The organism is Neorhizobium tomejilense, from assembly GCF_964254135.1.
Lineage (GTDB): Bacteria > Pseudomonadota > Alphaproteobacteria > Rhizobiales > Rhizobiaceae > Neorhizobium > Neorhizobium tomejilense.
In genome coordinates this window covers 3,281,865-3,339,535 of sequence record NZ_CAXUSO020000001.1, presented here as the reverse complement: position 1 = coordinate 3,339,535, position 57,671 = coordinate 3,281,865, and the positions used below count along the sequence as shown (strand labels likewise).

The following is a 57,671-nucleotide window of genomic DNA, read 5'->3' as shown; positions in this document are numbered from 1 at the left end:
GATGCGACGGCATCTTGCATTTCGGCGGCATTCCTTCCGAGAACACCTTTGCCAGCATTCTCGACAGCAATATCCGGGGCCTGCACAATCTCTATGAAGCGGCGCGAAAGCACGGAACACCGCGTATCCTGTTTGCCAGCAGCAACCATACCGTCGGTTTCTATCGGCAGAACCAGTTCATCGGGGTCGATCGGCCCACCAAGCCGGACGGCCTTTATGGCGTCTCGAAATGCTTCGGCGAGGGTTTGGCGCAGATGTATTTTCACAAATTTGGCCAGGAGACGGCGATCGTCCGCATCGGTGCCTGCTGGCCGAAGCCGACGACGGTGCGGATGCTGTCGATCTGGCTGAGCTTCGACGACATGGCTTCACTTGCGGAGAGGGTCTTCAAGGCTCCCTATCTCGGTTGCCCGACGATCTGGGGTGTTTCGGACAATCAGCCGAAATGGTGGGACAACTCCGCTTCCGCCTACCTGGGTTGGGTTCCGAAGGACAGTTCGGAAATCTATCGCTCGGAACTGGAGCGCAATCCCGGCATTCCGGACAGTGGTTCGTCGCAAGCCAAGTGGCAAGGCGGCGGTTTCGTCGACGATCCGATCTACACCGAACCTCCCCGTTCCCTGAACCGGTAACGACCCCATGAAAATCACCGACCTCACCACCACCGCCGTCAGCCTGCCGCTGGCCGAACCGCTCGGCAACGCCACGGCGACCATCCATCAATTCTCCTGCATCGTGATCGACCTCGTCACCGACGAGGGATTGCGGGGTGAAAACCTGATCTTCACCATCCGGCCGGAGCAGTTGAAGCTTCTGGACAGCATGGTGCATGTGCTGCGGGATGCGGTGATCGGGCGCGATCCGGACGATACCGGCGCCTTCTGGCAGGACGCCTGGCGACGTATCAACTTCATCGGTTTCACCGGCGTCTCGATCATGGGCATTTCGGCGATCGATGGCGCCATGTGGGATTTGAGAGCCAAGCGCGCCGGGCTTTCGATCTCGCGGATGCTGGGCCGGTGCCGGGAGACGATCCCGGCCTATGCGAGCGGCGGCCTCTGGCTCACCCAGGACATTCCCTCGCTCGTCCGGCAGGCGGAAGGTTTCGTCGCAGCCGGCTTCAAGGCGATGAAGCTGCGGCTTGCGGGGCGGATCGATATCGACCTGCCGCGTGTGAAGGCCGTTCGGGCGGCGATCGGCAGCGATATCGGGCTGATGATCGATGCCAACCAGGTGCTCGACGTCGATGCGGCGATCAAGCTCGGCGATGCGCTGGTACCGTTCGATATCGCCTGGTTCGAGGAGCCGGTGCCGGCCCACGCATTGGAGGATTCGGCGAAGGTGGCAAAAGCCCTGCGGATGCCGATCGCGTCCGGTGAGAATGAGTATACGCGCTACGGTTTCCGGCGGATGATCGAAACGGGTGCCACCTCCATTCTCATGCCGGATCTCCAGCGGGTTGGCGGCGTCACCGAATTTTCCCGCGTCGGCGCACTGGCGGCAAGCTTTGACCTGCCGATCTCATCACATCTTTTCCCCGAAATGAGCCTGCAGCTGCTGGCGCATGTCCCGACCGCCCATTCCCTGGAATACGTGGAATGGTTCACGCCGCTCTACGAGGAGAAGATAAAACTCGTTGACGGGACGGCCCAGATTCCGGATGCGCCCGGCTGGGGGATGTCCTTGGACCGGGATGCGATCCGCCACCACGCTCTCTAGGCTGAAATCCGCATAGGACTAGATTTGCCCCGTTTTCTTGCGAAAGCGCAAGCAAATGCCCATGCTCTGTTTGTTTCACGTCAAAGAGAAGAGGTTGGCGTAGACATAAATTCTATTTCCAGAGGACGGCGATTTACTCCGCCCCTTGTTCCGAAGGAAAGAAACCATGACCGACAAGATTCAGATGACCAGACGCTCGATCCTTGCGGGGGCAGCCTTTGTTGGCGCGATCGCACCGGTCGTGCAGGCTTCCTTTGCCCATGCGGACGAAGCGCCCCCCGCAAAGATGAAGCCGGGCGACCTCTCGCGCCTCCGCCGCGAGAAGGTCGAGCTCGTGAAGCCACCTTTCGTCCATGCCCATGCTCAGAAAGCCGATGGCCCGCCGAAGGTCGTTGAGTTTACGCTGACCATCCAGGAGAAGAAGCTCGTTCTCGACAAGGAAGGCACCGAAATCAATGCGATGACCTTCGATGGGTCGGTTCCGGGTCCGCTCATGGTCGTCCATCAGGACGACTACGTCGAGCTCACCCTCATCAACCCCGACACGAACGAACTCCAGCACAATATCGACTTCCACTCGGCCACCGGCGCCTTGGGCGGCGGAGCGCTGACGGTGGTGAACCCCGGTGAGAAGACCATTCTCAGGTTCAAGGCAACCAAGGCCGGCGTCTTCGTTTACCACTGCGCACCTCCCGGAATGGTGCCGTGGCACGTTACCTCGGGCATGAACGGCGCCATCATGGTGCTCCCGCGCGATGGCCTCAAGGACGGTAACGGGAAACCGCTGACCTACGACAAGATCTACTACGTGGGTGAACAGGATTTCTACGTTCCGCGGGACGAGAACGGCAAGTTCAAGAAATACGCTAGCGCCGGCGAAGCTTATGAAGACACCCTCAAAGTCATGCGGACGCTAACCCCGACGCACATCGTCTTCAACGGGGCCGTCGGCGCCTTGACGGGCCAGAACGCCATGACCGCCGCTGTCGGCGAGAAGGTGCTGATCGTCCATTCGCAGGCGAACCGCGATACGCGGCCCCACCTCATCGGGGGCCACGGCGACTATGTCTGGGCTACGGGTAAGTTCGCCAACCCTCCGGAGATCGACCAGGAAACATGGTTCATCCCGGGCGGTGCGGCAGGCGCTGCATTCTACACCTTCCAGCAGCCCGGCATATACGCCTACGTCAACCATAACCTGATCGAGGCCTTCGAACTGGGCGCGGCGGCACATTTCAAGGTCACCGGTGATTGGAACGACGACCTGATGACGTCGGTCCTGGCGCCGAGCGGCACCTGATCAGAAACGGCCGGGAGCATCAGATGTGCATGCCCCCGGCCGACCTTCATCCCCCTGCAAGCTAGATTTCGCCTCGGGAGGCGAACATGCGATGGACATACGACAGGCCAAAGCTCTCGCTCCTCCATACCGGGCTTCCGATCACGCTGATCGCCGTGCTGGCGGCGGGTATCTTCCACCAGGCGGGTTTCATGAAACCGGCGCCCCCAGAGGGCGCGGTCTATGAGCCCGCGACGGTCGTTGTTCCTCCCCGCAGCTACAGCTACAGGAGCGACGGAGAGTTCCTGAAGGGCACGGCGCCCATCGATCCGCCGATGAAGACGGTGGTTGCGGCGTCGGGCCTGACGATCACGAAAAATCACGTCACCGCCTCGGAATACCGGGAGTGCGTGGCCGCGCGCGCCTGCAAATCCTCTGAGGCGGCCTCGTTGAGGCCGGACGTTCCCGCCACTGGCGTGAGCTTCGACGATGCCACGGCTTACGCCCGCTGGCTCTCGGATGTGACCGGCGAATACTGGACCCTGCCAACCGATGAACAACTGGCTCAGGCCGGGGGCAAGAGGTTCCCGGACGATGCTCTCGGCCTCGATCCGGACAGCAAGAACCCCGCGCTGCGATGGCTCGCCGACTACGAGCGTGAAGCGCGTGAGCGGGCGACAGGCGATCCGGTGCCGCGGCCGACGGGAAGTTTCGGGGAGAACGAATATGGTCTGGCCGATTTTGGCGGCAACATCTGGGAATGGACGTCCACCTGCCATCGCAGGGTCCATCTTTACGTGAACGGGTCCGTTCGCGCTTCCGAGGAGATTTGCGGCGTCTACGTGACCGTGGGTCCGCATCGCTCGCCGATGAGTTCCTTCGTCCGCGATCCGAAAGGCGGTGGCTGCGCGGTCGGGACGCCGCCGGACAATCTGGGCTTCCGCCTGGTCAAGTCCACCCGGTGGTATGCGCCACTGCTCAAGACGCTTCGCCAGGCCGGTTGGACAACGTGATCGTCATCCGCGCCGTCCGCCCCAAGCCGACGTCAAAGCGGGCCGCGAGCAAACTCCGAACCGTTTGTCGTAGGTCAAAGAGGGCCAGCTTTTTTGCCCTAGTGTGAATTCAACGAAGCCGAGGGCTTTTGAGAAAAGGAGTAAGGAAATGAAGAAGATTTTGGCATCCCTGGTCGGCGCGGCAATCGCTACGGCTGTCTGCGCAACGGTGGCTTCGGCTGCCGATTTCCAAGTGCAAATGCTCAACAAGGGCAAGGACGGCGCGATGGTATTCGAGCCGAGCTCCCTCAAGGTCGCCAAGGGCGATACCGTCACCTTCGTCCCGACCGACAAGTCCCACAATGCCGAAACCATCGACGGGCTGATCCCGGAAGGCGCAAAGCCTTTCAAGGGCCAGATGAACGAAAGCGTCAAGATCACGTTCGACGTCGAGGGTGCCTATGCCGTGAAATGCGCGCCGCATGTCGGCATGGGCATGATCGGCCTCGTCGTAGTCGGCAACGCTCCTGCGAACCTGGAGGCCATCAAGACCGCGAAACTGCCCAAGAAGGCTCGCGAACGTCTCGACGCGGATATTGCTGCTTCCGGCGTTTAAGCCGGAGCGCCCGGCGGCGGCCATTCCCTCTCCCCTGGCCGCCGCCGCGCTTACTGTCCCGGCCTCATCCTGCGCGAATCCGGCGCAGTTGGTCAGCGCATCAGGCCAGCCATACGAAGCGCATTCTCGATGATCTGCTGGATGCCTTCAGGTTCTTTTGCCTTTTGGGAAGAAGCTGATGCCCGCTTGGCGCCGTCGCTCTTCGCCCGCAGTGGCTCGACGCCTTCGCGAAGCAGGCCCCAGCTTTTTGCCGAATGAAGCGTCGACGATATGCCGACATCCAGCAGATAAGGCGCGGCATTCTCGGCGCCGAGCGCGGGGTCGATCGGTGTCCCGTGGCCCATTCCGGCAATGCTGTAATATTCGATCGCCCGCCGGCCGCGGACGTCCTTCCACACGGTTCTCGATTGGCCGTCGACCGTTTCCGACAAGTCGGGCGGTGCGTCGACCTCGTGAACGGCCCGCCACTGGTCGATGATCGCCTGCGCATTCACCTCTGCAACCGTCTTGTCCTGCGTGCCCTGCCACACCGAGATGGTCGGCCATGGCCCCTGATGGGTGGACGCGGCTCTCAGCCGCGACTGAAGCGTCGATGGTGCCGGCAGGCCGTGGCCGCGCATCCGGTCGAATGCTTCGGGCACCGTCGCGGCGACGCCATAGGGCAGGCCTGCGATGATCGCTCCGCCGGCGAAGACCTCCGGATAGGTGGCGAGCATGGTATTGGCCATCGCACCGCCCGCGGACAGGCCGCTCACATAGATACGCGAGGTGTCGATCCCGTGCCGGGAGACCACCGCGTCGATTGCCTGGCGGATCGAGTGCGCTTCGCCCTGGCCGCGGCGCGTGTCGCCCGCAAGGAACCAGTTGAAACAGAGATTGCCGTTATTGGCGCGGACCTGTTCCGGCAGGAGCACCACGAACCCGTGCCGCTCGGCGAGTTTCGACCACCCGGTGCCGTGGTCATAACCGGAGGCGCTCTGCGTGCATCCGTGAAGGACGACGACAAGGGCGGGGTGTTTGGGAAGCAAAGAGGGCACGTAAACCTTGGCTGCCAGCGCTCCTGGGTTGGATCCGAAGCTTTCGAGCGCCTCCAGATGGCTGGGTGCGTCGGTCGGTTCCCAACCCAGTGATTTCAAGCGGGCGAGCCGCTCCAGCGTATCCGACAACGATCTCATCATGCCTCCTGGCAATCATTGCCGGGGTGGCAGTGATCAACGACAATGTCCCCTATATGGGAAGCGTTGCTGCACTGCACAATTATTTTTTTGGTAAGGTATGTTTCATTACGAGCCGCCGGGGGCCGACAAGTTCGCTGCCCGCGAGGTTTTGCGCCCGCTTTCGATCAGAGCCCTGGTGTATTCGTGCTGCGGCGACAGGAAGAGGGTTTCCGTCTCGCCCTGTTCGACGATCACGCCGCGTTTCATCACGATGGTCCGGTCGCAGATCTGCCGGATGACGGCAAGGTTGTGCGAGATGAAGACATAGGTGAGGTCGAGCTCGGCGCGCAGCTCCTGCAGGAAGTCGAGCACCTGCGCCTGCACCGAGATGTCGAGCGCCGAGGTCGGCTCGTCGAGGATCAGCAGGCGTGGATTGAGGGCGATGGCGCGGGCGATGCAGATGCGTTGTTTTTGGCCGCCGGAGAGTTCATGCGGATAGCGGTATTTGAACATCTTCGGCAGCTGGACGATGTCGAGCAGCGCTTCGACGCGCGCCTCGATATCGCGGCGGCTCAAGTTTGACTGGATGCGCAGGGGTTCGCCGATCGCATCGCCGATCGTGTGACGCCCGTTGAGCGCCGAATGCGGGTTCTGGAAGACGAACTGCATGTGCCGGCGCATCAACCGGAGGGGCTCGCCGGCCAGCCCGGAAATGTTCCTGCCGTCGAAGACGATGTCGCCCGAGGTCGGCTCGATCAGCCGCAGCAGCATGCGCGCGAGTGTCGATTTGCCGGAACCGGATTCGCCGACGACACCGAAGATTTCGCCGGTCGCGACGGACAGGTTGATGCCATCGACCGCCGTCACCTCGCTGCCGGACTGGCTGCGATAGACCTTTCTGAGGTCGATCGCTTCCAGAAGAGCGCCGGGTTTCGCCGGAATGCCGACCGCCGGTTCGGCGGGGACCTTTGCCGCGGCGGTATCGATGTCCGGCACGGCGGCCAGCAGGCGCTTGGTGTATTCATGCTTCGGGGCGCTGAGGATATCCGCCGTCAGGCCCTGTTCGACGATCTCGCCCTTGTACATGACCGCGCAGCGTTTCGCGATCGTGGCGATCGCGCCGATATCGTGGCTGATCATGATGACGGTGAGGTTGAGCTTCTCGACCAGCGAATTGATGAGGTCGAGCACTTGCGCCTGCACCGTCACGTCGAGCGCGGTCGTCGGTTCGTCCGCGATCAAGAGGTCCGGCTTGCCCGAAAGCGCCATGGCGATCAGCACGCGCTGGCGCATGCCGCCGGAAAGCTGGTGGGGATACTGGTCGAACAACATCGCAGGGTTCGGCAGGCCGACCTGGTCGAGCAGTTCTTCGGTACGGGCGCGGCGAATGGCCTTTAGGGAAACGCCGTGGCCGGCTGCCTTTTCATGAGCGGCGATGACGTCGGAAATCTGCTGCCCGATGGTGAAGAGCGGGTTCAGATAGGTCATCGGGTCCTGGAAGATCATCGAGATGCGGATGCCGCGAATCTTCGTCCAGTCCCTTTCCGAAAGTGCCGTGATGTCCTGTCCGTCGAAGGCGATGCTGCCTTCGACGACCCTGGAGGCCTTCGGTCCGATGCCGAGCACAGAGCGCACCAGCACGGTCTTGCCCGAGCCGCTTTCGCCGACGATGCCGAGCGTATCGCCGCGGTTGACCGTCAGGTTGATGTCCTTCAGCACATGCACCGGGCCGTCGAAGGTGCCGATATCGAGCCGGTAGTTCTGGATGTCGAGAAGAGGTCCGGTCATCGGTCGCGGCTCCGGGGATCGAGAATGTCGCGCAGGCCGTCGCCAAGAAGGTTGAAGCCGAGCACGGTCAGGAAGATCGCGGCACCCGGAAAGAGCGAATACCACCACCAGTCCGGCATGTAGGTGCGGGCGACCGAGATCATCGCGCCCCATTCAGGTGCCGGCGGCTGGGCGCCGAGACCGATGAAGCCGAGACTTGCCGCGGACAGGATCGCCATGCCCATGTCCATGCTCATCTTGACGACGATCGGCGACATGCAGTTGGGCAGGATGTGGTGCCAGAGGATCCAGGGCGTTTTGGCGCCGATCGAGCGGGCCGATTCCACGAACAGCTCTTCTTTGACCGATAGCGTCTTTGCCTCCACCAGCCGCACATAACCGGGCCACCAGACGAGCGACAGGGCCAGTACGCAGTTGGTGATGCCGGGGCCGAGTGCGGCGACGATCGCGAGCGCGAGAGCAAGTCCCGGCACGGCGAGGAAAAGCTCAGTGATGCGCATGATGACGGCGCGCACCCAGCCGCCGCGATAACCGGCGACGATGCCGAGCGGCACGCCGATCACGGCGCCGACGCCGGTGATGATCAGGCCGATCCAGAGCGACGTGCGGGCGCCGATGATGACGCGCGAAAGAATGTCGCTGCCCATCTCGTCGGTGCCGAACCAGTGGGCCGCATTCGGTCCCATCAGCTTGTTCGCCATGTTGAAGGCGCCGACGGTGTCTTCCGGATAGGGAGCCAGCCAAGGGCCGAGTGCTGCTAGCAACAGAAAGAGCACGACCAGGCCGAGGCCGAGCATCGAGGAGAAGCTCTTGCCGAACATGTGGGCGTAGAGCCGCCACTGGCGGATCTTGCTTTCATGCCGTTCGCGGAAGGTGAGGAGGCGGGAGAGTTCCACGGGCGTCGTCATCAGGCGCTCCTGAGGCGGGGATCGATCCACGCGTAGGCGAGATCGACAAGGGTGTTGGCGACGATGAAGAAGAAGCCGATCACCAGCGTAACGCCGATGACGGGCTTGAAATCCGATGAAAGCGCCGAGGAGACGGCATAAAGCCCAATGCCGGGCCAGTCGAAGACGGTTTCGACGAGAACGGTCGAGCCGAGCATCCAGCCGAAGCGCAGGCCGATCATCGCAAGCGTTGGCAGCAGCGCGTTCTTCAGCGCGTAGATGGCGACGATACGGAACGAGGCGATGCCGTGGGCGCGTGCCGCGACGATATAGTCCGACTGCAGCACTTCGATCATCTCGGCGCGGTTGACGCGCAGGATCGAGGCGAGGCAGGGGAAGGAGAGGACGATCGCCGGTAGGATGATGTGCCGCAGCGACGTCCAGAACGTATCCAGCCGGCCGGCGAGCAGGCTGTCGACGAGGAGCAGGCCGGTCACGGTCTGCGGCGGGCGGGTGACCAGCGGCAGACGGCCGGAGACCGGCAGCCAGCCGAGATCGACCGCGAATGTCAGCTGCAGGATGATGCCGAACCAGAAGGCCGGCAGCGCGACGCCCGAGATCGAGAAGATGCGGGTCGCATGGTCGATCGGGCCATCCTTGTAGACGGCCGACAGCATGCCCATCGGCACGCCGACGACGATGCCGAGCGCCATGGCGACGAAGACCAGTTCGAGCGTTGCCGGCGCATAACGCAGCACTTCTTCCAGCACCGGCCTGGTGGTGACGATCGACTTGCCGAGATCGCCGGTGACGAGGTCGCCCATATAGACGACGAACTGCTCGGGCAGAGACTTGTCGAGGCCGTATTCGGTGCGGATCGTCGTCACCATGTCCTCGGTCGCGTTGGGGCCGGCGACCAGACGCGCCGGATCGCCCGGCGCGACATTGGTGATCACGAAGGTGAGTGCCGCAATGCCGATCATGGTTCCGACCAGCGTCAGCACTTTGCGGAAGGCGAATGTCAACATCGTCTTCTCCGGTGGCTATCTTCTAAAAAACTGCGCATGGCCCGGCCGGTTGGGATGGCCGGACCATGCGCATCATGCTGGCTGCAAGAGGGGACGCAAGCCAGTTTCTATTCGGCCTTCACCCACATCGGGTAGAGATCGACCTCGCCGGTGAAGCGGACCGGGCTGAACTTGAAGCCCTGCAGGTAGTCGCGATGCGCCCAGCGGCGGTTCTGCAGCATGCCGAAGACTTCCGGCTGGTCGGCGACGATCTGCTTCTGGATGTCGGCATAAAGCTTGGCGCGGTCATCCCAGCTGGTGGCGGCACGGGCCTGGTCGATCATCTCCGAGACCTTCGGATTGTCGTAGAACATCATCGCGTAATACTGGCCCCAGCTCGCCTTGTGGTACTGGTAGGCGACGGCGTCCGGGTCGGTCGAGACCGGCGTCGTGAAGACCGAGGTCATGGCCGGCGAGGTCTCGACCTTGGAGCCGGCGGCGACCATGTTCGGCCACTGTTCCGGCTTGACCTCGACGGTAATGCCGAGTTCCTTCAGGTTGTCGAGCAGCACCAGGCCGATGCGGCGGGCTTCTTCGAGGCCTGCGACATGGACATAGGGAAGGGTGATTCCGCCGTTCGGATAAGCCGATTTCGCGAGGTATTCCTTCGCCTTGGCGAGATCCTTGCGCGGCATCCCGGGAACGGCGACATGGCCCTTCATGGCGTCCGGCAGCGGGCTGGTCTCGAGCGAAGCGGCGCCGTTGTAGATCTGGATCAGTGCATCGTAGTCGAGCGCATAGGCGATCGCCTTGCGCAGGTTGATGTCGGCTGTCGGACCCTTCTGGGTGTTGAACTTGATGCCGAAGGTGGTCATGCCCTTGTGGTCCTGGATGACCACGCCCGGCACGCGCTTGATCTGCATGTAGTCGTCCGGCGTCAGACCTTCGACGATGTCGGCTTCGCCGCGCTGCAGGGCAGCCTTCTGGGCGGCCGGTTCGCGGATGATCTTGTAGATGACGCCGGCCGGGCGGTTCTTCTCGCCCTGCGGCCAGCCCTTCCAGTAGCCGGCATTGGCTTCGATCTCATAAAGGACGTTCGGTTCCCAGCGGCCGAGCTTGAACGGACCGGAGCCGGCGGCATGATCGGTCAGCCACTTCTGGCCGTAGTCGCCGTCCACCTCGTGGGCCTTCACCTCAGCCGGGTTGACGACGAACCACCAGGGCAGGAAGGACAGGAACGGTGCATAGGGTGCCTTGAGGTCGAAGCGAACGGTGTTGGCGTCGACGGCGACGATGTTTTCCGGCGCCAGGAAGTCCTTGAGCATCCAGGCGACGCCCTTGTTGAGCTTCAGGCCGCGCTCGAAGGAGTAGCGCACGGCTTCGGCGGTCACCGGATCGCCGTTGTGGAACTTGGCGTTCTTGGCGAGATGGAAGGTCCAGCTCTTGCCGTCGGCGCTGGTTTCCCACTTCTCGGCGAGCCAGGACTTGATCTCAGCCGGGTTGCCTTCGTACTTGACCAGAGCATCATAGACCGACTGCTGGATCATGCGCGTCGACCAGTCGTAGCGGATATGCGGATCGAGGACCGGGATTGCCTGGCGGCCGCCGAAAACAATGACATTGCCCTTGTCGGTGCGCTCGAAGGCGCCGGCGGGCGCGGCGAGGATCGAGGAGGCGAGCAGCCCCGCGACCGCGACGGTTTTCAGGATTTTTCCGAACATGTGGTTCCCTCTGTTTTTAGTGTGGCTCGGTAGTCAGATCATCTGGCGGACGACGCCCGCGACGACGCGGCGCGACAATAGAACCGGGGCGTCGACGGCGCGGCGCACCTCGTCCAGCATCCCGGCGGAATAACCCATGCAATGCATGACGATGAGATCGCAGCCCTCGAGCGTTTTTGCCCGTTCGCCGACATCGTCGCCGGCATAGGGCGAAGCGGCCACGAACCTGGGCTCGCCGCTGAAAACGTGGCGATCGGCGAAATCCTTGACCTGCCGTTCGAGCGGCAGGATGACGCCGAGCTTGCGGGAGGCGGCGGCGAGCGCCTCGACGGTCGAATCGACGATCCGCTGCGCTTCGACGACCAGCGTGTTTTCGAGCGGATCGATCGCGGTGCCGGTGCACAGAAGGACGACGAGGTCGAAACCTTGCGCATCGATCCTTTTCAAGAGGACATTGAGCGTCTCCTCGGTGCGGGCCTTGGAGGTGACGATCTCCTGGCCGCTCTTCAGACGGGTCGCGAAGGAATGTTCGCCGTCCACGGCGCGCATCGCATCGATCTCGGTCGGGCTCATGCCGTCGAGCACGCCGAATTCCCGGAACTCGACGCGACCTTCCGGCAAGCCGATGCCGATCTCGGCCATCATTTCCGGAACGATGTCGACGCGCGGCGTCTGGCCGATGGTCACAAAGGCGATCTTGGATGTGGAAGGCATGCTCTCATCGTTCCCTGCATGACATTATCGACAGGGAGCCTAGCGCCCGGAAGCGCGGCTTCACTATAGGGTAATGCCCCTAGAACGACATGATTCTGACATGCTCAAGGCGACCAATTTTTAGGCAAGGAGGTCTTCTGGCGCAATTTTCTTGCGCGAACCGGATTATTTCGATCAGGGATGGCCGGCGGTGATGACCATGCGGATCAGGGCGTTGGACGACGTGACTTCCATCTTGCTCATGACATTCGAGCGGTGGATCTCGACGGTCTTCGGGCTGATGCCGAGCTGGCGGGCGATTGCCTTGTTGGACAGGCCTTCTGCGACCAGCGACAGCACCTGCCGCTCGCGCGGCGTCAGGCGAAGCAGCTTTTCGGCAAATTCCGGCGAAACGCCCGGCAGCGTGACGGGCTGCGAACGATGCAGGAGGAGCCGGATGGCGCTTGCGACGATGCGGCGGGCGAGGACGACAGGCTTGCCGCTCGCCTTCGCCACCATCTGCCGGTCGGCCTCGGTAAAGCTGACGGAATTCAGGACGATGATTTCCGCATCCGCAAGATCGACGAGCGCGCCGGCAAGCAATTTTCTGTCGCCGTCGGCGGCATAGCTGGCGCAGATCTTGTAGGGAGCCAGCGCGGGGATATCGAGTTCCTCGATCTGCTGCTGCAGCGGCTGGATGAGGCCGACGGAAGAGCCGTGCGCGGCGAGCGAAATCACCGCCGATTCCATGGCACGCTGAGCATTGACGGTCGGGCAGGTGCTTTCGAAATCGCGGAACAGGCCGGTCGAGAGGATGACGACGAGATCGAATTCGTTGGGGTGGAAGGCGGCGGCGATCTTCGCCATGCGCTCGGCGATCCGCGGCTTGGACACGACGATGTCGGTATTGTCGGCAAGCCGGGTGACGATGCTCTGTTCGCCTGGCCGCACTTTCAAATCGTCGATTTCTGCCTTGGAAAGCCCGTCCAGCGCGCCGATCTCGAGCGCTTCGATCGGCACATCGAGATTGGTCAGCATGTCCCCGATGAGATCGGCACGCGGCGTCTGGCCGACGCTCAAAAACATCACCCGATGGCGCAATTCCGCACCTTCCGGCGAGGTCGGGGCCAGCGCATATGGGCTCTTCGTCACCTGCAGGGAATCGGTCCTTTCGATCGTCAAATCATGATTGCGCCAAGCGTGCCCAAAATCAAGGCAAGCTCATTCTAGGGGCAGTCCCCTATAGGCATCCTTCGTCACTCATGGCTAGGTTCTAGCACATTCTTCGGAGGTAAACATGATCCGTGATTTCGAAGCGGGCGAGATCGACCCGCTTGCCGTTGGCGCCTGGATTCTCGGCACCGGCGGCGGCGGCAGCCCCTATCTGGCGCAGCTCAATCTGAAAAAACTCTACAAGGACGGCAAGCGCGTCAAGCTGATCGATCCCCAGTCGCTCGATGACGGCGATGCCGTCGCCGTCGTCTCCAAGATGGGCGCACCGCTGGTCGGCCAGGAGCGCCTCGTCGATCCCGCGCATCTCGCCCGGGCCATGCAGCTGATGGAAGAATATACCGGCCGCAAGTTCCGCGCCGTGATGAGCGTCGAGATTGGCGGCGGCAATGCGCTGTCGCCGTTCCTCGCCGGCGCCATGCTGGATATTCCGGTCGTCGATGCGGACGCGATGGGCCGCGCCTATCCGGAAGCGCAGATGACGAGCTTTGCGATCGGCGACCTGCCGATGTATCCGCTGACGCTGGTCGATTGCCGCGACAACGAGGCGATCGTCGCCAAGGCTGCCTCCTGGAAGTGGATGGAGCGGATTTCCCGCAAGATCTGCACCGAAGTCGGCTCGACGGCGGCGACCTGCAAGGCGCCGCGCACCGGCCGGGAAGTCAAGGATTGGGGCGTGCTCTACACGGTGACCAAAGCCGTCAGCCTCGGCCGTGCCGTGCTCGAAGCCCGTGCAGCCCACACGAATCCGGTGGAAGCCGTGCTCGCCCACGAAGGCGGCAAGGTGCTGTTCAAGGGCAAGATCGCCGATGTCGATCGCACCACGACGGGCGGCTTCCTGCGCGGCTCGGCGATGATCGAAGGCCTCGACGGTGACCGCGGCTCGAAGGTCGAGCTCGCTTTCCAGAACGAATGGGCGGTCGCGTTCCGCGACGGCCAGCCGATCGCCATGACGCCGGACCTGATCTGCCTGCTCGACACCGTGTCGGGCGAGGCGATCGGCACCGAGACGGTGCGTTACGGCCAGCGCGTCACGGTCGTGGCACTGCCGGCGCCCGAGGTGCTGACCAGCGCCAAGGGCCTCGAACACGTCGGCCCCCGCGCCTTCGGATATGACCTGGATTTCAAATCGGTGTTTGCAGCATGAAGCGGATCGGAATTGACGTCGGCGGCACCAATACGGATGCCGTACTCATCGATGGCGAGAAGGTTCTCTCGGCCATCAAGTTTCCCACCACGTCGGACGTGATGCAGGGTGTCGTCAACGCGATCGGCCATGTGGTCGCCTCGCAGGCGCCGGATGCGGCACCGGTCGATGCTGTGATGATCGGCACGACGCATTTCACCAATGCGGTGGTCGAACGCGCCCGTCTCGATCGGGTCGCGGCGATCCGCATTGCCATGCCGGCCGGCGCCTCGTTGCCGCCGATGGTCGACTGGCCGGACGAGCTGCGCGATGCCGTCGATCCGCTCTCCTTCATGGTGCATGGCGGCCACGAATATGACGGCCGGCCGCTGGTGCCGCTCGCCCGCGACGAAGTGCGCGACACGGCGATGAAGATCCGCGATGCCGGCGTCGATTCGATCGGCATCACCGCGCTCTTTTCGCCGCTGACGGCGGAATGCGAGCTGGAAGCGGCGGAGATCGTCCGTTCGGTGATCCCCAATGCCCGCATCACGCTTTCCCATACGCTCGGCCGTATCGGGCTCCTGGAACGCGAGAATGTCACGCTGCTGAACGCTGCACTGCAGGGGCTCGGCCGCAAGACGATCGATGCCTTCAAGGATGCGTTGAAGCAGGCCGGCATCGACGCGCCGTTCTATCTGACCCAGAACGACGGCACGGTGGTACTGGCGGATGTCGCTGCCGCCAACCCGGTCTACAGCTTTGCATCCGGCCCGACCAATTCGATGCGTGGCGCGGCGTTTCTGACCGGCCTCAAGGAGGCGATGGTCATCGACGTCGGCGGTACGACCTCGGATGTCGGCTGCCTGGTTGGTGGCTTTCCCCGCGAGGCGAACAATGTCGTCGAGGTCGGCGGGGTGCGGACGCTGTTCCGCATGCCGGATCTGCTGCCGATGGCGCTCGGCGGCGGCACGATCATCGATCCGGAAACCCGCAAGATCGGCCCGCGCTCGGTCGGCTATCGGATCACCGAAAAGGCACTGGTCTTCGGCGGCGATACGCTGACGACGACGGACGTCGCGGTTGCTGCCGGCCTGGTCGAGATCGGTGACCGCGACCGGGTCAAGCATCTCGACAAGGCTTTGGTTGCCGATCTGCTGAAACGCGTCGAGGCGATGGTCGAGGACGGCGTCGACCGGATGAAGACGTCTGCCGAGGGCGTGCAACTGATTGCCGTGGGCGGCGGTGCGTTCCTGATCCCGGAAAAGCTCAAAGGTGCGAGCGAAGTGCTGCGCGTCGAACATGCCGGCGTGGCAAACGCGCTCGGTGCTGCGATGGCGCAGGTGTCCGGCGAAGTCGACCAGGTGTTTTCCGGCATGTCGCGCGAAAAGGCGATTGCCGAGGCCGAGCGCATTGCCCGCGCCCGCGCGGTCGAAGCAGGTGCCAGCGTCGATACGATCGTGACGCTCGATACGGAAGACATTCCGATCGCCTACCTGCCGGGTGACGCGCGGCGAGTGCGTGTGCGCGTCGTCGGCGACATCGCCTTCATGAAGGACGAACAGAAGCGCGTGGCTGGGGCCTTGCGTTGAACCAAATCTCCTCCCAGGGAGAACCGGCGGGCTGGCTTGATGCCGGCCCGCCGGGTTCATTTTCAGCTGTCGGAAATCCTGTAGCTCGAGGACCGGACGATCAGTTCTCCGGGGAGCCGTTTGATCGTGATCGGCCGGCCGGGATAACAGGAGCCATCCTCGATCATTCCGACGGCGACCGCTATGATCTCGTCGACGGGCTGGCGGAATGTGGTCAGTGCGTAATGTGGCCAGCTGGCGAGCGCGATGTCGTCGAAACCGGCGACCGCGATATCGTCGGGCACGCTGAGCCCGGCCTCTTCCCGCAGCGCATCGAGGCCACCTGCCGCGAGAATGTCGTTGGCGAAGAAGATCGCATCCGCTCCGCCGCGATCGACGATTTCCATCGCAGCCCGCCGGCCGGCCTCATAGCTGTATTCGCCGGCATCGACGCGGGCGCAAAGCGTCATGCCGAGCTCGGCAACACGGGTCACGAAGGCGTTCTGTCTTTCGCGATTGGTGGTCGTGTGGCTGAGGCCGGACACATAGGCGACACGACGCCGGCCGGTCTCATAAAAATGGTCTGCGATCGCCCGGCTGCCCGCGACATTGTCGCAGATGACGCAGCTTAAGTCCGCATCCTCGACAACGCGGTTGATCAGCAGGGCGGCGCGGCCCTCGGTTGCCCAGCGCAAGGTCTGGCCGGAGAGGATCGTGGCGGAAATAATGATCACCGCATCGACATTGTAGCGGCGCAGCGCCGAAAGCTGCTCTTCGAGGTTGGAACCCTTGGTGATGTTGAAGAGCAGGCTCTGCAGCCCGACGCGCTGCAGGCTGCGGGAGAGCTTTTCGATGAGCGCGGGGTAGAAGGGGTTCTGCATGTCGGAGACGACGATGCCGACGATATTGGTGCGGCTCTTCGACAACATGCTGGCTATGGCGTTCGGGTGATAATCCACCTCTTCCGCAAACTGCTTGATCCTGTCGCGCAGGTCCGGGGCGATGCTGGCGCCCGGCGTGAACGCGCGGGAGACGGCCGACTGGCTGACGCCGAGCATACGGGCGAGCTGGCGCGCGGTGATCGGCCGGCGCTTCGCCTTGTCATCCGGTATCTCTGGCTTGTCCAAGAAACTCTCCAACTCCCTGCCGGCGGACGGCGCTGCTGTCGATACCCCTGGCGCGGTCACGGATCAATATCATCAAATGCGCCTCCGTGTCTTGCATCCGTATGCAATGGCGTCTAGTCTTTCTTTCAGGATCGGGAGGAGAGCCGTCGATCATGCTTTTGAAGGAAATGGCCGAGCCAGGCGTCTCGGCCGTGGACGATCTTCGCGTGCTGGATTTGTCCGACACGCTTTCCGGCCAATACTGCGCGCGGCTTCTGGCGGACTATGGCGCGGAGGTCATTCTCGTCGAGCCGGCGGGGGGATCGGCGATCAGGCGAATGCCGCCGTTCTCGGTGACCGATCCACAATTGTCCTTGCCGTTCTGGCATCTGAACACCGGAAAGAGGTCCGTCATCCTGGACCGGTCGACGGAGCCCGGGCGGGAGGAACTGAAGGCGCTGATCGCTGGCGCGGATGTCGTTATTCCGCCTGCGGACCTAACGTTCGACGAAGTCGCGGACATCAATCCGCGCTGCATCACCGCTTCCATCACCCCTTTCGGGACGGATGGGCCGCTTGCCGATTGGAAGGGGCCGGAGATCGTGCTGCAGGCGCTTTCCGGGATGATGTACAATAACGGCCAGATCGGCCGCGAACCCCTCTACGGCGTCGGCGATCGGGCATCCTATGCCGCAGGGCTCGCCGCCTATATCGGCGTGATCACCGCTCTGCTTGCCCGCCGCATGACCGGGCTTGGTCAGGCTGTGCGGGTGGACTCGGCCGAGACCGCGGCATCGATGTGTTTCCCCTATGTGCTGCGCCATATCTACAACGGCTCGGTCCATAGCCGGCAGGACCAGACGATCCCGGCAGGGCAGGTGAAATGCCGCGACAGCTGGGTCTGCATCTGGATCTACAACCATCGTTGGGAAGCTCTCTGCGCGGCATTGGATCTTCGGGATATCCAGCACGATCCCCGTTTTGCCGAGCCGGGCCCGCGCCGGCAGCACTGGGATGTGCTCTACGAGATCATCCAACAGAGGGTCGCGGAAATGGACGCGGAGGATCTGGTCGACCGGCTGCAGCGCGCCCAGATCATCGCGGCCAAGGCCTATCGTCCCGCCGAACAGGTCCGCAACGGCCACCTCACCGCCCGCCATTATTGGGAAGCCGTCGACGGCCGGCTCATTCTTGGGCCACCCTTCCGGATGAGTGCGACGCCTCGCAAGGTGCGAAGCGGAGCGCCCCTTCCTGGCGAGGCGCAGGGGCGGATTGCACCGCGCCGAACCGAGCCGTTCGAGAGGCCAAAACCGGCGGCGGCCGGCCGGCCGCCGCTCGAGGGGCTGCGGGTCATCGAGATTACCACCGCCTGGGCCGGGCCCATGGCCGGACGGGTACTTGCTTATTTCGGGGCCGAGTCCATCCATGTGGAATCGCCCAACCGGGTTAATTCCTGGCGGTTGAACAAGGAAATGCCGAACCCGATCAATTTTCCCGGCGGCGAGCCGGGCGAGCGGCCATTCGACCGGTCTTTCCTGTTCAATTCCCAAAACGTCAACAAGCTGTCCTGCATCCTCAACCTGAAAACCCAGGAAGGGCGAAAGACACTGGAGCGGCTGGTCGCGAAGGCCGATGTGCTGATCTGCAATTTCCGGCCGGGCACGCTCGCCAAATTCGGACTGGACTATGAGCGGCTCTCGGCGATCAAGCCGGATATCATCGTTGCGGAGCTTCCCGCCTTCGGGCGCGACGGGCCGATGTCTGGATATGCGGCCCTCGGCCCGACCATGGAAATGGCGACCGGAATGTCGGCGATGATGAGTTATCCGGACGGGCAGCCGGAAAACAGCGGGCCTTCCTATCTCGACCCGATCGGCGGGTTCAATGCGGCCGCGGCGATCCTGACCGCGCTCTACTGGCGGGAGCGGACCGGCCGCGGCCAATATGTCGAGGTGCCGCAGGTCGAAGCGGCGATGCAGTTCATCGGTGCGGAACTGCTCTTGGCGGCAGAGACGGGAAAAGACCCGGTGCCGAACGGAAATCGGCTCGCGGGCATGGTGCCGCACGACGCCTTTCCGGCCCTCGGGGAAGACCAGTGGGTCGTCATCGCAGCGCAGGATGAGGCGCAGTGGCAGGCATTGTGCGAAACGATCGGCATGCTGCAACTCGCCTCCGACCGGCGTTTTGCGACGCTCGAGGCGCGCCGGCGGAACGAGGATGCGTTGGCGGAAATCCTTTCGGATTGGACGCGTGGCCGCGACAAGCACGATATCGCCCTGTTGCTCCAGGGCAGGGGCGTTGCCGCGGCTCCGGTCAACGACGCCGGCGATCTGGCACGCAGCGACTACCTTGCTCATCGCCGGTTTTTCACCGAACTCGAACATCCGGATGCCGGGTTGCACCCCCATCCCGGCCTGCCGATCCACTTGAGCCGGACGCCGGGAGGGCAGCGCAGGCCGGCGCCCCAGTTCGGCGGCCATAACCGGTTCGTGCTCGAGCGGATTCTGGCGCTGCCGCCGGAAGAGGTCGCCCGCATCATGGCCAGCGATGCGATGACCACCGTTCCCTTCCCGGATGGATAGACCGATGGAAACAGAGACAGAAGCGCTCTTTCCGCGAAGCCTTGTCGTCGATATCCGCCTCGACGACGACCCGCGATACAAGGGCAGCATCCACGACGACGCGGTGGCGCGGGCGCGGGGTTACAAGGCGGCACTGGTTCCCGGCGCCTTCGTTTATGGCCATATGGGCCGCGTGGGGGTGGAGGCCTGGGGTCTCCCCTGGCTGGAGCGCGGCGGCATGGGCGCGAGTTTCCGGCGCCCGGTCTACAATGGCGACCGGTTGACGATCAGCGCCTTGGCGCTGTCGGGCGATGCCGATATGCGCAGATCCGCCATCGTCGCGACAAACACGGATGGCGAGGAGGTCGCGAGCGGCTGGATCGGTTTGCCGGACCTGTCGCCGTCGGTTCCGGACCTTTCAGCCTTTGCGGTGCTGCCGCGTCCTGATCCGCCGCCGGCAGTCTCGATCGGCCAGTTGAAACCCGGAGCGCCGTTGACGACCGCCGACAGGGTGCTGACCGAAGAGGAATTCAGGCGATCCCTCTCTGCCTTCGACGAACAGCATGCCCTGCATGCGCGCGACGGGATCGTGCATCCCGGATGCCTGATGCGGCTTGCCATGGGCGATACGCACAACAGTTTCCGGTTCCCGTCCGCGATCGTGCTGACGGCTGTCGAGGCACAGCATTTCGCCTGCGTTCGGCCGGGGCAGAGGCTGACGACGGTGGGCAGAATAGCGGACGCCTGGGTCAGGAACGGCAAGCACTATTTCCAGAGCGAGGAATTCCTTCGCGCCGACGGACATCTCGTGGCGCGCTTTTTGCGGACGCAGATCTACGGCTACGAAAACGTTTAGGAGCGGTGGCGTGGCGCCTTTTCGCGGCGGTCCAAAATTTAACGGCAAAGTTGCTTGCATACGGATGCAAAGTGAGTGATGCTTCGGTTGGAGGAAGGGGCGCTGTCAAAGTGCCTGATAAGAAGAGGGAGGATTTCGTGGATGTCAGAGACGCGAGCGTTTAGCGCCTAGCCTACCGGCACCCGCTTTGGCGGGTTTTCACGGCCCCTTGGGGCAATCTTTTTCCAGGTTTGTGGATACCTAATCGTGCCAGTGCCGACGACGATCAAATCAGTCGAAGCTTTTCAGGTCATGTGGGAGCCGAACGAGCCGCCGGGACGCCGAAGCGCCGTCGTGCGGGTGACGACGGTGGAGGGCATTGTCGGTTACGGCGAGGCATCCCCGATGATGGGCGGTGAGCATTCCCTCGGCGTCGTCAGGGATTTCGCGCCGTCGCTCACCGGTGCCGATGCGCTCGACCACGCGGTGCTCTATGACAAGCTCCTGCATAAATACGTGAAGCTCGGCCCGGAGGGAGCGGTCACCGGGGCGTTGGCGGCCCTTGATATCGCGCTCTGGGACATCCGGGGCAAGGTCTTCAACCAGCCGATCTACAAGCTGCTCGGTGGCGCCTGGCGCACCGAGCTGCCCTTCTATTCCTCGATCGGCGGCAATGCCGACCGCACTGTGGATGAGACCGTCAAGGTGGTCGAAGCACGCTGGAAGTCGGAAACGCCGGCGGCGATCAAGATCCGCTGGGACGGCGACCGCACCCGGCAGGACTACGACATCCCCGGAGATATCGCCAAGGCGAAGGCGATACGCAAGCTGGTCGGCGACGACTTCCCGCTCGCCTTCGATGCCAACAATCAATATTCGGTCGGCGGTGCGATCCGGGTCGGCCGGGCTTTGGAGGAGCTCGGCTACATCTGGTTCGAGGAGCCGGTACAGCACTACAACGTTCGCGCCATGGGAGAAGTGGCGCAGCGGCTCGACATCACCGTCTCGGCGGCCGAGCAGACCTACACCACGCAGGCGGTGGTCGACATGATCAATGCCGGCGTGCGGATGGTGCAGCCGGACATCATCAAGATGGGTGGCATTACCGGCCTGATGCAATGCGCCGCGATCTGCTTTGCGCACGGCGTCGAACTCGTCCCCCATCAGACCCAGCCGACGATCGCCCACACGGCCAACCTGCAGGTGCTGGCGACGCTGATGCACAATACCAAGCCGGCCGAATTCGCAGATCCGTCGACACGGATGCACGTGGCCTTCGAGAACCCGCCAAAGCCTGAAAACGGCAAGTTCAAGGTGCCGGGAGGCCCGGGTCTGGGCCTCATGATCAAGGATGCCGAGTTGGACAAGCGGCGAACGTAACTTGTCTTTGGGAGGAGATGATGAACGTGAACAGAAGAGAATTCCTGGAGCTCGCCGCTGCGGCGACGGCTCTGAGCGTCGTGGGAGCGGGTGCGGCCCGCGCGGCGTCGAGCGCCGACGTGGTGCGGATTGGCATTGCCGCCAACGGGCCGCGCACCAGCGATCCGAACCAGACGACGCAGGGCTCCGACAACTGGGCCACCGAACAGATCTACGAACAGCTGGTCCGCCCCGAAGACGGTGATTTCGCCACGACGCCGGACAAGTACGAGCCGACGCTGGCCACCGAATGGTCCGCATCGCCGGATGCGAAAACCTGGACGTTCAAGCTTCGCCAGGGTGTCCAGTTCCACAAGGGTTACGGCGAGATGACGTCGGACGACGTGGTCTTTTCCTTCAAGCGGGCCATCACCGACGGCACCAACAAGACGATCATGGCGAATGTCGCCGACGTGATCGCCAAGGGTCCCTACGAGGTTGCCGTTCAGCTCAAGTCTCCGGACGTGAATTTCCTCGGTACGACGGGCTTTTCCAACAATACCTCGATCGTCTCCAAGAAAGCCTTCGACAAGATCGGCGCTGAAAAGTTCATGACCGACGCGGTCGGCACCGGGCCTTACGAACTCACCCGTTTCGACGCCGAATGGGGCACGGCGATGAAACGCCATGAGGGTTACTGGGGCCAGAAGGCGAAGATCGCCGGGGTGGAATGCGTCTATATTGCCGATACCACGGCCCGGACGCTGGCGCTCCTCTCCGGAGACGTCGATCTGATCGAGGCGGTGCGTGCGCCCGGCTGGGTGGATTCCATGCTGCAGCGCGATCCGACCCTGAAATTCGACATGACGATACCGGGATCCTTCAACACGCTGCACATCAACCTGACCCGCAAGCCTTTCGACAACCTGAAAGTTCGCCAGGCGGTGATGTATGCGATCGATCGGCAGGCGGTCGCCGATGCCCTGAAGCCGATGGGTGGTTTCATGGCTGGATTGCAGCCGGATTTCTTCCCCGCCGGTTTCAAGACCGCCGACCTGCCGCCCGAACTGCAGTACAAGTACGATCCGAAGAAGGCCAAGGCGCTGCTGGCCGAGGCGGGTTTCCCGAACGGCTTCGATTTCGACAGCAATTGCAGCCAGCGCGAGGACTATTCCTCGACCATGCTGATCGTGCAGGAACAGCTCCGGGCCGTCGGATTGCGCATGAACCTGAAGATCGGCGACCACACGGCCTATCACGCCGACAATCGCAGCGACAAGAATACGCTTGCCATGCATTCGTCGAGCTATCCGCCGATCCCGACGCAGCTCTATTTCCAGCAGCTTTCGTCGAAATCGGAAGTGAAATCCGACGGCAAGGGCGGCGGCAACTACAGCCATTACGGGGCCGCCATGCCGGGGATCGACGCGCTGCTCGACAAGGCTTTGATGGCAACCGACTACAAGACCTATGTCGATACCTGCAAGCAGATCGAGCTGCAGGTGCTGCGCGACCTGCCCCTGATCGGGCTTTCCACCCTGTCCTTCACCGTCGCCCGCAATGCGCGGCTGGACATGGGCTACAAGGTCAAGAGCGGTTACGCTCGTTGGCGTTTCCATCGCGCCACGAAAAAAGCCTGACGGCTTCAAAGCACGGGTGACAGGCCAATGGGCAGGTACATGCTTTACAGGCTAGCCGACGCCATACCGACCATATGGTTGGTCCTGACGCTCGTGTTCATCGCCATGCGTATCCTCCCGGGTGACCCGGCAATCGCTGCTCTGGGAGACGGTGCTCTCCCGGAGCAGCTTGCCGAGTTCCGCGAGAAAATGGGACTGAACGTCCCGATCTGGCAGCAATATTTCAACTTCCTGATCGGCACGCTGACGCTCGATTTCGGGAAGTCCTACATGAACGGCGCGCCGGTCCTCGATCTCATCGCCCGCAATCTGCCCTACACGATCCAGCTGACCGTGGCGGCTATGATCCTCGGCACCGTGATCGGCATACCGTTCGGGGTGCTCGCGGCCGTCAAGCGGGGGAAGCTGCCGGATTCCGGCATGCGGATCTTTTCTCTGGTGGGCTATGCGGTCCCGGATTTTTATCTGGGCGCGCTGTTTCTGATCGGGTTTGCGCTGAACCTCAGATGGTTTCCGATCAACGGGGCCGGCAGCGGGTTTTTCGATGTCCTCCACCACCTCTTCCTGCCGGCGTTGACGCTGGCGCTGGTCAAGGCTGCTTTCATCGGGCGCCTGACGCGAACCTCCGTGCTCGAGGTTCTCGGCAAGGACTATGTGCGCACCGCCCGCGCTAAGGGCGCGCGCGAAAACCGCGTCATCTACCGCCATGCGCTGCGCAACGCCCTGCTGCCGCTTGCGACCGGCATGGGATTGAGCCTGCTGGCAACCCTGTCGGGATCCGTCGCGGTGGAGTTGGTCTTCAATCGCCCCGGCATCGGCCGCCTGCTCATCCAGTCGATTACCGAAAGAGACTACGGCGTCATCCAGGGCGGAGTGGTGGTCTTCGCGCTGATGGTGGTCTTCGTCAACCTGATGATGGACCTCCTCTATGTCGTCATCGATCCACGAATTCGGGTGAAGTAATGACAATACTCCCAGGCTCCGTCGGTACCCTGTCCGCATCCGACGATATCGAACATGCGATCGCGCCGGAACCCGGCAGGACGGCGCTGCTGAAGGACATGCTGTTCGGCCAGGCCTCGACGATCTTTGCCTTTTCCGTCGTGGTGATTTTTCTTCTGGTCGCGATTCTGGCGCCCTGGCTTGCCCCTTACGATCCGCTGGCGCAAAGCATCCTGTCGATCAACAAGCAGCCGTCCTGGGCGCATTGGCTCGGCACCGACCAGTTTGGCCGGGATGTGCTGTCCCGGATGATCCACGGGTCGCGCAATTCGCTGCTGTTCGGGCTGATCTCGCCTGCCCTGGCCGCCTTTTTCGGAACCATACTCGGGGTGACGGCGGGTTATTTCGGGGGTGTCATAGACCGGGTGATCAGCCGTGTCGTCGACCTTCTTCTGGCTTTCCCGGAACTGCTCCTGGCGATCATGATCGCAGCGGTGCTCGGCGGGGCTTTCTGGAACATCATTGCCGTCATCACCGTCGCCTTCATTCCGGGTTTTGCGCGGGTGGCGCGCGCATCGACGCTCGCAGTCAAGCAGGAGCCTTACATCGAAGCCGCGGTTGCGGTCGGCCTTCGCACACCGACGATCATCATCCGGCACGTCATTCCGAATATCGCAGCGCCGATCCTGGTGCTGATGACGCTCTGGGTCGCGTCCGCCATCCGGCTGGAAGCGTCGCTGAGTTTCCTTGGCATCGGCACCCGGGCACCCAATCCGAGCTGGGGCAATATCATCCGCGACGGGCTGAACAACCTGTTCGGATCGCCATGGCCGATCATCGCGGCGGGTTTTGCGATCACCTGCGTCGTGCTGTCGTTCAACCTCATGGGCGACGCGGTGCGCGATGTCCTCGATCCGGAGACGACGCGATGACGATTGCTCCCTCGCTTTCCAGGCAGCAGCCGGTTGCCTCCGTTCATCCCGGACCCTTGCTGAGAGTGGAGGATCTCTCGATCGAGTTCGGCCCGAAGGGTACGGCGGTGCGTGTGGTGGAAGGTGTCAGCTTCACCATCGACGCCGGCGCCGCGGTCGGCATCGTCGGCGAGTCCGGCTCCGGCAAATCGATGACCTCGCTTGCGGTGATGGGGCTGATCCCCAGCCCTCCGGGCCGCATCGCCACGGGACGGATCCTGTTCGAGGGCGTCGATCTGCTCGGCCTGCCGCAGTCCAGGATGCCGGAAATCCGCGGCCGCGATATCGCGATGATCTTCCAGGAGCCGATGAGTTCGCTCAATCCGGTGATGACGATCGGCGACCAGATCGGCGAGGCGATCAAGCTGCATGAAAAGATGGGCCGCGAGGAGCGGCGCCAGCGGGTTGTCGAGCTGCTGAAGCTGGTCGGCATTCCCGATCCGGAGCGCCGGCTCGGCGCCTATCCACACCAGTTCTCCGGCGGCATGCGCCAGCGGGTGATGATCGCCATGGCGGTCGCCTGCAACCCGAAACTGCTGATCGCCGACGAACCGACGACCGCGCTCGACGTCACCATCCAGGCGCAGGTGCTCGAGCTGATGCACAAGATCCGCCGCACCCTGAACACCACCATCCTGTTGATCTCGCACGATCTCGGGGTCATCGCCGATATCTGCGAGCGTGTGATCGTCATGTATGCCGGCAGGGTGGTCGAGGATGCGGATGTCAAGACGATCTTCCGCAGCCCGAAACATCCCTATACGCGGGGCCTGCTGCAATCGATCCCGCGGTTGAAGGACGAGAATACGCGTCTTTACCAGATCCCCGGCATGGTGCCCTTGCCTGGCACGATCAAGCAAGGCTGTCCGTTCTTCCCGCGCTGTCCCGATCGCATCGACAAATGCGCGCGGGAGACGCCGCCTCTCCTTGAAATCACACCGCAACAGAAGGCGGCCTGTTGGGTCTCGGCGGGGGCGACGTCATGAATATTGCTGTGACCGGAGATGACCTCGTCGTGGTCAGAGACGTGGGCAAGACCTTTTCGGAAGCGGGAGGCCTGGTGTTTGGCCGCTCCCAGCCGAGTGTAAGGGCGGTCGACGGCGCTTCCTTCGAGGTCAAGCGCGGCGAGACGCTGGCGCTGGTGGGGGAATCCGGCTGCGGAAAATCCACCCTCGGGCGGCTTCTGCTGCGGCTGATAGATGCAAGCGAAGGCGAAATCGCTATCGACGGCGTGGATATCCTGCGTCTCAGTTCCAATGACATGCGCCAGATGCGGGCGCGCGTGCAGATGATCTTCCAGGACCCCTACGGATCGCTCAGCCCGCGTCGCTCGGTTGCGAAGATCATTGCAGAACCGCTGGAAATTTTCGGGCTGGTCCAATCGAGGAAGCAGCGCCGCGATCGTGTCGCCGAGCTGATGATCCAGGTGGGGTTGTCGCCGACCTTCATGGACCGGTATCCGCGCCAGTTCTCCGGAGGCCAGCGGCAGCGTATAGGGATCGCTCGCGCCATTGCGGTCGATCCGCAGTTCATCGTTGCCGACGAACCCGTATCCGCGCTCGACGTCTCGGTGCAGGCCCAGATCGTCAACCTGATGCAGGACCTGCAGAAAAGCCGCGGTTTCTCCTACCTCTTCATCGCCCACGATCTCTCGGTCGTGCGCCATATCGCGGATCGCGTCGCCGTCATGTATCTCGGCCGGATCGTTGAAATCGGGCCTAAAAAGCGAATCTACGATTTCCCGAGCCATCCTTACACACAGGCGCTTCTCTCGGCGGTGCCTGAGCCCGACCCGGAAACGCGGAAATCCCGGATCATCCTGAAGGGGGATGTGCCGAGTCCGGCCAACGTTCCGACCGGCTGCAGTTTCCATACCCGCTGTCCCATCGCCCAGCCGATTTGCAGGGCGGAACGTCCACCGCTTCTGGAAACTGCCAGCGGTCACCTCGCCGCGTGCCATTTCGCCAAACCGCATCCCATTCCTTTGTAGGCCCTGTCGAGAGGCTCTCCGAGCTGTGTTCGCCATCGAATAGGTGCCGTCCCCCGAAGCATTCGATGGCGGAGGCGCTCGCGCCAAACCCTCCTGCGAAAAAGCCCATAGGTACACTTGCTTTACCGAAGGTGGCAGTTAAGCTTACCTTTATCCAATGGTATCCTAGGTGCGGCTTCTCATGACACAAGAATTCATCCAGGCGCTGATGCGCGAACTCGGTCCCGACGTCTTTCTCGGGGAGGACATCCCGCTTCGCTTCCATAACGATTGGGGCGGCCTTTCGCCGGTCGTGCCGCTTGCGCTGGTGCGGCCGCGCACGACGGAGCAGGTCTCGGCGACGCTACGCCTCTGCAACGAGTTCAAGGTGCCGGTAGTGCCCCAGGGTGGGTTGACCGGTCTTGCCGGCGGAGCGCGGCCGATCGAGAATGGCGTGGCGCTGTCGCTCGACCGCATGAACGGCATCGAGGAAGTCGATACGGTGATGGCGACGATGACGGTTTTGGCAGGCACGCCACTGAGTGTCATCCAGGCAAAGGCCGAGGAGGCGGGGCTGTTCTTCGGGCTCGATCTCGGTGCCCGCGATTCCTGCGTCATCGGCGGCAACCTCGCCACCAATGCCGGCGGCAATCGTGTCATCCGGTTCGGCATGGCGCGCGAACATGTGCTCGGCCTCGAAGTGGTGTTGCCGGACGGCACGATCGTCAAGTCGCTGAACAAGATGCTGAAGAACAATGCCGGTTACGACCTGAAGCAGCTGTTCATCGGTTCGGAAGGCACGCTCGGGGTCATCACCCGCGCCGTGCTGCGGCTGCAGGCGAAGCCCGCCGAACTTGCCAGCGCCTTCTGCGGCTGCCCGGATTTCCCCGCGCTCCTGGAACTGCTGAAGAGCGCTCGCCAAAGTATGGGTTCGGCGCTGACCTCGTTCGAGGTGATGTGGCCGAGCTTCTACGACTTCATGACGGGCAAGTTGCCCGACCTGCGCCGCGCCTTCAAGGAGCCGCATGGGATCTACGTGCTGATCGAAACCGGCGGGCGTAATGCGGAAGAGAACCGGGCGCTGCTGGAGCAGGTGCTGTCCAATGCACTCGAAGCCGGCTGGGTTTCCGATGCGGTTCTGCCGTCCTCGGAGCGTGAGACCAAGGACCTCTGGGCGGTGCGCGAAAGCGTATCGGAATACGGCAAGCTGATGGGGCCGCTGACCGCCTTCGACGTCGGCCTGCCGACCAGTGCCGCCGGCCAGGTGGTCGACGAGATCGAGGCGGCGATGAAGGTCCGCTGGCCGGATGCGATCGCGGTCAGCTACGGCCATATCGGCGACAGCAACCTGCATCTCGTCTGCAACATCCCGTCCGCCGGCAACGACCAGCCGCATAAGGAGATCACCGAGCTTGTCTTCGGCTCGATCGCCCGCGAAGGCGGCACGATTTCCGCCGAACACGGGATCGGCCTCCTGAAGAAGCCCTATCTCAAGCTGTCGCGCACCCCGGAGGAACTGGCGCTGATGGCGCGTATCAAGCTGGCGCTCGATCCCAACAACATTCTGAATACCGGCAAAGTGCTTTCCGTCTGAGGGGGTAGGAGGTGCTGGTGGACCGACATTTTCAGCCCGTCAAAGTGCTGCTTCCGAACGAAGAGGTGGCGCGTCGGCTTGCCGATGCCATCAGGGCCGGGTTTTTCCGGCTCGGCTCGCGCCTTCCGTCTGAACGCAGCATCGCCGAGCAGATGCAGGTGAGCCGTCCGACAGTGCGGGAAGCGGTAAAGCTGCTGGTCGAGGCGAATATCCTCACCGTCAGGCCGGGCGCCGGCGGCGGCACGTTCGTCAGTAGCGAGATCGTGCCGCTCGACCTGATCGTGCCGAGGCCGGACATGCGGCCGGGCGACATCGACGAGGCGATCGAAGTGCGCCGGCTGATCCTGCCCTGGGTGGCGCAGATCGCTTCGCAATATGCCGAGGATGCGGATTTCGACCGGATGCGAGAGGCAATCCGGTTCGGCCGGGATTCGCTGCCGCCGCCGGAGGTGACCAAAAGCAGCCCGGAGCATATCAGCTCGATCATCATCGCGTCGATGCGCTTCGACCTCGCCCTGGCGCGGGCGACCCGAAACGGCCTCGTGCTGGAACTGATGGAACTGTTGCTGCAATGGGTGGAGCCGTTGCGGCGCGGGACGCTGCATACCCGCGCCGACCTCGTGCTGTCGCTCGAACTGGTCGAGACCATGATGCAGGCGATCGAAGCCGGCGACCCGGCACAAATTGCCGATATTACCGAGCGGCGGCTCGGCATTCTGGAAAATGCGCTTGAGGAGCAGACGGGTCGGCGCCTTCGCCGCAATCGCCGGCCGGCCAATACGGGCTGATCAAGGCCTCAAGCTTTCGTGCCAGGCGGTGCGATAGGGTTCAATGTTCCAGGTCGGCGCAGTGACGATGCGGCCTGGCTTGGTTTTTGGCGAGATGCCTGCGAGAAGCGCCGCCCCTTGGCTGGTGCCGGTCGAGCCAGGAAGTGCCATCACCTCGCGGCCGAGCAGCGCGGCCAGCGCCTGGAGATAGGCCGGGTTGGCCGAGAAGGGGCCTTCGACCAGAACCGGTCCCTTGGCGCCGATAAGATCGAGGCAGGTCTCCGTCATCAGCGCGAGGTAGAGGCAGGCAGCGGCCCAGCGCTGGTCTGTCGAGACTTCCATGTCGTTGACCCATTGCCGCTCGCGGCCCGGAAAGGGACCGGAACCGCCTGAAACGTTCGGCAGAAGCATCAGGCCTTTTTCGATGACATAAGGAATGGCTGCAAGGGCCGCTTCAGGCGACAAGGCGCCGAGCTCCGCCGTCAGCATCTCGAATTCGCGGCCGCCCATGAATCGGCTCGAGGGTACGGCGCGGCCATAGGCATCGACATTGGCAAGCGCGTCGCGCCGCGGGTCGAGATGGTCGAGATCGCCACCGACCGCGAAATTGATGGCCCAGGTGCCGGTGGAGACGACCGCGAAGGGCGGTTCGCGTCCGACCAGATGCGCCAGCAGCGAGGCGTTGGAATCGTGGATGCCGCAATGGACGGAGATAGGTGTCGTGACGCCGATCCGGGCTGCGATGTCCGGCAAAAGCGGACCGAGCGTGTCAAAGGCCGAATGGATTGGGGCCATCAGATCACGGATGTCGAGCGTATCCACCAATGGGGAATAGGCGCCGTCACGCGGGCGCCAGAGGTCCGTATGGCAACCGAGCGAGGTGACCTCGTTCGCCCCAACACCGGTCAGCCGGAACGCCCAGTATTGCGGGTAGGTGAGGATGGTGCGCGTGCTGGCAAAGGCTTCGGGAAAGGCGGTCTTCTGGTAGTGAAGCTGCGCGCCGACATTCAGTCCGCCTGACAGGGCAGGCGAGAAGGTCTCAGAAAAACGTGGGCGGATCGACCGATACGCCTCGCGGATGTCTTCCGGATATTCGTGTTCGTAATCGAGCACCGGCAGCGCCAGTTTGCCCTCGGCGTCGAGAAGCACCGCCGATGCGCCGTGGGTGGTGATGGAGATCGTGTCGAAGCCGGGGTGCTTGGCAAAATCGGACAACGCTTGGAGCACGAAGGTCCACAGGGCGTCGATATCGTAATGCGGATAGGGTGGACCCGGCAGAACCCGGTTCGGCGCGCGCCTTTCGGCGATCTCCTCGCCGGTCGTGCAGTCGAGTACCACGACCTTGGCATTGGTCTTGCCGATATCGAGGACGGCGATCTTTTCCGGCATGGTCATGGCAGGTGGAAGACCGTCACCAGATCGCTCTGGACCGGCGAGTTGTCCGGATTGGTTTCCATGATGTCGGCCATATGCGCCCACCATTTCTTCATCACCGGATGGTCCGGCAGGTTCGCCAGAGTGTGGTCGGTCGGCCGTGTCAGCACGCCGAACAGCGTGTTCGTGTCGCGGTCGAGATGGATGGAATAGTCGCTGGCGCCGGCCTGGTGGAGGAGATCGACAAGCTCCGGCCAGATCTCGTCGTGGCGCTTGCGGTATTCCGCCTCCATGCCCGGATTGAGCTTCATCTTGAAAGCGTGCTTTTCGAGCGTCATCGGCTCATTTCCTTGATGCGGCGGGCGATGATCGGGATGGCGATGGTGATGATCAAGAGCAGGCCGACGAAGATCGACATGACGATGCCGGGCACGTTGAGCAGCCCCAGCCCGAAGGTGACGAGGCCCATGACGAAGGCGGCGATGACGACGCCGGCGATGGTGCCCGCGCCGCCCAGGATGGAAACGCCGCCGAGCACGACCATGGTGACGACTTCCAGTTCCCACCCCTGCGCGATCGACGGCCGGGTCGAGCCGAGGCGGGAGGTGAGGCAAACGGATGCGACGCCCGCCATCACGCCGGTCAGAAGGAAGAGGATGAACTTCACCCGTTCCACCGGAATGCCGGAGAAGCGTGCCGCGAATTCGTTGTTGCCGATCACATAGACCTGCCGGCCGAAATTGGTGGCGTGCAGCAGGATGCCGAAGGCTGCGGCGAGAATGATGAACAGCACGAATTCGAAGGAAAATACCCAGGCCACGTAGCCCTGGCCGAAGAAAGCGAAGCTTTCCGGATATTTGCCATAGGCCTGGTCGCCCAGCACGATGTAGGAAATGCCGCGGAAGAGGCTCATCGTGCCGATCGTCACCACGATCGACGGCAGCCTGAGGCCAGCGACGAGCAGGCCGTTGAAGGCGCCGCAGACAAGTCCGGTGCCGATGCCGATCGCCACCAGTCCCGGCGTACCGATGCCGGCCTGGGCTGCCGCGCCCATGGCGGTCGAGGCGAGCGCGATGATCGCTGCCACCGACAAGTCGATCTCGCCGGCGATGACGAGCAGCGCCATGGCGAAGGCGATCATCGCCTTTTCGGTGAAGTTGAAGGTGGCGTCGGAGAGGTTCCAGGCATTCAGAAAGTAAGGCGAGGCGAACGAATTGAAGACAAAGATCAGCACCGCGACGCCGAACAGCAGTACTTCCCAGCTCGCCAGCAGGCGCGAGGTCTTGCTGCCGAGCCGGTCGGGGATCACCCGTTTCGAGGAAACGACGTCGGTCATGCGGACATCTCCTTTGCGCCGCGATCGCGCAGGATGATACGGCCGGCCTTGCGTTCGGCGCGGGCGTTGAAGGCGACCGCGAGCACGATGACGATGCCTGAGATCGCCATCTGCGCGAAAGGCGAGATGCCGATGACGGGCAGCGCGTTCTTGATGACGCCGAGGAAGAGGGCGCCGAGCACCGCACCGCCGACCGAGCCGATGCCGCCGGCAATCGAGATGCCGCCGATGACGCAGGCAGCGACCGTATCCAGCTCAAACCCGGCCGCGATATCCACATAGGCGACCGCATAACGCGACACCCAGAGATAACCGGAAAGGCCGGCGAGCGCGCCCGAAACGACGAAGGCAATGAACTTGGTCCAGCCGATATCGATGCCGGCATAGATCGCCGCGGTCGGGTTGCCGCCGGACGCATAAGCGGCACGGCCGAAGGGCAGGCGGGTCAGCACGAACCAGGCGCCGAGCACGATGAGGATGGCGATCCAGGAGAGGATCGGCAGGCCGAGCACCGGCATTCGCGGGACATTCAGGAAGGAAGGGGCCATCTGGTGGGCGTTCACCCAGCCGCCGCCCGACAGCACGAAGGCCATCCCGCGATAGATGGTCAGCGTTCCGAGCGTCACCACGATCGGCGGGATCTGCAGCGCCCAGACGAGGTAGCCGTTGATGGCACCCAAGAAGGCGCCGATGCCGACCGCCATGACGATGAGCAGGGCCAGCGGCAGGTCCGGATAGGCGGCGTTGGTCATGGCGACCGCCATGCCGGTGAAGGCAAGGTTGGCCGCGACCGAAAGGTCGATCGATTTGGTCAGGATCACCGTCATCTGGCCGAGCGCCAGGATGATCAGGATCGAGGTGTCGTTGAAGATATTGGCGAGATTGCCGGGAGACGCGAAGCCCTGCGCGCGGGTGGAGAAGCCGGCGATCATCGCGGCAATGATGACGGTCAGCAGGATTTCGCGGTTCTTCAGGAGGCGGTTCATCTGGTTCTCCTCACTGGTTGCCGGTCGCGGCGCGGACCAGCATTTCGGCGCTCAAGGCCTCGCGCTCGAAAACGCCGGCGGCCAGGCCCTCGCGCATCACCATCACCCGGTCGGACATGCCGAGGATTTCGGGAAGCTCGGACGAGACCATGATAATCGACAGGCCCTCGGCGGCGAGTTCGCCGATGAAGGCGTGCACCGCGGCCTTGGAGCCGATGTCGATGCCCTTGGTCGGTTCGTCGAGAATGATCACCTTCGGCTGCGTCGCCAGCCATTTGCCGATGACGACCTTCTGCTGGTTGCCACCGGAGAGCGTGCCGACCGGCACCGAAAGGGCGGCGGCGCGCAGGTCCAGCCGTTCCGCATATTTTCGTGCCAGCGCCAGTTCGTTGGCGGCTTTGAGGAAACCGGAGCGGGAGGTCTTGCCAAGCGAGGGAAGCGACATGTTCTGGAAGATCGGCATGGGCAGCGCCAGGCCGTGGCGACCGCGTTCCTCCGGCACGTAGACGATGCCGGCGCGGATCGCATCGCCCGAGGAGCGGATGTCGAGCGGCTTGCCTTCCAGCACCAGCCGGCCGGAAGAGGGCCGGGTGACGCCGAACAGCGACTGGCAGAGTTCCGAGCGGCCGGCGCCGATCAAGCCGTAGATACCGAGGATTTCGCCGCGGCGAAGCTCAAAGGAGATGTCGCGGAATTCGGTCGGATGGCAGTAGTTCTCGACGCGGAAAACCGGCGCCCCGATCGCGACCTCTACCTTCGGGAAAACGTCCTTGACGTCGCGGCCGACCATCAGCCGGACGATCTCGTCCTGAGGTGTTTCCTTCAACCGGCCCTGGCCGACGGCGCGGCCGTCGCGGAAAACCACGAAGTTCTCGGCGATCTCATAAACCTCGTCGAACTTGTGGCTGATGAAGAGGATCGCCTTGCCCTGCCGCTTCAGACCTTCGACGATGCGGAAGAGATCGTCGATCTCTTTCCGCGAAAGGGCGGCGGTCGGCTCGTCCATGATGACGATGCGGGCCTCGACCGACAGCGCCCGGGCGATCGCCACAAGATGGCGCTGGGCGATCGAGAGGTCGCGCAGGCGGATCGTCGGGTCGATATCGCTCTCGAGCTGAAGCATGAGGGATTTGGCGCCGGAATTGATCTTCCGCCAGTCGATGGTGCCGAAACGGGTGCGCGGCGCATGGCCGAGAAAGATGTTTTCAGCGACGCTCAACTCGTCGAAGAGGACGGTTTCCTGATGGATGGCGGTGACGCCGGCGTCGATCGCCGCCTGCGCGCTCGCGAATGTGGTTGGCTTGTCGTCGATCAGGATCTCGCCCTCGTTCGGGCGGTAGATACCGGTCAAAATCTTGACGAGCGTCGACTTGCCCGCGCCGTTTTCGCCGATCAGGGCCGTCACCTGGCCGGGGTAAAGCTTGATGCTGACCCCATCGAGGGCTTTGACGCCCGGAAAGATCTGGCTGATGCCGCGCATTTCCAGGATCGGCATTGCTTCCGTCGTCGGTGCCGGTCGGGGCGATCGGTCTTGAATTTTCGTAACGCCGTTCATCAGGGACATTTTCCGACGAGTCTTTGAGATTACGTCTGGTTATTTTGCGGGCGCGTGCAAAGCCGATGGCTCCGAGTTTAGAGCGGCCTCCGCTCCGCTTGGCCATCTTCTCCCCAGCGGGAAGAAGATGCCGGCAGGCGGATGAGGGGGCTCGCGCCTGCCGGCAGGTCGAGTTCTTCAGATCAGAAGATCTTGGAGAACTCGTCGATGTTCTTGGCGTTGTAGACGAACGGGTCGGCCATGGCGGCTTCGCCATTGTCGCCCACCTTGATCGAGCCCATGCGGCCGGCCTTGATCGCCGAACCGGGCTTGGCGTCGGTATCACCCTTGACGAGGTGATAGGCGATCTGGGTGGCCGAGTAACCGAGGTCGATCGGATTCCAGATGGCGAATTCCTTGGTGGCGCCGGACTTGATGGCGCCGGCCATTTCGGACGGCAGGCCGAGACCCGTCACATAGACCTGGCCGATCTTGCCGGCATCCTTGACGGCCTGCGAGGCAGCGAGAACGCCGACCGTGGTCGGAGCGACGATGACCTTGACGTTCGGCTGCGAGGTCAGGAGGCCCTGTGCTTCGCGGTAGGACTTGTCGGCAAGGTCGTCACCATAAACTGTCGTGACGAGGTTCAGGCCCGGAAAATCCTTGAGCTGCTTCTTCATCTCGGCAATCCAGGTGTTCTGGTTCGTCGAGGTGGTGGTGGCCGAAAGGATGGCGAAACCGCCCTTGCCGCCTTCCAGGTGGTTCTTGGCAAGCGTCAGGCACATCTTGCCGATCAGGTCGTTGGAAGACGGGTTCAAGTGCATGATGCGGCCTTCCTTGGCCACTGCCGAATCCCAGGAAATGACCTTGATGCCGCGCTGGGCGGCCTTCTTGAGCGCCGGAATGACGGCATCCGGATCGTTGGCGGAGATGGCGATCGCATCCACCCCTTGAGCGATCAGCGAGTTGATCACTTCGATCTGGCCTTCGGCCGTCGTGGAGGTCGGGCCGGTATAGATGACCTGGACGCCGCCGAGTTCCTTGGCAGCTTCCTGCGCGCCCTTGTTGGCCGCTTCGAAGAAGCCGTTGCCGAGCGATTTGACGACCAGCGCGATCTTCATGTCTGCGGCGCTTGCCGCCGTCGTCATTGTCGATGTCAGGGCGGCGAAGGCGAATGCCGCGCCGAGGGCGAGTTTCTTTGCAAGTTTCATGGTTGGTCCTCCCAGTTGATAGTTCAATCTTTCTGCCGCCGGTCGCTCCTCACGCGGCCGACGAAGAATCCTCCTTGGCCGTGTCCGCTGCGGCGGCACCGGCGATAATCAGTTTGACGCCCGCATCCTCGATCATCCGTGCGGCGTCGTCTGTCACACCGTCATCGGTGATGACGGTCGTCACCCGGTCGAGCGGGCAGAGGATGAGGCTCGATCGGCGCGAAAACTTCGACGAATCCACCATCACGATCAGTTCCTCGGCCTGGTGCATCAGCTTCTGCTCGCTCTGGATCACCAGCGCGTCAGCTTCCATCACGCCGAGCGGGCCGACCCCCTGCGCGCCGATGAACATGCGCCGTGCATAAAAATTGCGGATCGCATCGTTGTCGAAGGGCGACAGGATCAGGCTCTGCTCGCGATAGATCGCGCCGCCCGGTATGGTCACCGTGTTCTTCGAATGCTTGACCAGATGTTCGGCGATCGCAAACGAATTGGTCATCACCTGCAGGCGTCGGGCCGACATGAAATGCACCATCTGGAACGTCGTCGTGCCGCCGTTGATGATGACGCTGTCGCCTTCGTCGCAAAGTTCGACTGCGCGGCGGGCGATTGCGCGCTTCTTGTCGATGTTGACCGATTCCGACACCCGGAACGATCGGGCCGAAAGCTGGCCGATCTGCGGAGGATGAACGGCTTCCGCGCCGCCGCGGACGCGCCGGAGCTTGCCCTGGACGTGCAGCGAAGCGATATCGCGCCGGATCGTCGCTTCCGAGGCCTCGGTCAATTCGGCGATATCCTGCACCGTGATGACGGGCTTTTCCTGGATAGCGCTCAAGATGATGCGATGGCGTTCACGTTCGTGCATTGGCTCCTCCTCGGCGACAACTATTACCGGAAAATTTACGTTGTCAATCATAAACGATCAAATTCGCTTTTGATGCGCTGCACAATGAAACTTTATGATCGTTTATGATTGACAGGCGGCGCGACAATGCGCGATACCGGCAACAGGGAGATGGCGGCCGCCTCGTCGCCGTGAGCCGAAACACGTTGGGAGGACAAGCAATGTCGGGCCAAACCCGCCTTCTCGAAAACCGTTGGGACGATGCCCAGGCCGCCAAGCTCGATGAGCCCGGCAAGCTGCTCTATCGCTCCAATCTTCTCGGTGCCGACAAGCGCATCACCAATTACGGCGGCGGCAATACCTCGGCCAAGGTGATGGAAACCGATCCGCTGACCGGCGAAAAAGTGAAGGTCATGTGGGTGAAGGGGTCGGGCGGCGATGTCGGCACGATCAAGCTCGACGGTTTCGCCACCCTCTACATGGACAAGCTGGAAGCGCTGAAGGGGATCTACAAGGGCGTCGAGGACGAGGACCGCATGGTTGGCTTCCTGCCGCATTGCACCTTCAACCTCAATCCGCGGGCCGCTTCCATCGATACCCCGCTGCATGGTTTCGTGCCGTTCACCCATGTGGACCACATGCACCCGGACGCGATTATCGCAATCGCGGCTTCCAAAAACTCAAGGGAACTGACGCAACAGGTCTTCGGTGCCGAAATCGGCTGGCTGCCCTGGCGGCGGCCGGGTTTCCAGCTCGGGCTCGATCTCGAAGCGTTCGTCAAGGCGAACCCGAATGCCAAGGGCGTCGTGCTGGAAAGCCACGGCCTGTTCACCTGGGCAAATGATGCCAAGGCCTGCTACGAACTGACGCTCGACATCATCAACAAGGCGATCGAATGGTTCGCGAAAGAGACCGAAGGCAAGACGATCTTCGGTGGTGCCGCGACCAAGAGCCTGCCCGCGCCGGAACGCCGGGCGATCGTCGCGAAACTGATGCCGGAAATCCGCGGCCGGATCGGCAAGGTGGAGCGCAAGCTCGGCCATTTCGACGATCAGGACGCGGTGCTGGAATTCGTCAATTCCAAGAACCTGCAGCCGCTCGGGGCGCTCGGTACATCCTGCCCGGACCACTTCCTGCGCACAAAAATCCGCCCGCTGATCCTCGATTTCGACCCCGCGAAGCCGGATGTCGATGCGGTTCTCGCCGGCCTCGACAAGGCGCTGGAAGACTACCGCGCCGACTACACGCGCTATTATGAGACCTGCAAGCACGACAACTCGCCGAAGATCCGCGATCCCAACCCGGTCATCTTCCTGATCCCCGGCGTCGGTCTGCTGTCGTTTGCGCGTGACAAGGCGACGGCCCGCATTGCCGGCGAGTTCTACGTCAACGCCATCAACGTGATGCGCGGGGCGTCCACGGTTTCCGAATATCAGGGCCTGCCGGAGCAGGAGGCCTTTGACATCGAATACTGGCTGCTTGAAGAGGCCAAGCTGCAGCGCATGCCGAAACCGAAAAGCCTTGCCGGACAGGTGGCCTTCGTCACCGGCGGCGCCGGCGGCATCGGGCGGGCGACGGCCGCCAGGCTGATGGGTGAGGGTGCCTGCGTGGTGCTCGCCGATATCGACGGCGGCGCGCTCGACACGACCAGAGCAGATTTCGAAAAGTCGTTCGGCAAGGACGCGGTGCGTGGGGTCCTGCTCGACGTGACGACCGAGGACGCGGTGATCACTGCGTTTGCCGAGGCCTGCGTCGAATTCGGCGGCGTCGATATCCTCGTCTCGAATGCCGGGATCGCGTCTTCCGCACCGGTCGAGGAAACCACGCTTGCCATGTGGAGCAAGAATATCGACATCCTGGCGACGGGTTATTTCCTCGTTTCGCGTGAAGCCTTCCGGTTGTTCCGGCGCCAGAAGCTCGGCGGCAACGTCGTCTTTGTCGCTTCCAAGAACGGGCTTGCCTCTTCTCCGAATGCGTCGGCCTATTGCACTGCCAAGGCTGCCGAAATCCATCTCGCCCGCTGCCTGGCGCTCGAGGGCGCCGAGGCCGGCATCCGCGTCAATACGGTCAATCCGGATGCGGTCCTGCGCGGATCGAAGATCTGGAACGGCGAATGGCGCGAACAGCGGGCTGCCTCGTCGAAGATCGAGGTGGACGACCTGGAGGAGCACTACCGCAAGCGGTCGCTGCTCAAGCTCAATGTCTTCCCGGAGGATATTGCGGAGGCGATCTATTTCCTCGCCAGCGATGCCTCGGCCAAGTCGACGGGCAATATCATCAACGTGGATGCCGGCAACGCCCAGAGCTTTACGCGGTAAGGCACTCTCTTCTCCCGCAGGGGAGAAGAGACAAATATCAGATGGGAGGACCGAATGGCCGAGTTAAAGATCACGACCAATGTGATCGCCGCTGAAAACGACAAACGCACAGCAGCTCTCAAATCCGATTACGATGCGCTCGGCGAGAACCTGTCGCGGCGCGGCATCGATATCGAAACGATCACCCGGGATGTCGAAAAGTTCTTCGTCGCAGTGCCCTCCTGGGGCGTCGGCACCGGTGGTACGCGTTTCGCCCGTTTTCCGGGTCAAGGCGAGCCGCGCGGCATTTTCGACAAGCTCGATGACTGCGCCGTCATTCACCAACTGACCCAGGCGACGCCGACGGTCTCGCTGCATATCCCTTGGGACAAGGCGGATCCGAAGGAGTTGTTGGCCAAGGGCGATGCGCTCGGTCTCGGTTTCGATGCGATGAACTCGAATACGTTTTCCGATGCACCGGGGCAGGCGCATTCCTACAAATACGGCTCGCTCAGCCATACGAACGCTGCGACGCGCACCCAGGCGATCGAGCACAATCTCGAATGTATCGAGATCGGCAAGGCGATCGGCTCCAAGGCCCTGACGGTGTGGATCGGCGACGGCTCGAACTTTCCGGGCCAGAGCCATTTCACGCGCGTTTTCGAACGCTATCTCGCTTCGATGGCGGAAATCTACAAGGCGCTGCCGGAGGACTGGCGGCTGTTTTCCGAGCACAAGATGTACGAACCGGCCTTCTATTCGACGGTGGTGCAGGACTGGGGCACGAATTACCTGATCGCCAATACGCTCGGACCGAAGGCATTCTGCCTCGTCGATCTCGGCCATCACGCGCCGAACACCAATATCGAGATGATCGTGGCCCGCCTCATCCAGTTCGGAAAGCTCGGCGGCTTCCACTTCAACGATTCCAAATATGGCGACGACGACCTCGATGCCGGTGCGATCGAGCCCTACCGTCTCTTCCTCGTCTTCAACGAGTTGGTGGATGCGGAACATCGGGGGATCAAGGATTTCCGCCCGGCGCATATGATCGACCAGTCGCACAACGTTACCGATCCGATCGAGAGCCTGATTTCCAGCGCCAACGAAATCCGCCGCGCCTATGCCCAGGCATTGCTGGTCGACCGGACAGCGCTTGACGGATTCCAGCAGGAAAACGATGCACTGATGGCATCCGAGACGCTGAAGCGCGCCTATCGCACCGATGTGGAACCGATCCTTGCCGAAGCCCGCCGCCGCGCAGGCGGAGCGATCGATCCGGTCGCGACCTATCGCGCCAGCGGTTATCGGAAACAGGTCGCCGCGGAACGCCCGGCCTCGACCAGCGGTGGCGGCGGGATCGTCTGATCCCTCCAACCTGGAATGATACCGGCGGATGAGTTCCGCCGGCGGTCAATTCTTGTGATCCGATCAGGTGTTCCGGCCGAGTGCGCGCTCCATGCGTGCCAGGCCCTCGTCAAGCAGGATGCGCGGACATCCGAAGTTGACGCGGACGAAGTTGCCGTAGGCCGCGCCGAAGTCCGATCCGGCATTGAAGCCGACCTTGCCGTGCTCGAGGAAATAGCTCTGAGCATCCGGTTCCAGACCGAGTTCCGTGCAGTCGAGCCAGGCGAGGAACGTGCCTTCCGAGGGGATGAGCTTGATCTTGGGGAACCGGCGCGCGATCTCGGCCGACAGATAATCGCGGTTGGCCTCGATGTAGGCGAGCATCCGGGTCTTCCAGTCGCCGGCCTTCGAGAAGGCCGCAAGTGTCGCTTCAAGCCCGATGATATTGGCGTTGTCGACCATTCCGAGGCGTGCCTGGTTGAATTTCTCGCGGATCGCCTTGTTGCCGATAATCGCGAAGGCGGTCTTGAGGCCGGCTATGTTATAGGTCTTGCTGGCGGCCATCAGGGTGATCGTGCGGTTTGCGGCGTCTTGCGAAAGCGCGGCGATCGGCACGTGCCGGCGGCCGTCGAACAGGAGGTCGCAATGGATCTCGTCGGAGATGATCAGCGTATCATTCTGACGGCAGAGGTCGGCGATCGTCTTCAGTTCGTCCGTCGTGAATACCTTGCCCGTCGGGTTCTGCGGGTTGCAGAAGAGCAGCGCCTTTGACTTCGCCAGTTCCGCGGCCAGAACGTCGGTGTCCATCACATGGCCTTCGGCGGTCGGCAAAAGCGGCGCTTCGCGGCGGACAAGGTTCCAGTCCGCCGGAGCTTCGAGGATCGGACGATAGACCGGCGGCTGAACCAGCACGCCGTCGCCGGGCTTGAGCATCGCGTGCAGCGCCATGTTGAAACCTGGAACGACGCCCGGAAGGAAGACGATCTCGTCCGGCGAGACCGTCCAGCCGTATTTTTCCTGCATGTCGGCGACGATCCGGGTGCGCAATTCGTCGCGGGCGACGCCGTAGCCGAGCATCGGATGTTCGAGCCGGTTGCGGATGGCGTCGACGATCTCCGGTGCCGCGGGGAAGTCCATGTCGGCGACCCACATGGGCAGCACGTCGTCCGGATACTTGCTCCACTTCGAGCTGCCGGTGCCCCGGCGTTCGTGCACAGCATCGAAATCGGTCATGCTCTCAAATCCCCTGTTATCATTCTGCCGGTCAAACCGATCGGCCATCCTCATTTCGACGCCGGCCGCGAACCGGCAAGGCGCGAAATCAGCTCCCGTTGTCCCCAACCGGCCGCGCGCCTGTCAACGCCTTTCTTTGCGTAACCGGCGAGCGCAGGGCCTGGCGCTTGTCCCGGGGAGGGAGCGAGCAGCCTGCTTCGGTCTTTGGGATGACGTGGATCGATCTGGCGGAAGGCTCAGGCGCGGATCAGGATATGCGCTTCCATAGCCGCTTCGACGAAGGCCTTTCTGGCTTCTTCAGGCTTGCGCTTTCCGGCATCCACCGCGGCGCAGACTTCGAGCGCCCGGTCGAGGGCGGTGCCATCCTCCACCGGCCAGTCTTCGATCATCGCCCATGCCGCGGCCTGCGTCGTTTCGATCGCGGTTTCGGCCGGCGGCTCGCCGATCGATATGACGACCGGCTTGTTCCAAGGCGTATTCATTCTGTTCGGCGTCCCGTCTCGTCCATGCCGGTCTCATAGACCGATTTGACTGCCGTGGCGAGGGTCGGCAGTCGGCGATGCGAGAAAGAAGGAGGGCTGCTCTATCTAGAGCAACCCACGGGCAGCGAGGTTCTTCATCAGTGCCGAGATGCCGAAACTCCAGGGAGGGCATTCGGTCGAGAGGCGTACCGTGTTGCGCAGCGTGCCGAGGCCCGGAGACGAAATTTCGACGATGTCGCCGATCTTGTGGGTAAAGCCCTGGTTCGGCACGTCGCGGTCCTCGGTCGGTGCAAACAGCGTGCCGAGAAACAGCATGAAGCCGTCGGGATACTGATGATGATCGCCACATGTATGCTTGACGAGATCGAGCGGGTCGCGGCTGATCTGCGACATCGAGCTCTTGCCGTTGAGGACATATCCCTCCGGCCCCGTCACGCGCAGGTCGAGTTCGGCATTGCGGACATCGTCCAGTCCATAACCCTCCTCGAAGAGCCGGATGAAAGGCCCGATCGAGCAGGAGGCATTGTTGTCCTTTGCCTTGCCGAGCAGAAGCGCCGAGCGCCCTTCGACGTCGCGCAGGTTGACGTCGTTGCCGAGTGTCGCTCCCTTGATCTCGCCATGGCTGTTGACCGCCAGGACGATTTCCGGTTCGGGGTTGTTCCAGGTAGATACCGGATGGAGGCCGACATCCGCGCCCCAGCCGACCGAGGAAAGCACCGGCGCCTTGGTGAAGACTTCGGCATCCGGGCCGATCCCGACTTCGAGATATTGCGACCACATGCCCTCCCTGATCAGCGCTTCCTTGACGCTTGCGGATTGCGGCGAGCCGGCCTTCAGGTCCTTTAGGCTGCCGCCGATGATCGTGCTGACGGTCTGCCGGATGGCGGCCGCCCTGTCCGGATTGCCGGCGGCCTTCTCCTCGATGACGCGCTCGATCATCGATTGCGCGAACGTCACGCCGCAGGCCTTGATCGCCTGGAGATCGACGGGCGCCAGCAGGTGGGGACGCGACGGATCGGGTCTGCCCGTGCTGTTCCCAGCAAGGTCTTCCAACGTGCCGATGACCGGGCCAGCGGCGTTTCGGACAAATTCCGCAGTATCGGCGCGCTCCAGAAGCGCGCTGAGGGTCGGGGCTTCCTTGCTGGTGATATCGACCAGGGCACCGTCACGCAGGGTGACGACGCTCGGCCCCGAAACAGCCGGATTCCAGACGCGGCCGACAAAAAGCCCGTTGGCAAACGTATCGATGAGATTGTCGGTCATGCTGGTGTATCTCCTCCCGTTAGATGTGGCCGAATGGGCCACCCTATCTTGTCTTGCTCTTCCGCTTGGCGCGAAGCGCGGTTTTCGGCTCGCAGTCAAGGCTGTGTGTTTTCGCTGTCGAAGACGCATTCGTCCAGCCCCAGGCGACAAATTAGATCGAGATTTTGTGGGGCGCCGGCACGTCGCACTGCCGATCGTGGAGCTCAGCAAACCACCTCGGCTGAAACCTCTCGGCGTTGGAGTTGCAAATCCGGTTCTCAGCGGCGGCCGCTGCTCGTCGCTACCTCCCCATTGACAGGGCATTTGCGTTCTGTATTCTGTTATAAAAGCTTATATAACATAATTGTGGAACAAAAACGGGAGACTATCATGAAGCTGAAGCTTGCATTCCTTGTTGCAACCGCGCTCGTCGCCACGCCGTCATTCCTGATGGCGCAGGAGAAGGGCGGCGTTATCAACGTCGCGACCATCGGCGAGCCGCCGACGCTCGATCCGATGACGTCGACGGCCGACCTTGTTGGTATCGTTACGCAGCACATTTTCGAGACGCTCTATACGTTCGACAAGAAGTGGGGCGTCACGCCGCTTCTCGCGGAAAGCCTGCCTGCGGTCAGCGACGACGGCAAAACCTATACGGTCAAGCTGCGCACCGGCATCAAATTCCATGACGGCAGCGACATGACCTCGGAAGATGTCGTCGCCTCGCTCACCCGCTGGACCAAGCTCGCCTCGCGCGGCAAGCAGGCCGCCGGTTTCATCGAGTCCGTCTCCGCCGCCGATCCGGCGACCGTAACGATCAAGCTGAAGCAGCCCTATGCGCCGCTCGTCTCGCTGCTCGCCTTCAACAACTCCGCTGCAATCATCATCCCGGCTGAAAAGCAGGCCGATACGATGACCGACTTTGCCGGTACTGGACCCTATATGCTGAAGGAGCGCAAGGCGGATCAGTATATCCAGCTCGTCCGCTTCAAGGACTATAAGCCGCGGTCGGGCGGGAGCGATGGTTATGGCGGCGCCCGCCACCAGTATCTCGACGAGATCCGTTTCGTGCCGGTTCCGGACCCGAACACCCGCGTGGAAGCTGCCGTTTCCGGCCAGTACGATTATATCGATTCCCTGCCGGTCGAATCCTTCGACAAGCTGAAGGCCTCGAAGGCCACCCAGCCGCTGCTCCTGAAGCCGTTCGGCTATCCGGTCTTCGTCTTCAACACCGCGGAAGGCGCCGCCAAGAGCCTTGGCGTGCGAAAGGCGATCCGCCAGGCGCTCAGCATGGAAGACATGCTGGCCGCCGCTTTCGGCAGCAAGGATTTCTACGCCCTCAACGGCAACATCTACCCGGCCTCCTTCAGCTGGAGCACGGATGCCGGCGTGAAAGGCAACTATAACGCCGCCGATCCGGAAGGTGCTGCCGCTGCCGCGAAGGCCGCGGGCTATGACGGCAAGCCGATCCGCATCCTGACCAGCCGCCAATACGAGTTTCACTACAAGATGGCGCAGGTCGCCGCCGAGTATCTGAAGCTTGCCGGCTTTACCGTCGACATGCAGGTGGTCGACTGGGCAACGCTTACCCAGCGCCGCACCGACAAGGCGCTCTGGGACATCTACATCACCCACAGCCCCTTCCTGCCGGAGCCGGCACTGATCGGTTCTCTGGCGCCGAGCTCGCCGGGCTGGTGGGATACGCCTGCCAGAAAGGCAGCCGTTGACGCCTTCTCGGCAGAATCGGATCCGAAGAAGCGCGTCGAGCTCTGGGCCAATGTCCAGAAGGCCCTGTATGACGAGGCGCCTTTCATGAAGATCGGCGATTTCAACGCGGTTTCTGCGATCTCGACCAAGCTTCAGGGCGTCGATCCGGCTCCGTGGCCCTATTTCTGGAATGCATCCATCAAGAAGTAATAATCCTCTTAAGGATCGGATGCCGGTTTACGGACCGGCATCCGTCTTCGATGATGTCCGCAATGCCGGACACAGGAACACCGTCGTATGATACGCTATATCCTTCAACGCCTTGCCGGCATGATCGTGGTGATGTTCCTCGTCGTCACGATCGTCTTCGTGATCGTTCGGGTGACGCCCGGTGATCCGGCCGCGGTCATGCTCGGACCGGATGCCACGGCCGAGGACGTCGCCGAATTGCGCACGCGTCTCGGCCTCGATCAGTCGATCGCGGTTCAATATGTCTTCTATATCGGCCAGCTTCTGAGGGGCGACCTCGGCCAGTCGATATTTCTCAACATGCCGGTGACGTCAGCGCTTCTCGACCGCGCCGAACCTACATTTTTCCTGACGATCTTCTCGTTGGCGATTGCCAGCGTCATCGCGCTGCCGATCGGCATCTATGCCGCCTATCGGCGCGGGTCCTTCGTCGACCAGGCCGCGACGACGGTTGCAATGCTGGCTGCCAGCATTCCGAGCTTCTGGCTCGGCCTCATCCTGATGCAGTTCTTCGCCGTGCGGATGAACTTCTTCCCCGTTTCCGGCTATGGCGGGCCGGGCGCCAGCTTTGCCGAGCGTATGTATCACCTGACTTTGCCGGCCTTCGCGCTCGGCCTCGTCTCCTCAGCGCTGATCCTGCGTTTTACCCGCGCCTCGATGCTCGACGTACTCGGCGACGATTATATCCGCACCGCCCGCGCGAAGGGGCTGATCGAGCGGCGGGTCGTGCTGAAACATGCGCTGAAGAACGCGCTGATCCCGATCCTCACCGTGCTTGGCCTCACCGCTGCCGTGCTGATTTCCGGTGCCGTCGTCACCGAGACCGTGTTCAGCCTGCCGGGCGTCGGCAATCTGGTGGTCTCGGCGGTGCTGCGGCGTGACTACCCCGTCATCCAGGGCGCGCTGCTCGTCATCGCCGCCCTCTATGTCCTGATCAATTTCGCGATCGACATGCTCTATCTGCTGGTCGATCCAAGGGTGCGCTACTGATGGCGGAGATTGTCACCACCAAACCGGCCTCGAGCGAAGGAGCCAAGTTCTTTCGCCGTTTCCTGAAACGCAAGACGGTCGCGCTCGGACTGATCGTCATCGTGGTCTTCGTCCTGCTTGCGGTTTTCGCGCCGTGGATCGCGCCCTATTCGCCGTCGAAACTGTCGATCGTCAACCGGCTGAAGCCGCCGAGCGAGATCTACTGGTTCGGCACCGACGAGTTCGGCCGCGACATCTTCTCGCGCACCATTTTTGCGGGGCGGCTGTCGCTGCTGGTCGGCGCTGCCGTCGTCAGCCTTTCGGCGATCATCGGCGTGACGCTCGGGCTGCTGGCCGGCTTCTTCCAGAAGCTCGATACGCCGATCGCCCGGCTGATCGACGCGATGATGGCCTTTCCGGACATCCTGCTCGCGATCGCGCTGGTCGCAGCGCTCGGGCCATCGCTGGTGACGGTGATCATCGCGCTGTCGATCGTCTATTCGCCGCGGCTCGCCCGCATCGTCCGCGCCTCGACGCTGGTGATCCGCGAACTGCCTTACGTGGAGGCGGCGAAGGCGCTGGGCATCTCGACCTTCCACATCATGACGCGGCACGTGCTGCGCAACCTCATATCGCCGATCCTGGTGCAGGGCACGTTCCTGTTCGCCAGCGCCATGCTCGCCGAAGCCGGACTTTCCTTCCTCGGCCTCGGCGTCAGCCCGGAAATTCCCACCTGGGGAACGATGATTGCCAGCGGGCGCCAATATATCGGCCAGGCCGACTGGATGACCTATTTCCCGGGCTTTGCCATCATTCTTTCCGTGCTGTCGCTGCAGATGGTCGGCGACGGATTGCGGGACATGCTCGATCCAAGACTTCGAAAGGACCTCTAAATGACCGGTGAAACAGCGGGCCAGCCGCTCCTCCTCACCAATGTGAAGCCGATGGCTTTCGGCGGCAATGCGGCCTCCGGCACGACCGATATCCTGGTCGGCGCCGACGGGCGGATTTCCGCTATCGGCTCGTCGCTCGCAGCACCTGCCGAGGCGATCCGCGTCGACGGCAAGGGCGCCTTCATCTCTCCCGGTTGGATCGACCTGCATGTGCATATCTGGCATGGCGGCACCGATATCTCGATCCGCCCATCGGAATGCGGCGCCGAGCGCGGCGTCACCACGCTGGTCGACGCCGGTTCTGCGGGCGAGGCCAATTTTCATGGTTTTCGCGAGTACATCATCGAGCCGTCCAGGGAGCGCATCAAGGCGTTCCTGAACCTCGGTTCGATCGGCCTCGTCGCCTGCAATCGCGTCGCCGAACTGCGCGACATCCGCGATATCGATCTCGACCGCATCCTCGAATGTTACGCGGAGAACAAGGAGCATATCGTCGGCATCAAGGTGCGGGCGAGCCATGTGATCACCGGTTCCTGGGGCGTTACACCGGTCAAGCTCGGCAAGAAGATCGCCAAGATCCTCAAGGTGCCGATGATGGTGCATGTCGGCGAGCCGCCGGCGCTCTACGACGAGGTGCTTGAAATCCTCGGCCCCGGCGACGTGGTCACCCATTGCTTCAACGGCAAGGCCGGTTCGAGCATCATGGAAGACGAGGACCTCTACAATCTCGCCGAACGCTGCGCCGGCGAAGGAATCCGCCTCGACATCGGCCATGGCGGCGCGTCCTTCTCGTTCAAGGTGGCGGAGGCGGCGATCGCCCGCGGCCTGCTGCCCTATTCGATCTCGACCGACCTGCACGGCCATTCGATGAATTTCCCGGTCTGGGACCTGGCGACCACCATGTCCAAGCTTCTGTCGGTCGGCATGCCGTTCGACAAGGTTGTCGAAGCGGTCACCCATCACCCGGCGTCAGTCATCAAGCTTTCGATGGAAAACCGGCTGTCGGTCGGCGAACGCGCCGATTTCACGATCTTCGATCTCATCGACGCCGATCTCGAGGCGACCGATTCCAATGGCGACGTTTCGCGTCTCCAGAAACTGTTCGAGCCGCGTTACGCGGTCATCGGTTCGGAAGCCATCACCGCCAGCCGCTACATCCCACGGGCCCGCAAGCTCGTCCGCCACAGCCACGGTTACTCGTGGCGCTGAGGCGCATTGTTGAAATCGCATGACAGGAGTTGACGTGAACACGTCTTCAGCAAAGGCCGCTCCCGCGGCACAGACACCTTACGATCGGCTGAGCGAGCTCGGTATCAAGCTGCCGCCGCCGCCGCCGCCGATCGCCAATTTCGTCACGCATGTCCGTGAAGGCAACATGCTCTACCTCTCCGGCCAGGGGCCGCGCGAGGCGGATGGGCATCTGCATTCCGGCAAGGTGGGCGCCGATGTCAGCGTCGACCTCGCCTATCAGCATGCGCGGCTGGTGGGCATCAACCTGCTTGCCGTCATGCACGAGGCGCTCGGCGACCTTTCACGGGTGAAGCGGGTGGTGAAGTTGCTCGGCATGGTCAATGCCGTGCCGGATTTCGAGGATCATCCGAGCGTCATCAACGGCTGCTCGGATCTCTTTATCTCTGTGTTCGGGGATGCGGGACAGCATGCCCGTTCGGCTGTCGGTTTCGGCTCGCTGCCGGGCAATATCACCGTGGAAATCGAGGCGATCGTCTCGCTGAACGACTGAGGAGACAAGGTCAGTGGTTGCGCCAACCCATCAGCTTCTCGATCCGCTGGGCGGAAGCGCGGACATGTTCCGTATAGTGGTTCTCGTCGGACACGACTTTCTGTTCCGGCAGCACGATGGAAATGGTCGCGACGCACTCGCCGCTCCGGTCGCAGATCGGCGAAGCGATGCAGGCAACCGCATAATCGGACTCCGCCACCTGGATCGACAGCCGCTGCTCGAAGGCCTTGCCCGCCGAGTCGGACAGCGTGCGGGCGTCGATCTCGGCGCGGCCGGTGGGCGAGGTGCGAGCGCAGCGCTTGAAAAGCTCGATCCGCTCGGCCTCGGCCAAGTGCCCGACGAGAAGCCGGCCGGACGCCGTCCAGTTGAGCGGCACACGGGTGCCGACGCGCGAAGCGACCTGGTAATGGCTCGGGCCGTCCGCCATGGCGAGCACCAGCATGTAGTCACCGTCGCGGCCGCAGACCTGCACGGTTTCGCCGGCCTGCCGGCAGAGGTCGTGCATCTCGTGGGTCGCGACGCTCATGAAGTCCAGCGACCGGGCGTAGGCGAGGCCGTAGTGGTAAAGCCGGGCGCCAAGCCAGATCGTGCCGTCGGCATTGCGGGCGAGCATGTTCTTCCCGACCAGATCGTCGATGATCACATAGACGGTCGACAGCGGGGCCTTGACCGCCTTGGCAATCGCATAGGCGCCGGCCGGCGCACCCGTTTCGTAAAGATAGTCGATCACCTGCAGCGCGCGGTCGATGCCGCTCACGCGCGAGCGGCGCGCGCCCTTGGCTTCCGTTTCCACGTCGGAACCGGCGTTAACGGAGAGGTCTGCGGATGAAGTCTTGGCGTCCAACTCGATGTTCCCCGTGGGGCTCCTCGTGTGATTTCGAGAGGCTATTACATTACTATGGCATAGCTGTCGATGGCAATTCGCCGTTGGCCGTTAATTTGGAGAACGACAATGTCCGATGATATCCGCACCCAGATCGGCCTTCGCCCGGTCATCAATGTTTCTGGCACGATGACGAGCCTCGGGGCTTCGATCGTGGTTCCGGAGGCGATCGCGGCCATGGCGGCGATCCTGCCGCAATTCGTCGAGATCAACGATCTGCAGCGTAAGGCGAGCGCGATCATCTCTCGGCTGACCGGCGGCGAGGCGGGCTTCGTGACGGCCTCCTGCTCCTCCGGCATCAGTCTCGCAGTCGCGGGCGCGATCACCGGCAACAACCTGCTGGCCATCGAGAAACTGCCCGATACGACGCCCGACAAGAACGAAGTGCTCGTGCAGATGGGCCATGTGGTGAGCTATGGCGCACCGGTGGACCAGGCGATCCGGCTTGCCGGCGGCAAGGTCGTGCTGATCGGCCAGGCGACCTCGACGCATCGCTACCACATGGAAAACGCGATCACCGAGAAGACGGCCGCGGCGGTCTATGTCGTCTCGCATCACGTCGTTGACTACGGCCTGCTCAACCTCGTCGAGTTCGTCGAGATCGCCCATGCCAAGGGCGTGCCGGTCATCGTCGACGCGGCCTCGGAATACGACCTCAAGCTCTTCCTTTCACAGGGTGCGGACATCGTGCTTTATTCCGGCCATAAGTTCCTCGGCGGTCCGACTTCGGGCATCGTCGCGGGCAAGAAAGAACTGGTGCGCAGCGCCTTCCTGCAGAACATGGGTATCGGCCGTGGCATGAAGGTCGGCAAGGAAAGCGTGTTCGGCGTCATGGCGGCGCTGGAAGCCTGGGAGAAGCGTGATCATGCGGGCATCCGCGAACGCGAAGCCGGCTATCTCAATCTGTGGAAACGGATGCTCGACGGCCGCCCGGGCGTCACCGCCCTGATCGAGCCGGACCCGACCCACAATCCGCTCGACCGCATGCGGGTGATCGTCTCCGCGCCGGAAGCGCATATCACCGCCTGGGATCTGGCAGCAGCGCTCGGCCGCGGCAATCCACCGGTCATCGTCCGCGACCATGAGGTGGAACATCACTATTTCTACCTCGATCCCTGCAACCTGCATCCTGGCCAGGAAACCATCGTCGCGGCCCGCCTGACGGAAGAGCTCGACAAGGCTCGGGCCTCCAACGAGATCATCGCGACGCCGATCGAAGAACGCAGCCGCCACCGTTTCGACGGCGCGCTTCGCTGGCCGGACTGAACTGACAACAACGACAGGAAGGGAACGATCATGGCCATTTCGCAAGCACAAGCCGTCCAGTCCACTCAGCCGGTCCTCTCCGTCGAGAACCTGACCACCTCGTTCAACGTGGACGGGGAGTGGAAGTCGGTCGTGCGTGACGTTTCCTTCACCGTCGCGCCCGGCGAGACCGTGGCGATCGTCGGCGAAAGCGGCTCCGGCAAAAGCGTCACCTCCCTCTCGATCATGCGGCTTCTGCAGGAAGGCACGAGCCGTATCGAGGGCAGGATCATGCTCGGCGGGCGCGATCTTCTGGCGCTTCCCGAACACGAGATGCGCAAGGTGCGCGGTAACGATGTCGCGATGATCTTCCAGGAGCCGATGACGAGCCTCAATCCGCTCTTCACCATCGGCGACCAGATTTCCGAAGCGCTGCTCTGCCATAAGGCGATGTCGGCGGCGCAAGCGAAGGCCGAAACCATCCGGTTGCTCGAAAAGGTGCGCATCCCGTCGGCCGCGTCGCGTTTCGACGGATATCCGCACCGTTTCTCAGGCGGCATGCGCCAGCGCGTGATGATCGCAATGGCCTTGGCGTCGAAGCCGAAGCTGCTGATCGCCGACGAACCGACCACCGCGCTCGACGTCACCATCCAGGGCCAGATCCTCGATCTCATCAAGCTGCTGCAGGACGAGGAGGGGACGTCGGTCCTGTTCATCACCCACGACATGGGCGTCGTTGCCGAAGTCGCCGACCGGACGATCGTCATGTATCGCGGCGAGCAGGTGGAGACGGGCGACACGCCTGATATCTTTCATCGCGGCAAACACCCCTATACGCGGGCGTTGCTCGCCGCGGTGCCGGTGCTCGGTTCGATGCAGAAATATGAGCGGCCGCTGCGCTTTCCCGTCGTCAACACGGCGACCGGGGAGTCCGACATCCAGGTGGAGGTGGCCGATACGGTTGCCGCCAACGACCGGCCCATTCTGGAGGTGAAGAACCTCACCAAGCGGTTCGACATTCATTCCGGCCTGTTCGGTCGTGTCAGCGGCCGGGTGCATGCGGTCGAGAACGTCTCCTTCGACCTGCATGCCGGCGAGACGTTGTCGCTGGTTGGCGAAAGCGGCTGCGGCAAGTCGACGACCGGCCGCGCGATCATGCGTCTGATCGAGCCGGATGCCGGTTCGGTCGTCGTCGAGGGCCGGGACGTGCTGGCGCTCGACAAGCGGGAGATGCGCGAGATGCGCAAATCCGTGCAGATGATCTTCCAGGATCCGTTCGCCTCGCTCAACCCGCGCATGACGATCGGCCAGGCGATCGCCGAGCCTTATCTCGAACACAAGATGGGGACGGCGAAACAGGCGAAGGAGGTGGTCGCCGAGATGCTGCGCAAGGTCGGCCTGACGCCGGACATGGTGAACCGTTATCCGCACGAATTCTCCGGGGGCCAGCGCCAGCGTATCTGCATCGCCCGGGCGCTTGCGCTCGAACCGAAGGTGATCGTCGCGGACGAAAGCGTCTCGGCGCTCGACGTGTCGATCAAGGCGCAGGTCATCAACCTGATGCTCGATCTGCAGCAGAGCCTCAACCTCGCCTTCCTGTTCATCAGCCATGACATGGCGGTAGTGGAACGCGTGAGCCACCGTGTGGCGGTCATGTATCTCGGCGAGATCGTCGAGATCGGCCCGCGCGCCTCCGTGTTCGGCAATCCGCAGCACGAATACACGAAGAAACTGATGGCCGCCGTGCCGGTACCGGACCCTGACCGCCGCCGCGAAAAGCGGACGGTCGCCAGCGACGAGCTCAAGAGCCCGATCCGCTCCGTCGACTATATAGTCAATCCGCTCGACTATAAGACCGTTTCTCCGGGCCATCTGGTCGCGGTGTAACGGCTGCGCGCAATCTCTCCGGCAATCAATCGATGACGGCTTCGATCAGGAACGGTCCCTTGCGGCTGAGCGCGCCGTCGAACAGCTTGACGAACTCCTCGATCGTCGTCGCGCGGCCGGCTTCGACGCCGAGGCCCTTGGCGAGCGAGCACCAATCGAGTCTTGGCGCGTCGAGATCGAGCATCCGCTGGGCATTGCGGCCGTAGGCATTGACGCCGACATTGGTCATCTCGCCCTGAAGGATGCGGTAGGCGCTGTTGGCGAAGACGATGGTGACGACGTCGAGCTGTTCGCGCGCCTGGGTCCAGAGGCCCTGCACAGTGTACATGCCGCTGCCGTCGGCCTGCATCGCCACCACCTTGCGGTCCGGCGCGCCGATCGCAGCGCCCGCAGCCAGCGGAATGCCGATGCCGATGGCGCCGCCGGTGATCGGAAGGTGATCGTGGGGCGGGAGACCGGGCGCCAAGACCGGATATTGGCCGACGGAGGTCAGGCCTTCATCGATGATGACTGCGTTTTCCGGTAGCCGGCGGCCGATGGCGAAGCTGATCGCATCGGGAGTCAGCGTTCCGGTCGGCACCTGGATATCCTGCTGGATGAACCGGTTGCGGACGAAGTCCGCTCCCTGCTTGATCCCGAGTGCATCGGCGAGAGCCGCCAGCACGTCGGCGAGATCGTGTTCGTGCTCCGCCAGCTGGATGATCTCGCAGGAAGGCGGCAGGGTGGTGCTGGGTTTCCCGGGATAGGCAAAGAAGGTGACTGGGCGTGGTCCGCCGATGCAGATGGCGACCTCGAAATCCTGGAGCGCTTCGAGGGCAAGGTCGATCTTGTAAGGCACCGGCCGGACGAGCGCGCGCCCGACGCCGCGGGCGCTGCGGCCCGAGGACGTTGAGAAAAGCACAGCGCCGGTGGCGGCTGCGATGCGACCGGCGATTTCGGCAGGCTTTTCCCGCATGGCGCGGCCGGCCAGCATGATCACGACACGCTTGCCGCTGCGCAACGCGACGACGGAGGCTTTCAGGGCCTCGGGGTCGATCGCCGGCGGGGCAGGAACTGCGGCCGGCTTAAGGGTTTCCGGCGAAACCTCGCCCCAGGCGGCGTCCGCCGGCAGGATCATGGTCGAGACGCCGCGATTGGCAAGCGCTGCCACATAGCCCTCTTCGGTGCATCGGCGGATGTCGGCCGGGCCGCTCGCGCGCCCGACCCAATGGGACATCGGTCGGGCCAGGCTTTCGATATCGCTGGTCAGCGGCGCGTCATATTGAAGGTGATAGGAAGCATGATCGCCGACGACGTTCAGCATGGGCGTGCGAGCGCGGCGGGCATTGTGAAGATTGGCCAGACCGTTGGCGAGGCCGGGGCCGAGGTGGAGAAGAGTGGCGGCCGGCTTGTCCGCCATGCGGGCATAACCATCGGCGGCACCCGTGACGACACCTTCAGACAGGCCGAGCACGCAGCGCATGGCTGGCTTGCGATCGAGAGCGGCGACGAAATGCATCTCCGATGTGCCGGGATTGGCAAAGCAGACATCGACGCCGTTCACCAGAAGGACGTCACACAGCATATCGGCGCCGTTCATGCGTTTTTCCTTACCCTTGCAGCATGCCCAAAGGCTGCCGCGACCGAGAGAAACCGCGGGCCGGATCGGTCCCGCGGTCAGCGGCGACGTATGAGGCTCAAGCGGCTGCCGAAGCGGTCGCGTCGGAGAACGCTGCCTCGATCGACGCTTCGAGAATGGCGAGGCCTTCCTCCAGAACATCCCATTCGATGGTGAGCGGCGGCAGCAAACGGATCACATTGAGTCGTGTTCCGCAAGACAGGAGGATGAGGCCGCGCGCCTCCGCTTCCGCAATGATGCGGCTGGTGAGGGCAGGCGACGCCGCCTTCGACTGGCGATCTTCGACCAGTTCGAACGCCACCATGGCGCCGAGGCCGCGCACGTCGCCGATATGCTCCATGCCCTGGCGGGAGGCGATCGTCGTCAGCCGCTCGGTGATCCGTCGGCCGACTTCGGCGGCGCGTTCGCAGAGCTTCTCATCTTCGATGACGTCGAGCACGGCGTTGGCGGCAGCGATACTCAGCGGATTGCCGGCATAGGTACCGCCCAGCCCGCCCGGATGGGCGGCGTTCATGATCTCGGCCTTGCCGGTGACGGCCGAAAGCGGGAAGCCGCCGGCGAGGCCCTTTGCCATCGTGATCATGTCCGGCTTCACGCCGGCATGTTCGAAACCGAACATCCGTCCGGTGCGCGCCATGCCGGCCTGGATTTCGTCGGCGATCAGCACGATGCCGTATTTATCCGCGACTGCGCGAAGGTGTACGAGGAATTCCTTCGGCGCGACGTTAAAGCCGCCTTCGCCCTGGACCGGTTCGACGATAAAGGCCGCAATCCGCTCCGGATCAACATCGGCTGCAAACAGGCGATCGAGCCCGGCGATCGCTTCCTCGATCGAGAAACCGAGATAGGGATTGGGGAAGGGCGCATGGTAGATGTCGGCCGGGAAGGGACCGAAATTCTTCTTGTAGGGCATGACCTTGCCGGTCAGCGCCATGCCCAGCAGAGTGCGGCCGTGGAAGGCGCCCGAAAAGGCGATGATGCCGGCGCGGCCGGTATGGGCGCGGGCAATCTTCACGGCATTTTCGACGGCTTCCGCACCCGTCGTCACCAGCATGGTGCGATTTTCAGCGCCGGTCGGCGCCATCGCGTTCAGCCGCTCGGCGAGCCGCACATAACCTTCGTAAGGCGCGACGTGGAAGCAGGTATGGGTGAAATGTTCAGCCTGTTCGGCGACGGCGCGCATCACGGCCGGATGGCGGTGGCCGGTATTGTTCACCGCGATGCCGGCGGCGAAATCGACGAAGCGCCTGCCGTCGACATCCCAGAGTTCGGCGTTCAAGGCTTTGTGGGTGAAGATACCCCTTGTGCCGACACCGCCGGCGACGGCGGCTTTCTGGCGGGATTGCAGATCTGCTGAGACGGTCATGGCGATATCCCCTAAAGTCGATGACCTAAGCTATAATCTTGCTCATTATATTGAGCAAGAGGGGAATCGCGAAATCAGAGATAGGGCGGCGAGCAGGCCGAAATAACGATCGTCTGCCGGTCCGAGAGGTTGCGGAACCGGTGAGGAGTGCGGCTGTCGAAGAGGTAGGCCTCGCCGGCTTTGAGGACGCGCACGTCGTCCCCGACCGTCACTTCCAGCTCGCCCTCGACCACATAGCCGCCTTCCGAGGACGCGTGCTGCAGCCGTGTTTCGCCGGTGTCCGCATGGGGGCCGTAGATTTCGTGGAGGATCTGCAGGTTATGCGCCCGCGCGTCGCCGATCTGGCGGAAGATCAGCGTGCCGTCACCGCCTGCAATCGGCGATGCGGCAACCTTCGAAGTCAGGTCGACCAGTTCATGCGCCGAGAAGAACGGGCCTTTCGGCGGGCTGCGCTCCGGTTCGAAAAAATCGCCCATGCCGACGCCAAGGCCGTTCAGGATCTTGCGGAGCGTCGAAACGGACGGGCTGACCTTGTTGGTTTCCACGTTCGATATCTGCGCATGCGGAACGCCGGCCCTTTCGGCGAGCTGGCGCTGCGAAAGGCCGGCGGCCGCGCGCATGGCGTTGAGGCGTGCACCGATATCGAACTTTTCATCCATCTCAAACGTCCCGGCTGTTCCGGTCGGTTATGCCGTGGATCGGGATCGTGATCAACTGGATGATATTTTGAGCGGCCCCCTCCCAGAATTAGGCGCCATAGTCGAGGGGGCGCGAATCTCGATAGTGCGCCGTTCCGCCTGAAAGCGGTCTGTTTCCTCCACCAGCCCACTACGCCGATAGGCTTATGGATATAGCCCATTTGGCGCAACTGCCCGCGACTCACGCGCGTGTTATCCTCCGATCCTGCGGATCAGAGAGGATTTCGCTCATGTTCAGGTGCAGAGACTGCAAGGACACGGGCTGGGTTTGCGAAGCTCATCCGGCCAAACCTTATACCGGTACCCGATGCTGCGGTTGCGGCGCGGTCGAAATGCCATGTCCACGCTGCCTCACGTTCCACGACCTCGACAGATATCCTGAGGTGGTGGTCTTGCCGGCGATGCCTGGCGTCGAGATCAGCTCGCTCCAGGGTTTCGCAGAGCGCTCCGATGTGGTGCAAGCCCGCACCTGAAGGCGGTGTTTCCTTGGGAAAACCTGCGCCCCTACAAAAAGATCCTTCTGAATTTTCTGAAGGGAACTTTGCCCATCGGCAAGGCGATGGCTTGCGGAGAGGCACACGATTGACCCTAAGTGATCACCCGCAAAGCCGGTGGGCTGCGAAGGTTTAAAGCCCCATTTCTACCGTAAGTCGCCAATTCCGGATTGACCGGGATCATGAGTGATTTATATATCTTCTCATGTTCTGATTGAGCCTAATCGCAGATCGGGAGATGTGGGAGTAGACGCTTGCAGGTTGTCGGCGCCGCTTCTGCCATGGGTGGAATTTCGCAGTTTCAAGTGGCCGCCACGCTATCCCTGGGAGGTTGGGTTCCATGGTGAGATATTTCCTGAATGTCGATCTGAAAGACGGCTTTATTCCCGATACCGAAGGCCTCGACTTCCTCGATATCGAGAGAGCCACGGCCGAAGTCATCTCCGGAATGAGAGACATCGCCGTCGAGCATATTCAGCAGGGTGAAGCCCTGGCTTTGCAGGCG

The 57,671-nt window shown here is 62.8% G+C and carries 49 protein-coding genes (2 of these 49 cut by a window edge); 27 read left to right on the top strand and 22 right to left on the bottom strand.

The features are described 5' to 3' along the window. From ACSQ3G_RS16645 to ACSQ3G_RS16625, 5 genes are all read left to right on the top strand, one after another. Positions 1-632, top strand: the 3' portion of a protein-coding gene (locus tag ACSQ3G_RS16645; protein ID WP_436110821.1) for an NAD-dependent epimerase/dehydratase family protein. 184 nt of this gene lie to the left of the window's left edge; 632 of the gene's 816 nt are visible here — the last part of the coding sequence; its start codon lies off the left edge, out of view; its stop codon occupies positions 630-632. Between the two features lie 7 nt (positions 633-639). Further along, the gene (locus ACSQ3G_RS16640; protein WP_436110820.1) at positions 640-1,719 is read left to right on the top strand and encodes a mandelate racemase/muconate lactonizing enzyme family protein; all 1,080 of its coding nucleotides are present in this window, start codon (positions 640-642) and stop codon (positions 1,717-1,719) included. Positions 1,720-1,885: 166 nt separating this feature from the next. Then, positions 1,886-3,019 (top strand): copper-containing nitrite reductase, encoded by a 1,134-nt coding sequence (gene nirK, locus ACSQ3G_RS16635; RefSeq protein WP_436110819.1) that lies wholly within the window; start codon positions 1,886-1,888, stop codon positions 3,017-3,019. Positions 3,020-3,105: 86 nt separating this feature from the next. Continuing rightward, positions 3,106-4,011 carry an SUMF1/EgtB/PvdO family nonheme iron enzyme gene (locus ACSQ3G_RS16630; RefSeq protein ID WP_436110818.1) on the top strand — a complete coding sequence of 302 codons (906 nt, stop codon included), beginning with the start codon at positions 3,106-3,108 and terminating at the stop codon, positions 4,009-4,011. A gap of 148 nt (positions 4,012-4,159) precedes the next feature. Next, entirely contained in the window at positions 4,160-4,606 is a 447-nt protein-coding gene (locus ACSQ3G_RS16625; RefSeq protein ID WP_436110817.1) for a pseudoazurin, read from the top strand. A gap of 92 nt (positions 4,607-4,698) precedes the next feature. Here ACSQ3G_RS16625 and ACSQ3G_RS16620 read toward each other — a convergent pair whose 3' ends face one another. The 7 genes from ACSQ3G_RS16620 to ACSQ3G_RS16590 form a co-directional block, all read right to left on the bottom strand. Next, positions 4,699-5,781 (bottom strand): extracellular catalytic domain type 1 short-chain-length polyhydroxyalkanoate depolymerase, encoded by a 1,083-nt coding sequence (locus ACSQ3G_RS16620; RefSeq protein ID WP_436110816.1) that lies wholly within the window; start codon positions 5,779-5,781, stop codon positions 4,699-4,701. Positions 5,782-5,889: 108 nt separating this feature from the next. Further along, positions 5,890-7,551 (bottom strand): ABC transporter ATP-binding protein, encoded by a 1,662-nt coding sequence (locus ACSQ3G_RS16615; RefSeq protein ID WP_436110815.1) that lies wholly within the window; start codon positions 7,549-7,551, stop codon positions 5,890-5,892. Continuing rightward, the gene (locus ACSQ3G_RS16610; protein ID WP_436110814.1) at positions 7,548-8,459 is read right to left on the bottom strand and encodes an ABC transporter permease; all 912 of its coding nucleotides are present in this window, start codon (positions 8,457-8,459) and stop codon (positions 7,548-7,550) included. Before ACSQ3G_RS16610 ends, ACSQ3G_RS16615 begins: the two co-directional genes overlap by 4 nt. Further along, positions 8,459-9,466 (bottom strand): ABC transporter permease, encoded by a 1,008-nt coding sequence (locus ACSQ3G_RS16605; RefSeq protein ID WP_046604227.1) that lies wholly within the window; start codon positions 9,464-9,466, stop codon positions 8,459-8,461. Before ACSQ3G_RS16605 ends, ACSQ3G_RS16610 begins: the two co-directional genes overlap by 1 nt. Before the next feature lie 107 nt (positions 9,467-9,573). After that, entirely contained in the window at positions 9,574-11,166 is a 1,593-nt protein-coding gene (locus ACSQ3G_RS16600; RefSeq protein ID WP_436110813.1) for an ABC transporter substrate-binding protein, read from the bottom strand. A gap of 33 nt (positions 11,167-11,199) precedes the next feature. After that, positions 11,200-11,880: an AroM family protein gene (locus ACSQ3G_RS16595; protein WP_436110812.1), complete on the bottom strand. Its 681-nt coding sequence runs from the start codon at positions 11,878-11,880 to the stop codon at positions 11,200-11,202. Positions 11,881-12,054: 174 nt separating this feature from the next. Then, positions 12,055-13,011 carry an AroM family protein gene (locus ACSQ3G_RS16590; protein WP_436110811.1) on the bottom strand — a complete coding sequence of 319 codons (957 nt, stop codon included), beginning with the start codon at positions 13,009-13,011 and terminating at the stop codon, positions 12,055-12,057. 145 nt (positions 13,012-13,156) lie between these two features. Between ACSQ3G_RS16590 and ACSQ3G_RS16585 the strand changes: the two genes are divergently transcribed. Continuing rightward, positions 13,157-14,236: an S-methyl thiohydantoin desulfurase family protein gene (locus ACSQ3G_RS16585; RefSeq protein ID WP_436110810.1), complete on the top strand. Its 1,080-nt coding sequence runs from the start codon at positions 13,157-13,159 to the stop codon at positions 14,234-14,236. After that, the gene (locus tag ACSQ3G_RS16580) at positions 14,233-15,807 is read left to right on the top strand and encodes a hydantoinase/oxoprolinase N-terminal domain-containing protein (RefSeq protein ID WP_436110809.1); all 1,575 of its coding nucleotides are present in this window, start codon (positions 14,233-14,235) and stop codon (positions 15,805-15,807) included. The genes ACSQ3G_RS16585 and ACSQ3G_RS16580 overlap by 4 nt, the downstream gene beginning before the upstream one ends. A 62-nt stretch (positions 15,808-15,869) precedes the next feature. Here ACSQ3G_RS16580 and ACSQ3G_RS16575 read toward each other — a convergent pair whose 3' ends face one another. Beyond that, entirely contained in the window at positions 15,870-16,913 is a 1,044-nt protein-coding gene (locus ACSQ3G_RS16575; RefSeq protein WP_436110808.1) for a LacI family DNA-binding transcriptional regulator, read from the bottom strand. A 152-nt stretch (positions 16,914-17,065) separates the two neighbouring features. On the opposite strand from ACSQ3G_RS16575, the gene ACSQ3G_RS16570 reads away from it, so the two are divergent. From ACSQ3G_RS16570 to ACSQ3G_RS16525, 10 genes are all read left to right on the top strand, one after another. After that, the gene (locus ACSQ3G_RS16570; RefSeq protein ID WP_436110807.1) at positions 17,066-19,474 is read left to right on the top strand and encodes a CaiB/BaiF CoA transferase family protein; all 2,409 of its coding nucleotides are present in this window, start codon (positions 17,066-17,068) and stop codon (positions 19,472-19,474) included. A 4-nt stretch (positions 19,475-19,478) separates the two neighbouring features. Further along, on the top strand, positions 19,479-20,309 hold the full coding sequence (locus ACSQ3G_RS16565) for a MaoC family dehydratase (RefSeq protein WP_436110806.1): 831 nt from the start codon (positions 19,479-19,481) through the stop codon (positions 20,307-20,309). A 246-nt stretch (positions 20,310-20,555) separates the two neighbouring features. Beyond that, positions 20,556-21,668 carry a mandelate racemase/muconate lactonizing enzyme family protein gene (locus ACSQ3G_RS16560; RefSeq protein ID WP_436110805.1) on the top strand — a complete coding sequence of 371 codons (1,113 nt, stop codon included), beginning with the start codon at positions 20,556-20,558 and terminating at the stop codon, positions 21,666-21,668. Positions 21,669-21,694: 26 nt separating this feature from the next. Continuing rightward, positions 21,695-23,287, top strand: a complete 1,593-nt coding sequence (locus tag ACSQ3G_RS16555) for an ABC transporter substrate-binding protein (RefSeq protein ID WP_436110804.1) — start codon at positions 21,695-21,697, stop codon at positions 23,285-23,287. A 39-nt stretch (positions 23,288-23,326) separates the two neighbouring features. Further along, a complete protein-coding gene (locus ACSQ3G_RS16550) occupies positions 23,327-24,250 on the top strand; it encodes an ABC transporter permease (protein ID WP_210166366.1) in 924 nt (307 codons plus the stop codon). After that, complete coding sequence (locus ACSQ3G_RS16545; protein WP_105403160.1) at positions 24,250-25,161, top strand: ABC transporter permease; 912 nt, start codon at positions 24,250-24,252, stop codon at positions 25,159-25,161. Before ACSQ3G_RS16550 ends, ACSQ3G_RS16545 begins: the two co-directional genes overlap by 1 nt. Then, a complete protein-coding gene (locus ACSQ3G_RS16540; protein ID WP_436110803.1) occupies positions 25,158-26,186 on the top strand; it encodes an ABC transporter ATP-binding protein in 1,029 nt (342 codons plus the stop codon). Before ACSQ3G_RS16545 ends, ACSQ3G_RS16540 begins: the two co-directional genes overlap by 4 nt. Beyond that, positions 26,183-27,190: an ABC transporter ATP-binding protein gene (locus ACSQ3G_RS16535; protein WP_046666520.1), complete on the top strand. Its 1,008-nt coding sequence runs from the start codon at positions 26,183-26,185 to the stop codon at positions 27,188-27,190. The genes ACSQ3G_RS16540 and ACSQ3G_RS16535 overlap by 4 nt, the downstream gene beginning before the upstream one ends. A gap of 181 nt (positions 27,191-27,371) precedes the next feature. Next, positions 27,372-28,763, top strand: a complete 1,392-nt coding sequence (locus ACSQ3G_RS16530; RefSeq protein WP_436110802.1) for an FAD-binding oxidoreductase — start codon at positions 27,372-27,374, stop codon at positions 28,761-28,763. 17 nt (positions 28,764-28,780) lie between these two features. Then, positions 28,781-29,551, top strand: coding sequence for a FadR/GntR family transcriptional regulator (locus ACSQ3G_RS16525; RefSeq protein WP_436110801.1), 771 nt, complete (start codon positions 28,781-28,783; stop codon positions 29,549-29,551). On the opposite strand, the gene ACSQ3G_RS16520 is transcribed toward ACSQ3G_RS16525, so the two are convergent. The 7 genes from ACSQ3G_RS16520 to ACSQ3G_RS16490 all read right to left on the bottom strand — a co-directional run bounded on the left by ACSQ3G_RS16520 (position 29,552) and on the right by ACSQ3G_RS16490 (position 36,836). After that, entirely contained in the window at positions 29,552-30,925 is a 1,374-nt protein-coding gene (locus ACSQ3G_RS16520; RefSeq protein ID WP_436110800.1) for an FGGY-family carbohydrate kinase, read from the bottom strand. It abuts the gene before it with no gap. Beyond that, on the bottom strand, positions 30,922-31,242 hold the full coding sequence (gene rhaM / locus ACSQ3G_RS16515; protein ID WP_436110799.1) for an L-rhamnose mutarotase: 321 nt from the start codon (positions 31,240-31,242) through the stop codon (positions 30,922-30,924). Before rhaM ends, ACSQ3G_RS16520 begins: the two co-directional genes overlap by 4 nt. Beyond that, a complete protein-coding gene (locus tag ACSQ3G_RS16510) occupies positions 31,239-32,240 on the bottom strand; it encodes an ABC transporter permease (protein ID WP_105420076.1) in 1,002 nt (333 codons plus the stop codon). Before ACSQ3G_RS16510 ends, rhaM begins: the two co-directional genes overlap by 4 nt. Further along, positions 32,237-33,226 carry an ABC transporter permease gene (locus tag ACSQ3G_RS16505; protein WP_436110798.1) on the bottom strand — a complete coding sequence of 330 codons (990 nt, stop codon included), beginning with the start codon at positions 33,224-33,226 and terminating at the stop codon, positions 32,237-32,239. The genes ACSQ3G_RS16510 and ACSQ3G_RS16505 overlap by 4 nt, the downstream gene beginning before the upstream one ends. A 10-nt stretch (positions 33,227-33,236) precedes the next feature. Then, positions 33,237-34,721 (bottom strand): sugar ABC transporter ATP-binding protein, encoded by a 1,485-nt coding sequence (locus tag ACSQ3G_RS16500; protein ID WP_436110797.1) that lies wholly within the window; start codon positions 34,719-34,721, stop codon positions 33,237-33,239. A gap of 242 nt (positions 34,722-34,963) precedes the next feature. Continuing rightward, positions 34,964-35,971 carry a rhamnose ABC transporter substrate-binding protein gene (gene rhaS, locus ACSQ3G_RS16495; protein WP_105431491.1) on the bottom strand — a complete coding sequence of 336 codons (1,008 nt, stop codon included), beginning with the start codon at positions 35,969-35,971 and terminating at the stop codon, positions 34,964-34,966. Positions 35,972-36,020: 49 nt separating this feature from the next. After that, entirely contained in the window at positions 36,021-36,836 is an 816-nt protein-coding gene (locus ACSQ3G_RS16490) for a DeoR/GlpR family DNA-binding transcription regulator (RefSeq protein ID WP_046634068.1), read from the bottom strand. 200 nt (positions 36,837-37,036) lie between these two features. Here ACSQ3G_RS16490 and ACSQ3G_RS16485 point away from each other — a divergent pair, with 200 nt between their 5' ends. Continuing rightward, positions 37,037-39,133 (top strand): bifunctional rhamnulose-1-phosphate aldolase/short-chain dehydrogenase, encoded by a 2,097-nt coding sequence (locus tag ACSQ3G_RS16485; RefSeq protein ID WP_436110796.1) that lies wholly within the window; start codon positions 37,037-37,039, stop codon positions 39,131-39,133. A gap of 54 nt (positions 39,134-39,187) precedes the next feature. Then, the gene (rhaI, locus tag ACSQ3G_RS16480) at positions 39,188-40,480 is read left to right on the top strand and encodes an L-rhamnose catabolism isomerase (RefSeq protein WP_436110795.1); all 1,293 of its coding nucleotides are present in this window, start codon (positions 39,188-39,190) and stop codon (positions 40,478-40,480) included. Positions 40,481-40,543: 63 nt separating this feature from the next. Here the strand turns inward: rhaI and ACSQ3G_RS16475 are convergent, their stop codons facing one another. From ACSQ3G_RS16475 to ACSQ3G_RS16465, 3 genes are all read right to left on the bottom strand, one after another. Then, positions 40,544-41,692 (bottom strand): MalY/PatB family protein, encoded by a 1,149-nt coding sequence (locus ACSQ3G_RS16475; protein ID WP_436110794.1) that lies wholly within the window; start codon positions 41,690-41,692, stop codon positions 40,544-40,546. A 236-nt stretch (positions 41,693-41,928) separates the two neighbouring features. After that, complete coding sequence (locus tag ACSQ3G_RS16470; RefSeq protein ID WP_037085740.1) at positions 41,929-42,174, bottom strand: DUF982 domain-containing protein; 246 nt, start codon at positions 42,172-42,174, stop codon at positions 41,929-41,931. 105 nt (positions 42,175-42,279) lie between these two features. Beyond that, complete coding sequence (locus ACSQ3G_RS16465) at positions 42,280-43,437, bottom strand: fumarylacetoacetate hydrolase family protein (protein ID WP_436110793.1); 1,158 nt, start codon at positions 43,435-43,437, stop codon at positions 42,280-42,282. A 369-nt stretch (positions 43,438-43,806) separates the two neighbouring features. Here ACSQ3G_RS16465 and ACSQ3G_RS16460 point away from each other — a divergent pair, with 369 nt between their 5' ends. From ACSQ3G_RS16460 to ACSQ3G_RS16440, 5 genes are all read left to right on the top strand, one after another. Further along, entirely contained in the window at positions 43,807-45,333 is a 1,527-nt protein-coding gene (locus ACSQ3G_RS16460) for an ABC transporter substrate-binding protein (protein ID WP_436110792.1), read from the top strand. 87 nt (positions 45,334-45,420) lie between these two features. Then, a complete protein-coding gene (locus ACSQ3G_RS16455) occupies positions 45,421-46,362 on the top strand; it encodes an ABC transporter permease (RefSeq protein ID WP_436110791.1) in 942 nt (313 codons plus the stop codon). After that, the gene (locus ACSQ3G_RS16450) at positions 46,362-47,234 is read left to right on the top strand and encodes an ABC transporter permease (protein WP_105439734.1); all 873 of its coding nucleotides are present in this window, start codon (positions 46,362-46,364) and stop codon (positions 47,232-47,234) included. Before ACSQ3G_RS16455 ends, ACSQ3G_RS16450 begins: the two co-directional genes overlap by 1 nt. Further along, complete coding sequence (locus ACSQ3G_RS16445; protein ID WP_436110790.1) at positions 47,235-48,443, top strand: amidohydrolase/deacetylase family metallohydrolase; 1,209 nt, start codon at positions 47,235-47,237, stop codon at positions 48,441-48,443. 19 nt (positions 48,444-48,462) lie between these two features. Continuing rightward, positions 48,463-48,975 carry a RidA family protein gene (locus ACSQ3G_RS16440; RefSeq protein WP_105420060.1) on the top strand — a complete coding sequence of 171 codons (513 nt, stop codon included), beginning with the start codon at positions 48,463-48,465 and terminating at the stop codon, positions 48,973-48,975. A 10-nt stretch (positions 48,976-48,985) separates the two neighbouring features. Here ACSQ3G_RS16440 and ACSQ3G_RS16435 read toward each other — a convergent pair whose 3' ends face one another. Further along, positions 48,986-49,825: an IclR family transcriptional regulator gene (locus ACSQ3G_RS16435; RefSeq protein ID WP_436111729.1), complete on the bottom strand. Its 840-nt coding sequence runs from the start codon at positions 49,823-49,825 to the stop codon at positions 48,986-48,988. A 102-nt stretch (positions 49,826-49,927) separates the two neighbouring features. Between ACSQ3G_RS16435 and ACSQ3G_RS16430 the strand changes: the two genes are divergently transcribed. Both ACSQ3G_RS16430 and ACSQ3G_RS16425 read left to right on the top strand, forming a co-directional pair. Next, on the top strand, positions 49,928-51,124 hold the full coding sequence (locus tag ACSQ3G_RS16430) for an aminotransferase class V-fold PLP-dependent enzyme (protein ID WP_436110789.1): 1,197 nt from the start codon (positions 49,928-49,930) through the stop codon (positions 51,122-51,124). Between the two features lie 30 nt (positions 51,125-51,154). After that, the gene (locus ACSQ3G_RS16425) at positions 51,155-52,990 is read left to right on the top strand and encodes an ABC transporter ATP-binding protein (RefSeq protein ID WP_436110788.1); all 1,836 of its coding nucleotides are present in this window, start codon (positions 51,155-51,157) and stop codon (positions 52,988-52,990) included. 25 nt (positions 52,991-53,015) lie between these two features. Here ACSQ3G_RS16425 and ACSQ3G_RS16420 read toward each other — a convergent pair whose 3' ends face one another. The 3 genes from ACSQ3G_RS16420 to ACSQ3G_RS16410 all read right to left on the bottom strand — a co-directional run bounded on the left by ACSQ3G_RS16420 (position 53,016) and on the right by ACSQ3G_RS16410 (position 56,633). Next, positions 53,016-54,569, bottom strand: coding sequence for an acetolactate synthase large subunit (locus ACSQ3G_RS16420; RefSeq protein ID WP_436110787.1), 1,554 nt, complete (start codon positions 54,567-54,569; stop codon positions 53,016-53,018). A 97-nt stretch (positions 54,570-54,666) separates the two neighbouring features. Further along, positions 54,667-55,974, bottom strand: a complete 1,308-nt coding sequence (gabT, locus tag ACSQ3G_RS16415) for a 4-aminobutyrate--2-oxoglutarate transaminase (RefSeq protein WP_436110786.1) — start codon at positions 55,972-55,974, stop codon at positions 54,667-54,669. A gap of 74 nt (positions 55,975-56,048) precedes the next feature. Further along, positions 56,049-56,633, bottom strand: coding sequence for a cupin domain-containing protein (locus tag ACSQ3G_RS16410; RefSeq protein ID WP_105403140.1), 585 nt, complete (start codon positions 56,631-56,633; stop codon positions 56,049-56,051). A gap of 873 nt (positions 56,634-57,506) precedes the next feature. On the opposite strand from ACSQ3G_RS16410, the gene ACSQ3G_RS16405 reads away from it, so the two are divergent. Then, positions 57,507-57,671 carry the 5' portion of a DUF6894 family protein gene (locus ACSQ3G_RS16405; protein WP_436110785.1) on the top strand. 102 nt of this gene lie beyond the right edge of the window, so only the first 165 of its 267 coding nucleotides appear in the window; its start codon is at positions 57,507-57,509; its stop codon lies off the right edge, out of view.

Excerpts from the sequence above, each read along its gene's own strand:
- ACSQ3G_RS16640 (WP_436110820.1), top strand. The coding sequence starts at position 640 with ATGAAAATCACCGACCTCACCACCACCGCCGTCAGCCTGCCGCTGGCC.
- nirK (WP_436110819.1), top strand. The coding sequence starts at position 1,886 with ATGACCGACAAGATTCAGATGACCAGACGCTCGATCCTTGCGGGGGCA.
- ACSQ3G_RS16630 (WP_436110818.1), top strand. The coding sequence starts at position 3,106 with ATGCGATGGACATACGACAGGCCAAAGCTCTCGCTCCTCCATACCGGG.
- ACSQ3G_RS16625 (WP_436110817.1), top strand. The coding sequence starts at position 4,160 with ATGAAGAAGATTTTGGCATCCCTGGTCGGCGCGGCAATCGCTACGGCT.
- ACSQ3G_RS16620 (WP_436110816.1), bottom strand. The coding sequence starts at position 5,781 with ATGAGATCGTTGTCGGATACGCTGGAGCGGCTCGCCCGCTTGAAATCA.
- ACSQ3G_RS16615 (WP_436110815.1), bottom strand. The coding sequence starts at position 7,551 with ATGACCGGACCTCTTCTCGACATCCAGAACTACCGGCTCGATATCGGC.
- ACSQ3G_RS16610 (WP_436110814.1), bottom strand. The coding sequence starts at position 8,459 with ATGACGACGCCCGTGGAACTCTCCCGCCTCCTCACCTTCCGCGAACGG.
- ACSQ3G_RS16605 (WP_046604227.1), bottom strand. The coding sequence starts at position 9,466 with ATGTTGACATTCGCCTTCCGCAAAGTGCTGACGCTGGTCGGAACCATG.
- ACSQ3G_RS16600 (WP_436110813.1), bottom strand. The coding sequence starts at position 11,166 with ATGTTCGGAAAAATCCTGAAAACCGTCGCGGTCGCGGGGCTGCTCGCC.
- ACSQ3G_RS16595 (WP_436110812.1), bottom strand. The coding sequence starts at position 11,880 with ATGCCTTCCACATCCAAGATCGCCTTTGTGACCATCGGCCAGACGCCG.
- ACSQ3G_RS16585 (WP_436110810.1), top strand. The coding sequence starts at position 13,157 with ATGATCCGTGATTTCGAAGCGGGCGAGATCGACCCGCTTGCCGTTGGC.
- ACSQ3G_RS16580 (WP_436110809.1), top strand. The coding sequence starts at position 14,233 with ATGAAGCGGATCGGAATTGACGTCGGCGGCACCAATACGGATGCCGTA.
- ACSQ3G_RS16570 (WP_436110807.1), top strand. The coding sequence starts at position 17,066 with ATGCTTTTGAAGGAAATGGCCGAGCCAGGCGTCTCGGCCGTGGACGAT.
- ACSQ3G_RS16565 (WP_436110806.1), top strand. The coding sequence starts at position 19,479 with ATGGAAACAGAGACAGAAGCGCTCTTTCCGCGAAGCCTTGTCGTCGAT.
- ACSQ3G_RS16550 (WP_210166366.1), top strand. The coding sequence starts at position 23,327 with ATGCTTTACAGGCTAGCCGACGCCATACCGACCATATGGTTGGTCCTG.
- ACSQ3G_RS16545 (WP_105403160.1), top strand. The coding sequence starts at position 24,250 with ATGACAATACTCCCAGGCTCCGTCGGTACCCTGTCCGCATCCGACGAT.
- ACSQ3G_RS16540 (WP_436110803.1), top strand. The coding sequence starts at position 25,158 with ATGACGATTGCTCCCTCGCTTTCCAGGCAGCAGCCGGTTGCCTCCGTT.
- ACSQ3G_RS16535 (WP_046666520.1), top strand. The coding sequence starts at position 26,183 with ATGAATATTGCTGTGACCGGAGATGACCTCGTCGTGGTCAGAGACGTG.
- ACSQ3G_RS16530 (WP_436110802.1), top strand. The coding sequence starts at position 27,372 with ATGACACAAGAATTCATCCAGGCGCTGATGCGCGAACTCGGTCCCGAC.
- ACSQ3G_RS16520 (WP_436110800.1), bottom strand. The coding sequence starts at position 30,925 with ATGACCATGCCGGAAAAGATCGCCGTCCTCGATATCGGCAAGACCAAT.
- rhaM (WP_436110799.1), bottom strand. The coding sequence starts at position 31,242 with ATGACGCTCGAAAAGCACGCTTTCAAGATGAAGCTCAATCCGGGCATG.
- ACSQ3G_RS16510 (WP_105420076.1), bottom strand. The coding sequence starts at position 32,240 with ATGACCGACGTCGTTTCCTCGAAACGGGTGATCCCCGACCGGCTCGGC.
- ACSQ3G_RS16505 (WP_436110798.1), bottom strand. The coding sequence starts at position 33,226 with ATGAACCGCCTCCTGAAGAACCGCGAAATCCTGCTGACCGTCATCATT.
- ACSQ3G_RS16500 (WP_436110797.1), bottom strand. The coding sequence starts at position 34,721 with ATGCCGATCCTGGAAATGCGCGGCATCAGCCAGATCTTTCCGGGCGTC.
- rhaS (WP_105431491.1), bottom strand. The coding sequence starts at position 35,971 with ATGAAACTTGCAAAGAAACTCGCCCTCGGCGCGGCATTCGCCTTCGCC.
- ACSQ3G_RS16490 (WP_046634068.1), bottom strand. The coding sequence starts at position 36,836 with ATGCACGAACGTGAACGCCATCGCATCATCTTGAGCGCTATCCAGGAA.
- ACSQ3G_RS16485 (WP_436110796.1), top strand. The coding sequence starts at position 37,037 with ATGTCGGGCCAAACCCGCCTTCTCGAAAACCGTTGGGACGATGCCCAG.
- rhaI (WP_436110795.1), top strand. The coding sequence starts at position 39,188 with ATGGCCGAGTTAAAGATCACGACCAATGTGATCGCCGCTGAAAACGAC.
- ACSQ3G_RS16475 (WP_436110794.1), bottom strand. The coding sequence starts at position 41,692 with ATGACCGATTTCGATGCTGTGCACGAACGCCGGGGCACCGGCAGCTCG.
- ACSQ3G_RS16470 (WP_037085740.1), bottom strand. The coding sequence starts at position 42,174 with ATGAATACGCCTTGGAACAAGCCGGTCGTCATATCGATCGGCGAGCCG.
- ACSQ3G_RS16465 (WP_436110793.1), bottom strand. The coding sequence starts at position 43,437 with ATGACCGACAATCTCATCGATACGTTTGCCAACGGGCTTTTTGTCGGC.
- ACSQ3G_RS16460 (WP_436110792.1), top strand. The coding sequence starts at position 43,807 with ATGAAGCTGAAGCTTGCATTCCTTGTTGCAACCGCGCTCGTCGCCACG.
- ACSQ3G_RS16455 (WP_436110791.1), top strand. The coding sequence starts at position 45,421 with ATGATACGCTATATCCTTCAACGCCTTGCCGGCATGATCGTGGTGATG.
- ACSQ3G_RS16450 (WP_105439734.1), top strand. The coding sequence starts at position 46,362 with ATGGCGGAGATTGTCACCACCAAACCGGCCTCGAGCGAAGGAGCCAAG.
- ACSQ3G_RS16445 (WP_436110790.1), top strand. The coding sequence starts at position 47,235 with ATGACCGGTGAAACAGCGGGCCAGCCGCTCCTCCTCACCAATGTGAAG.
- ACSQ3G_RS16440 (WP_105420060.1), top strand. The coding sequence starts at position 48,463 with ATGACAGGAGTTGACGTGAACACGTCTTCAGCAAAGGCCGCTCCCGCG.
- ACSQ3G_RS16430 (WP_436110789.1), top strand. The coding sequence starts at position 49,928 with ATGTCCGATGATATCCGCACCCAGATCGGCCTTCGCCCGGTCATCAAT.
- ACSQ3G_RS16425 (WP_436110788.1), top strand. The coding sequence starts at position 51,155 with ATGGCCATTTCGCAAGCACAAGCCGTCCAGTCCACTCAGCCGGTCCTC.
- ACSQ3G_RS16420 (WP_436110787.1), bottom strand. The coding sequence starts at position 54,569 with ATGAACGGCGCCGATATGCTGTGTGACGTCCTTCTGGTGAACGGCGTC.
- gabT (WP_436110786.1), bottom strand. The coding sequence starts at position 55,974 with ATGACCGTCTCAGCAGATCTGCAATCCCGCCAGAAAGCCGCCGTCGCC.
- ACSQ3G_RS16410 (WP_105403140.1), bottom strand. The coding sequence starts at position 56,633 with ATGGATGAAAAGTTCGATATCGGTGCACGCCTCAACGCCATGCGCGCG.